This window comes from Cellulophaga sp. RHA_52, assembly GCF_007827205.1.
Classification (GTDB): domain Bacteria; phylum Bacteroidota; class Bacteroidia; order Flavobacteriales; family Flavobacteriaceae; genus Cellulophaga; species Cellulophaga lytica.
Window position 1 is genome coordinate 2032501 of sequence record NZ_VIRZ01000001.1, and the last position, 57671, is coordinate 2090171.

Genomic DNA, 57671 nt, shown 5'->3' on the forward strand with positions numbered 1-57671 from the left:
TTCTCCTTTTTTTAAGTATGGTATAGCTGCTCTAGAAGCAAAGAATACTGAATCTAAATTTAATGCCATAACAAACCTGTAAAATTCAGTTGTCATTTCCTCAAATCTGGATCTGCCACCTAAACCACCTGCATTGTTCACAAGCACGTCTATTCTTCCGTATTTTTCACCAATTTTCACAATATTTTCTGTTACTAGTTCTTCTTTTGTAACATCAAAACCTATATATTCTGCTGTTATACCTTCTTTAGAAAGTTCTGCAACCCTTTCAGCACCAGCGTTGTCATCAATTCCATTTAAAATAACTGTGTAGCCATCAGTTCCTAATCTTTTTGCTACTTCAAAACCTATACCACCTGTGGCACCTGTAACTATTGCTACTTTTCCTTTGTTTTTGCTCATTTTTATGTGTTTTATTTTTATTTATCCTGTTATGTTTAATTTTTAATTATTTTTTGGTTTTAGAGGTTCTATTTTTGGGCATAATATCCATACTGCTAAAAGAGCTATTATTGCTAATGCACCACCTATGATAAATGCTGGTATATAATTACCACCTGCAGTTATAAAAGTAACTAGTAACGTAAGTCCGGCTGCACAAAGTTTAGCAGCCATACCTGCAAATCCAGATAATGTACCTACTATTTTTCCACTAAAAAGGTCACTTGGTAATGTTTGTATGTTTCCAATTGCAATTTGAAATCCAAATAATAATATAGCCATAATTACAACTGCAATTAAAGCTGCAGTATTTCTGGCATTATTAATTTTTGATAGAGAGGCAAGAGCAGCAATTCCAGAATCTGACGGTGGTCCATATTTTGGTAATAAACGTTCTTCTTTTGTTGCTTCGGCTTTAGGTGTTTTCCAAACAGCAGATTGATATGCTTTCTTAAATCTAGGATTAGATTTAATTTCATCAGTACTATTTCCAGCAATTTCTTCAATAAAATGTTTATCTGCTTTTAAATCTTTGAATGCATCATTATCCATTATCTTTTTAACTTGTGGATCAGCCATTGTTAAAGCTGCAGATTCCTCAACTCCAAAAACTCCTAAAACTTGAGGCGCACCAGGGTATTTTAGTAGAATAAAACATGGAATCATTACTATACATCCCAGCGTAATAACATATTTACGAGTTTTGTCTACAGTCCATCCAAAATTAAGTTTCTTTTGGGCTAGTAAACCTCCATACCATGCACCAATCATTGCTCCTACATAAGGAACCCAAGCAGAGAAAGCTATTTCTTTTACATTCATTCCAAATACCTCAGATAGGTATATAGGAATCCAAACTATAAAAAGCCACCAAATAGGATCTAAAGCAGCAGAAGCAATTATTACGCCCCAGCTTTCTTTATGTTTAAGCAGTTTTCCTGTATCAGGTACATATCCATCATCATAATTTCCATCTTCATCAATATCTTGATTTTTTTGTCCAGAGAGTATATATTTTCTTTCATCTTCTGATAACCAAGGATGTGTTTTTGGAGCAGATTTTACAATATAAAGCCAAGGTAATAGCCATAATAAACCAAGAGCACCAACAACTATAAATATTAATTTCCAGTCTAAAAATGTTGATAATAATCCGATAACAGGATATGCTACTATACCACCAATTGCGGCTCCTGAATTAAAGACTCCTTGAGCAAGTGCTCTTTCTTTTGTAGGAAACCATTCAGCATTTGCCTTTGCTGCGCCAGGCCAATTACCAGCCTCTGCTACGCCTAAAATTGATCTAAAAATAGAAAAACTAAGCATTCCTTGGGCAAAAGCATGAAACATAGTTGCTATAGACCAAACTCCAATAGATATAGCAAACCCCATTCTTGTACCTATCCAATCAAAAATTTTACCAAATAGAGCTTGTCCACTGGCGTATGATATAATAAATACTGTTGATATGGTTCCGAATATAACTTTATGACCATCTTTATCCATTTCTGGAAATAAATCTTGGGCAATATCTGGCCATAGAGCTCCAAAAGCTTGTCTGTCTATGTAATTAACTACTGCTGCTAAAGCAACAAGTCCTACTACCCACCATCTTAATCCTTTTATCTTCATATTTTTATATATAAAAGGAGCGTATAGAGTATTTTAATTAGATTTTTAGGACTATTAATTACTAGTCATCTAATTATTTAACTTCCCTCCTTAATTTTATTTTTTAAAAAGATATTACGTGCAATATGTATCTTTTTAATAGTGTTATTTTATGTTATAGCAATATTGATATAATGCATTGAAGTGTTCCTTCATTTTTTGTTTACCTAATATTGGATCTTGTTTTTTTATAGCTTCATAAATTTCTGTATGCTCTTTAATTCCTTTAACTGTTTGATCTTTATCACAGACGTGATATTTTTCAAAATCTATAATTATTTGTGGTGTTATGGTTAACATAAAAGTGTTAATAGTACTATTACCACAAGCTTTTGCAATAGCTAAATGGAATAGTAAATCTTCTTGTACTGCATCTTCACCACTTAATGCTTTAGATTCGTAAGCAACTAAAGCTGCTTTTATATTTTTTAAATCTTCTTCAGTTCTTCTTAAAGAAGCCAAACGAACAGTTTTTAATTCTAGTAAAATTCTTGTTTCAACTAAAGATTTAAAGTCTTGACTTTCTAACCTTAGTATGTCATCTATCATTCCGTTTAAAGCAATAACACCAATATTAGCGACAAAAGTTCCGCTCTGCGGAATTGATTTTAGTAGACCATAGAATTCTAATTTTTGAATTGCGTCTCTTACATTACTTCTGCTAACTTCAAATTTCTCAGACAGCATACGCTCAGAAGGTAATTTGTCTCCTGGCTCCAAATTTTTTAAATTAATAAGATCTCTAATATTACTAATTATAGAGTTCTGTATTTGTTTGCTATCATTTGTTGGTTGTGCTTCTAACTTCATAATAAAAATTATTAACTTTTAAATGGTCTTAAACTAGCATTAAATATTAAATGTTTACTTAAGATCAAAAATAGTTAAGTTTTATTAGCTGCTATTGATTTTTAGTGTTTGTTAACACCAGAACTATAAAGCACTGGTGATAACAAAAACTAGAACTAACTCTACGTATTACACGTAACTTAACTAAAACTTATTCTGTAATATTTAATTCATAATATTTAACTTTTGCATAAGAGTTTTTGTCTCTTGACTGAAAATAATTACCAGCTTTAAAATAGTTTTCAAAAACACCCCATTTTTTCATATGTATGTTTTCATATACTTTAAATTCATTGTTATTTAAAGAAACAATCATTTTTCCTTCAGATACTTTAACTTCTAGTGTGAATTTTTTAAAACCAACTTCTTCATCAAACGTGTGTCCTTCATCGTCAGTCCAAGCAGTTTCGTGTAAAATTTCAGTATTGGTTAAACTTAAACTCTTTAATTTTTTTGTTTTTACTCTAATTTTTCCATTCTGCCAATAAATTTTTAGCATTGGAGGAGCATTATTATCTTTTTGACCAATTAATTCTTTTTGTTGGTTAGTAAGTCTGCCGTGTATTTGCATAATGATGGTTTTGTGATATTTACCATTACTATCTTTAGAAATATCTTCTACAGCAAGCTTACCTTTTAACTCTCTACCTTGTTTAAATGTCCAATTAACGTTATTACTACCTGGTTGCATTTGTTCTCTAAGTTCTGTTCTAGAGTATTTAGTATTTGCAGTAGTAGCGTTGCTAGGGTAGGCATAAAAAACAAGCGCACCAGAAACAGAGTCATTATACATAAATGGCATTAGTGTTTTGTTTGTGGCATAATTAATTATTTCTGGAGGCTCTATTTCTGTAGGCTTACCAATAGGTAAAGTAACTTTCCAGTGACTTAAATCTATTTCTGGCAACTTGTATTTTTTCTTTTTTCTTTTTTTCTTTTTAGTAATTTTAGTATCCGTTTCTACTACGCTGCTTTTTGCGGTTTGACAAGCAGCGGTAGTAGTAAGAAATACAATTGATAGTATAGTTATTATTTCTTTACGGAAATTCTTCATTTTTTTAATATTATGGAGCTGGTACAATACTAATATTATCTACGTAAGTATCACCTGTACTAACATTATCTATCCAAATAGCAATTTCACCAGTAGCGTTTGCTTCAAACTCAAAAGTTACTTCTGTAAAATTATTTTTTCCTAGAGCAACATCTCCATCAGCTTCAGCAATAAAACCAGTAGCTTCTAGTTCACTAGCATTATCCATCCATCCGTTAAGTATACCAACTCTTACTTTATCTCCATCGTTTTTAAGTGCGTAATGAAATGTTACAACATATTTTGCATTAGGCGTAACTGTTAAAGCTTGGTAAGACGCTCTATCATTACCTTCTCCTGTAGCAGGATATTTTGCTCCTTGAGTTTTTCCTGATGAGCTATCAAAAGGAACTGCATAAGCACCATCTGAACTTGTTTGGTGTACAGTTGCTCCTAAAATTCGCCAACAGTTAGTACCGTCGTTTTTTGGATCTTTAGGGGTTCCGTCTGCTTGTATAAATACACATCCAAGAGTATCACCGCCTTCTTCTGTACCATCTTCAAAAGCCCATTCTGAAATTACGGGTGTGATGACTGTTGGAACTTCTGGTTCTACAACTGTAATTGTTTCTGTATAAACACTTTCTACTCCTAGGTTGTCTGAGGCTGTTAATGTTACAACAAAATCGCCTTCTCCAGGAAAAGTGTGTTCTGGTTCTACTTCTGTAGACGTAACTACTTCTCCTGAATTATGTACAAACTCCCAGTTGTATTGTGTAGCACTGTTAGATTGATTACTAAATGTATATGTTTTCCAGGCATCATCTGAACCAGTGTTTTGACTTGCAGCAAAAAATGCTGTCGGAGGAGTTAAATCTTCAATTGAAGCTGTGTCTGCAATATCATACTCTAAATCACAAGAAGAAAAAGATATGATTAGTAAAAAGACTGCAGTTAATAGTCCTGCAGAGCTTTTTAATTTATTAGTATTTCTATTATTTTTCATAATTATATGTTTAAACTATAGTTTTTTAGTAACCAGGGTTTTGTGTTAATACACCTTTACTTAAGCCTATTTCTCTTTGTGGAATAGGTAATAACAAGTCTGTAGAAGAAAAACTATATCCATTTTCTGTAGCAAATTCTGATAAAACATTTACAGCTTCTCCCATTCTAATTAAATCAAACAAACGTTTGTTCTCAAAGGCAAGTTCTACACGTCTTTCATTTAGCAATTCTTCTTTTGTAATAACACCGTCTTCATCATCAGGTAAGCCAGCTCTATTTCTAATAGAGTTAAATGATGTAAGTGCATTTGAGTTAGAGGTAGATTCACCACCGCCTAAAATGGCTTCTACGTGAAGTAAAACAACATCTGCGTATCTTAAAACAATCCAATCATTACCAGCAGCTTGTGCATCAGAACTAAAAGTTCTTCCGTTGTCTCCACCGCTTTCTCCGTTTGGCAAATATTTAATTGCTTGGTTTTCTGTAGGCTGAAAAGGGTCTACTCTGTATGTATATTGAGTTCTGTCTCCACCCATTTCTTCTAACGCAGCAACAACATCTGTAGTAGCGTAGTTTACGCCACTAGTTCTGCCAACAGAGTTTAACCATTCTGCAGAAAAATTTTGACTGTTATTATTGTCTCCTTGTTCATAACCAATAGCAAAAATAACTTCGTTATTAAGTTCAGAGAAGAAGATATCACTGTAATTGGTTAATAAACTATAACCTCTTGCAGGGTTCATAACTTCCTCGCAAAGCAATTGCGCTTGTGCATAGTTAGGAGTTGGTAGAGATAAATATACTTTGGCTAGTAAGCCTTGTGCAGCAGCTTTAGAAGCTCTGTCTTTATAAGTATCATCTAAATTATCTACAGCAGTTTGTAAGTCTGCAACAATTACATTGTAAATTTCTGCAGAGTTAACTCTTGTAAAAGCTGTTTCTGTATCTAATGGTGCAATAACGTTAGTAACTAAAGGAACATCGCCATATAAACGAACCAAATTAAAGTATGCGTAAGCTCTTAAAAACTTAGCCTCACCTTCAATTTTACCAGCAGTAGCTTCTGATGCAGAACCAATGTTATCTAAAACAACATTTGCTCTAAAAATTACATCGTAAAAACTTCTGTAATAATCAGCTACAATACCGTTAGTAGCTTCTATAGCAAAACTTTCAAACTGTGCAGCTTCTCCTTCTTGACTTTTTGTTCTTGTATTATCACTACGCATTTCTGTAACGTAAAACTCTACTTGTGTTGCGTGGTTTAAGTTAGAGTTTGTAAGCTTAGATGCATTTACACCTTGCAAACCGTCGTAAATATTAATTATTGCAGCTTCTAATTCTTCATCGTTAGAATAAAAAGCATCTCCGCTTGTACCAGTTTTTAGTTCTGGTGATAAAAATGAATCTTCACAAGATACAGAGAAAATTGTAATGACTATTAATGTTAAAAATTTAAGTTTTTTCATGATTATATATTTTTAAATTAGTAGTTTAAAATTCTATGTTTAAACCTGCTGAGATTGTACTGAATACTGGAGAACCAGCTCTTTGGTAACCATAAGTGGTTGCAGATGTAGTATTAATAGACTCTGGGTTAAAACCAGTATAGTCATCTGCTGTTAGGTACATTATGTTTTGTGCAGATACATAAATTCTTGCGCTTCTAATTTTTAATTGAGATGCAACATCTTTACTAAAGTTATACCCAAGGTTAATATTACGTAATGCTATGTATGAAGCATCTTGAATAATGTCATTAGTAAATATTTTTTGTTTAATAAATTCTTGATTAGGAGTAGTTAATACATAATCTCCTGTAGGACCAGTTACAAAATCTTGAGAACTGTTAAAGTGGTTAAATATGTATTGGTCTCCCATATTTCTAATTTCTGCTCCGTGGCTACCTTGAAACATAAAACTAAAATCAAAATTGCCTATTTTAAAGTCGTTAGATACACTCCACACAAATTCTGGGTAAGGATTTCCTAATATAGTTTTATCATCATCATCAATAATGCCATCACCATTTAAATCTTTCACATAAACATCTTGTGCTTCACCGCCTACTGGGTGAAAAGGATTGTTTAAAAATTCTAAAGGAATGTCTCTTTCTACAACCCACCCGTAAAAAGATGAGATAGGGTTACCTTCTAAATTTATCCATTCTGAAGCTCTTTTAGAATCTACATTTTGTATTTGTCCGTTAGAGTCAGCAAAATCTGTTAATTCATTTTTATTGGTAGATGTAATAAAAGTTGTTGTCCATTTAAATTTAGGACCAGCAACGTTTCTAGTTCTTAGTTCAACTTCTACACCAGAGTTTTCTACCTCTCCAATATTTACAAGAGCATTAGTAAAACCAGTTGTAGAGGCAATTGGGTTATTTAGTAGTAGTTGGTCACTAGTTCTTTTATAGTAATCTACAGAACCAGATAAAATATTACCAAAGAAACCAAAGTCTACCCCAGGGTTAAACTCTACTTGTCTTTCCCATTTTAAATCTGGATTAGATATATTTAAAGGGTTAGCAGCATTTGTAACCACACCACCTGTAACACCAGAAGCAATAGAATTGTCTATTAAAGATAGGTAAGGGTAGTTGTTAATTAAGTTATTACCGGTTCTAAAAGAGTTGTTACCAGTTACACCATAACTAACTCTAAATTTAAGGTTATTAACTACATCACTATTTTTTAAGAAGTTTTCTCTAGAGATGTTCCAACCTAAAGAACCTGCAAAGAAGTTACCATATTTATTGTTTGGACCAAATACAGAAGCACCATCTCTTCTAAAACTAAAAGAAGCTAAGTATTTGTCTGAATACGCATAATTTACTCTTGTAAAGAATGATAGTAATGTACTTTCGTACTCTTCTTCATATTCATTAGTAATGTCATCTCTGTTAATGTAACGAGAACTATCATCTGTATAACCTTGTGAGCTAATAGTTTCAAATTCTGTTTTATATTGTTCACCAGATGCACCTAATACTATGCCAAGATCATGCTTATCAAAAGTTTTGTTGTATGATAATACATTATCTAAAGCTAAGTGTTGTGTTCTGGTATTTGTACTATCTAACTGAGCAGCACTTGCTCCGTTTCTGTTAGCCTCTACACCTTGCCATCTTTGTTGTCTGTATCTTTGGTAATCACCAGAAAGTGTAGTTTTAAAGCTTAAATCGTCATTAATTTTGTATTTAGCATAAAAGCTACCAAGAATTTTACTTCTAAAATCTCTACGGTCTCTTTCTAGTACTTTTGCAGCAGGGTTAGTGTTAGAAGTGTTACTAATACTTGTACCTCCACTGTCTGCAGGAGCACCAGCATCTAAATCATACCCATCAAAATGGTATTGTAAAGCATAATCGCCAACTTGTACGTCTGCCCATTTACCACCATCTTGCACTCTGTTTACAAATTGTATAGTGTTTTCATCATGGTAAACTGGTAGCCATGAAGGTTGTCTTAAAATATCATGTGTACTACCATCAAAACGTCTGCGTTCTGTGTAAGAAGGAGTAGCACTAAGACCAATTGTTAAGTTATCTGTAACATCATAATCTAATCTAACTTTTACACTGTATTTTTTAAAATCATCAGTAAGTAAAACCCCTTCATCATGGTTGAAGTTTAGGTTTGTACTAAATCTTAATTTATCATTACCACCTCTAATACCTAAAGAGTGGTTTGTAATAATACCACCATCAAAAATAATTTCTTGCCAGTTGGTATCTACGCCAATTAACTGTTTGTATCTTGTACGGTCTGAAAGTGTATGTGTAAACTGTAATTCTGCAGCGGCAGTTTCTGCTACTGTAGAGTAGTAAGCATCACTCTGTCTTGCTGTTTTAACACCAGTTAATGTAGAGTAGCTAAACCTAGTTTCACCCGATTTACCAGATTTTGTAGTAATTTGTATAATACCATTACCACCTCTAGAACCATAAATAGCACCAGAAGCTGCATCTTTTAAAATTTCAAAAGATTCAACGTCATTCATATCTAAAGAACCCAAATAGTCATTAGGAACCACAACACCATCTACAACAACTAGTGGTCCAGAGTTACCTGTAATAGAACCTGTTCCTCTAATTCTAATTGTAGGATCAGAACCAGCTTCACCTTCTGTAGCTTGTATGTTAACACCAGATACTTGACCTACTAAGGCATCATCTACCCTAGAAACAGCAATTTGTCCTAAATCTTCGTTTACTACTTTAGAAATAGAACCTGTTAGGTGAGATTTTTTTTGTGTACCATAACCAATAACCACAACTTCATCTAACTTACTAGCATCTTCATCTAAAGTAACATTAATGGTAGTTTGGTCTGCTACAGTAATACTTTTAGTAATAAATCCAATAAAAGAAAATTGAAGAACATCACCTTTTTTAGCTTTAATTTCATAGTTGCCATCAAAATCTGTAGTTGTGCCTGTAGCAGTATTTTTAATGATAATGTTTACTCCTAAAATAGGTAAGTTGTCTGCAGAAGAGACTACCGTACCTTTTATAGGAAAGCTTTCTTGAGCTATAGTTATAGCACTACAAAATAGTGTCATAACCAAAATTAGCTTTGTTTTTAAGTTCATAATTAATTGTTTAGTTTAATTGAGTTAATAGTGTTCTGTAGTAACTTAAAAACCATTTCTCTAGGCTAAAAGCAAATAATCATTACTTTTGTAAAGAATATGTTTTTATACTACATATTTATTACTTCCCTCCAAAGAAGTATTTGTAAAAGGATAGGCGTGCACCTATCCTTTTTTTGTGCTCTATTTAAATTTGGTTAACCAAACTGGTTAACCAGTTTATACTTTTCGAATATATGTAAAAATTTTGTTAAAAAAAAATTAAATACACATTAATAAGTTTTTTTGTAAAACTCTCTGTATTAGGATAAAAGACATTTCATTTTTTTCATATAGATAAAATTAAGTTAGTTATAAGTGTATGGACCTACCCAGTTAAATTCATTATCATTAATTGTAATTGAATGTGCTGTAGTTTTGTCTGGGTTTGTATTAGAAAAAATAAATAGTTTAGACTGTTTATTATTGTTTGTAATGCGTATAGCTGTATAGTCTTTAGTATTTAAAAGGGTTTCTATTTTAGCAATACTACTGTAAGCATTTACAGAGAACTCTGATACAGGACTGTAGCTACCATGTGCTTCTATGGCATTTACGTATAATGCGTTTTTAGTATTAGTTTTTCTAATGATTAAAGTAGGATCTCTTCTTAAATTATATTCTGGATCGTTAGCTCCAATTCTGGCAAAAATAATTTTGTCTGTTGCTTGTGTAGCAGAAGTTAATGTGTAAAATACATTATTGTGCATCCAATTAAATTTTAAGTTACTATTTGGTGCGTCTGCTAAAGCCTCTACAAATAAATGTTGATAGCCATTTTTGTCTCCTAATGTTTTTAATGTAGCTTGTTGTATATACTTAAAATTTGTTTGCATTATTTGCCCCTTGTAATAGAAAGGCAAATCGTATTTGTTTGTTGATGTACCAATAACATTAAAAATATCTAAAACAAATGGTTGTTTAATAAAAGAAGAGTCTGTCACTATTGCCATAGTCCTGTGTAACTCTGTGTCAGGGTATGCGTTATTTTCTTTAGCGCTAACCACTTTAATTTTTTCAGAAATATTAAATAAGTATTGGTTAGAGTGGTTTTTGCTACCTATACTATACTTACCATTAAAATGAGAAGTTTCATTTTGTATAACGGTATTATGCGCTATTGTTTGTTTTGCCCAAGTAGTATTTTCTTTTAAGTAATTACCGCCACCTTTTTGTTCTATATTAACAAACCTTGCCAAGCCATAATCTTGTATAACCTCTGTACCATTATTGTACATAAAAAAAGATAACTTGTCATAATGACCGTGACTAAGACCTTGTGCTGTATATTTAAAAATAACCTCTAAATTATTATTGCGTAATATACTTATGCCACCTTGGTTGCCATTTGGACCATCTGTTAAAGTAATAGATTTTTTTCTAAAAGGTTTATCTAAATTGTTTTTTAAACCCAATGCTACTGCTAAACCTGTATCGTCTAAATTTACTTTATTTTGTTTTTTTGCAATACTTAATAGTTCTGGGTTATTGCCTCCGTAATGGTAAGCAATATCTACAGCTGTTACTATTTCTCTAGAGTAGTAAGACATTCCTTTTTGTGCATCATTAATTGTGTAAAACTCTCCGTCTTTATCAGTTAGGTTAATTAATGCTTCTACAGCTTTTGTTAGTACTGCATTTTTATGCTCAAAAATTTTAAGTTCAGGTTTTTTATTTTCTAGTGCTTGGGCAAAAATTAAAAATGGGTACATGGCATACCTTTGGTAATAAGGACCTTCAGTATAATATCCGTCAGGAGAAAATGGTTCATCTAAGTTTGCTAAAAAACCAACTTTCTGATCTTTATTTTTTATAAATCCACCATCATCATCTTTTAAATTAGCCGCAATAGAATCTGTTTTTAGTCCGTATAGAGCTTTTTGTAATAGCTCATCATTATCCATTACAAGTGCAATCATTCCTACAGCAACATTACCCCAGGTACTATGGTTGTGTACTCTATTAAAAAACTGTGGATTTTTTTCTGATATAAAATTGGCAAACGGAATAAATAAATCATTTTCTAAATGTTCTCTTTCTTCTTTTGATAACCAATTATAGATACAATCATATGCTTGGCTAGCATATACCAACCAGTTAGAATCATTTAAACACTGCCAAAAAAGTTTTCCTCTTGCATAAGATCTTTCTTGTGGGTGTAAAGGAAGAGTAGGGTATAATTTTGCGTACTCTAAAAACATATCTCTTACATATACAGCATATTTTTCATCATCTAAAATTTGATAAAGCACACCAGCTTTTTGTAGTATTAGAAAGTTTTTTTTGTGCTGTTCATGCGTATAACCTCCAGAAAAATCTTTAGGAATAGGAACAGCAATACCTTTACTAATCTCTGCATCTACATCTTGTTTAACATCTTCTAAAGTTTTATCAAACAAAGGAATTGTTCCTAACTGTGCTTTAATATTTTTTACGCCTTTTTGGGTAAGTATTAAACTAGGGTGACTTGCAGTATTTTGTTCTACATTATTTTTAATGGCAGCTTTATTATCTTTTTTGCAAGCAAAAAGAAAACATATTAAAATAAAGCATATATATTTTTTTACAATCATTATCTAGTTATTACTAATTAATCCTAAATTTTTGCCATCTGTACCTTTATTTAAAAGGTCAGAATTTTTAGATAATGTATAAGTACCTTCTTTAAATTTAGGATCTAATGTCCATAGGTTTTTAACATTGTATTTTTGATCACCAGTAACTTCTAAACCATCAGATTTGTAAAAATTATTGTTTAAAATATCTACTATTGGCTCACCAACAACTAAATGCATTTTTAACGATTTTGTGTTGTTAAATATATTGTTGGTAATAGTATTTACTTGCACACCATATAAGTTAATTGCAGCATTGTATTTATTTCTTTTACCGTAACCAATAGCGTCAAAAGTGTTATGGTCTAATTCTAAAAACGGACCAAAAGTACTTTCATCCTTACCACCTCTGTGTAAACTTAAAACAGCACCATTTACATTGTTAAAACTATTATTTTTTAAGATTACATATTCTGCATTATAGATACCAATATCTTCAGTTTCTTTATCTAAAGCCAAAACGTTACCACTAATAGTATTAAATTTTGAATTTTTAATACTAATTGTGTCTGCAAATGTGTTTTTGTAAACCATTACAGCATCAAAAGAATGGTTAACATCTAAGTTTACAAAGTCACAATTATCTATAAACAATTTGTAATTTTTGTTCATTGAGTATTTACTAGTAGTAATTACAGAATTTCCTGTTCTGTCTGGGGCGCTTTCACCATCAAAATTAATTCCAGTTAATTTTAAGCTGCCTCCATTGTTAATTTCAAATAAGGTTTTCTTTTCAAATAAAATAGTAGGTTTTTTATCTGAATTAGAAAGGATAGTAATAGGATGATTTATAACTATAGTTTTTGATAAAGTATAAGTTTCGCCAGCAGTAAGCTCTACTACGTCTCCGGCTGAAGAATTATTTACAGCTTCAAACAAAGTATTTAAACCTGGTTCTACTGTAATTTTTTTACCAGTACCAAAGGCAACAGCAGTATTTTTTTTAGAGTACCAGTTAACACCTGTATCTTCTTTTTTAAGAATTTCACCTGGTAATTTAGCACCAGCTCTTAAGTTAGAGTTAGCAGGAACTAGCAATCCGTCTGTATTTTTTACCCACTCAATATCTTTACTTACAAATCCAGTATCAGTAATTGGTTTTATGTTTTTACTAATAATGTTATTTGTAAATGTAATACCATTAATATCATCATAAACCGTAAAAATTGAATCTTTACTCTCATTATAAAAAATATTATTTTCCATAACAGAGTTTACAGGAGGAGCACTACGTTCTTCATCACTACCTGCACATAACTGAATGTGGTTACTATTAACAAAAGTGTTATTTTTTACAACAGCATCTTTAACTTGGTCATACCTATTAATAGGAGAATTGTAAATTCCGTTCATAATAACAAAAGCACCTCTAAAACGGTAACCAGTTAATCCAATACCATAATTATTTATAACAGTTTGCTCACCATTAATAATCCTAATACCACCTGTGCTAGGTTTATTGTTGCCAATAAATATGTTGCCATCTACCATAGTTCTGTTACCGTGGCGCATAGTTAATGTACCTGTACACTCATAAAAAACATTGTTTTTGTATGTGTTTTGACATGATTTGTTAGAGATTATTTCATGTTCTCCGTTACATCTATCAAAAAAGTTATTTTCCACAATAGTATTAGAGTTTGTTCTAGAAAAATGGCTAGTTCCAATACGTAAAGTCTCACCACCGTTAGAGCCTAAGTTTTGTCTAGGTCCAAAATAGTTGTGATCTATTTTATGATTGTTGTTTTGACTTTCTTTAGAATTTAACCTAACCGTCATGGTAACACCTCTATTTTTTTTACCAGTTAAATGGTTGTGGTCAATTCGGTTATTTTTACCGTATATAGCAACCCAAGTATCTGGTTCGTGACGTTCTGGGTTACTAAAATTATCTATAACACATTCTGTTAGTCTAGTGTTATTTGCAAGAGTTTTAGCATTTTGTTTAAAAGAGATAACTTCATTAGTGGGAGTATAACCATTTTTAAATACCAAACCATTAATAATTAAGTGTTCACCTGCAATACGTAAGTTACTTTGCCCTTCTAAAGTTACCTTACCTTTTTCTTCTACAGTTAAAGTTATTGGCTTTTCTGCTGTGCCTTTTGCAGCAAAAAGTAATTCGGTATTGTTCCATACGCCATTAGCCAGTGTAATTACATCTCCAGGTTGTGCATTTTTTACTGCAGTGTTAAATTGTTGTAAAGTAGCTACGGTATTCTTTTTTTGTGTGCATGAAGTAATACTAAAAAGTAGTATAAAAGCTAAGTATAATGTATGTTTTTGCATAAAAATATAAAATTGGTTAACCAGATTGGTTTACCAAATATATATATTATAAATTAAAAATGTAATTTATTGGCTGTTAAATTACTAATAGTGTAAAAAAATAAATAAAAAAATACGTAGTTGGTAATGGGTTATTAAGGTGTTATTTTTTTATTATTGCATTGTTAATACTGGCGTGCTAGAGGATTGTACGCTAGTAATTTATAGAATACCTAAAAATGAAGAATTTTAACTCTATAACAGAATATCAGTTTTAAGTTATAAAATATTGTTTTATAACTTTTATAATTGACCTTATATAAATACAATGTTACAATTTAAGGTAGTGACTAAAATATAAATTTGCATTTATAAATATTTAATAAATTATGATAATTAATAACACTAAAAAACGCCTATAGAAATTTTTATTCTATAGGCGTTATATATACTTAATACCTTAAATTAAAAATCAATTTTAAGTCCAATAGGGCAGTGGTCAGATCCCATAATGTCAGAGAAAACAGTTACCTCTTTAACTTTGTCTTTTATAGATTGGCTTACTAAAAAATAATCTATACGCCAACCGGTATTGCGTTCTCTAGATTTAAAACGGTAGCTCCAAAACGTATAAACAACTTCATCTGGGTGTAGCATTCTAAAAGAATCTACAAAACCATCAGCTATAAAATTGTTCATACCATCAATTTCTGTTTGTGTATAACCAGCAGTTTTATTGTAGTTACTTTTATCATTTTTTAGGTCTATTGCTTTGTGTGCTACGTTAAAATCGCCACAAGCAATTACAGGCTTTTTCTTTTCTAAATTTTTTAAATAGTCTAAAAAGTCTTTATCCCACTGTTTTCTGTACTCTAACCTATCTAATTTTTGACCAGAATTAGGTACGTAAACATTTACCAAGTAAAAATTTTCATACTCAGTACAAAGTACTCTACCTTCAGTATCGTGTGCTTCTATACCAATATCTGCTTTAATAGTAAGGGGTTTTGTGCTACTTAATGTTGCAGTACCAGAATACCCTTTTTTATTGGCAGAGTTAGATGCTAAACTAAAGTTTTCTAATGGAGAAAGTGCCTTGGCAACCTCATTATCTTGTGCTTTAGTTTCTTGAATACAAAGTATATCTGGATTCATATATTTTACAGATTCAAAAAACTCTTTTTTTACTACAGCGCGTACACCATTTACATTCCAAGATACTATGTGCATTAGTCGTTACTTTATGGGTTAAAATAAAATATTGTATTTCTAGGATGAAATTAAAAAATTGAATTGGTTTAACCTCAAAAATAAAAGTATTTTAAGAGAGATTATTTTTAATGTGAAGTAACAAGTGCTTAATATTGTATTTTAGAAAAGTAGATTATGAAGATTGATAAGTTTGTACTGTTTATAATTGTAGCAATTGTTTTGGCCTATTTTTTTCCAGAACTGGGAGTAAAACAGGTTATAAATACAATTAGTAGTGTTGGTATATCTTTAATTTTCTTTTTTTACGGATTAAAATTAAGTCCGTCTAAGTTAAAAGCTGGTTTAAAGAATTGGAAACTGCATATTTTAGTGCAAGTAGCTACCTTTATATTGTTTCCTCTTTTGGTATTAATAGTTAAACCATTTTTACAAAACCAAGAGCAAGAAACTATTTGGCTTGCATTCTTTTTTTTAGCAGCATTACCATCTACAGTATCTTCATCTGTTGTAATGGTTTCTATAGCAAAAGGTAATATGCCTGCAGCTATTTTTAATGCAAGTATATCTGGCATTATAGGGATTTTAGTTACACCCTTATGGATGGGGTTATTTGTTACTAATGACCAAACAAGTTTTAATTTTATAGATATTTATACAAAGCTAATTGTACAAATAATATTGCCTGTAGTATTAGGTTTATTGTTGCAACGTTACCTTGGTACATTTGCACAAAAACACAGTAGTAAAATTACATTGTTTGACAAGTCTATTATATTATTAATAATTTACAAAAGTTTTGCGTCATCCTTTACAAATAATATTTTTAGTACAGTCTCTGCATTAGATTTGGTACTACTTTTAGCAGGTGTATTGGTTCTTTTTACCATTACTTACTTTAGTACAGGCTTTATAGCTACAAAGCTTAATTTTAATATAGAAGATAAAATTACGGCTCAGTTTTGCGGTACAAAAAAATCATTAGTACATGGTACTGTTTTTTCTAAAATAATATTTGGTAATATGGCAGCAATAGGCATTATATTACTGCCTATAATGCTTTTTCACGCAACACAAATTTTAATAATAAGTGTAATTGCAAGCAAACTAGCAAAAAGAAAAGTATAAAAAAACCTAGCGCATAATGGCTAGGTTATTTATTTACTCACTGTCTATAATTTCTTCAATTGTTTTGGCTAGTACAAAGTCTTTTTCTGTAACACCACCTGCATCATGAGTGTTTAAGCGTATAGTTAGCGTGTTGTATACATTGGTCCAGTCTGGGTGATGACCTTGCAATTCACATTCAAAAGCAATACGTGTCATTACACAAAAGGTTTCTTTAAAATTTTTAAACTCAAAAGTAGTTTCTAAAGCACCATCAGTATAATCCCAACCATCTAAATTGTTTAATTTACTTGTTATTTCTTCAGTTGTATATTTTTGCATCTGTATAAAATTTAGTGTATTACAAAGTTACAAGAAGTAGTCATGTAATAATCTATTTATTAGGAAAAAAGATGATGATCTATAGTATCTTGGTAAGTAATTTGTAAATGTTTAGGTAGTTTATTACTTTTTGGAAGCACAGCTAAATACCTATCATCATTAGAGGTAAAAACTCTTTTATATACAGGGTTATACAATCCTATTTTAGATACTATTTCTTTTATAAAATCTTCATGATGTACCAAATCTTCACTTCCTAAATGAAAAATACCAGTTTTTTTATGATTAATAATATAATGTAGTTGTTGCGTTAATTTATCTATATAAGTAACATTAAAAACCAAATTAGGGAAAACCTCTACAGGTTCTTTGTTTTGTAGTAGTGTTTTAATCTCTTTAATTCTGGGAGTGTTATTACCAAAAACCATTGGTAAGCGTATAATTATTGCTTTGTTTTTTGGTAATCTAAGCAGCATATTTTCAATCTTAATTTTTAAACGTCCGTAAATACTTAAAGACAGTGTTTTGTCTAACTCATAAGAGGGGTATTTGCTGTAAGCATCAAAAACATTTGCAGAAGATAAAAATAACAACTTGGCTTTATGGGTAGTTACGTATTCTATTATGTGTTGGTGTGCTAGTATTTGTGCTGCAAAATTACCACGTATAGCAGATATAATGTAATCTGGTTTTACAATTTCTAACAATTCATAAATATCTGTTTCTTCTACATTATAATAAAAAAACTGACCGTTGTCTTCAAAATCTTTTTGGTTAAAACAATAGGTTCCATAAGTATCATAATAGGCATACAATTCTTTATAAATGGCATTACCTATAAAGCCGCTGGCACCTAGAATTAAAATTCTATCTTTAGATTTCTTCTCTTTCATTACTCACTTTGGTTCTTAAAAAATAGAGATCTTAGTCTCAGTCGTAAATTGCTCCAATGCTTGCATTCCCAACAAGGAATTTCCTTTAGCATTAAGACCCGGAGCCCAAGTAGAGATAATAAAGTTATTAGGTAGTAAGGCCACAATTCCGCCGCCAACGCCACTTTTTCCAGGCAAACCTACTCTAAAAGCAAACTCACCTGCTTCATCATAAAAACCACAAGTAAGCATAATTGCGTTAATACGTTTTGCCTGACTAACAGGTATGTGCTGTACGTTATTTACACACTTTCCACCATTGGCAAACAAATAAAAAGCTTTTGCTAATTGTGCGCAGCTCATATCTATAGCGCACTGGTGAAAATAAAAATCTAAAACATCCTCTACATTATTATTTAGGTTGTTAAAAGACTTTAAAAGGTTGGCTGCAGCAAAGTTTCCGTAACCAGTTCTTTTTTCAGATGCAGCTACATCTGTATTGTAATTTATTGTCTGGTCATTAGCAATGGTTCTAACATAGTTTAAAAAATCTTGTTTAGGGTTTTTTAAATGTGTTACAAGCATATCTGCAATTACAAGAGCACCAGAATTAATTAACGGATTTCTTGGTATTCCATTTTCTAACTCCAATAAAGACAAATGGTTAAATGGGTTGCCAGATGGTTCTACATCTACACGTTCCCAAATACGGTTATCTTCAAAAGCTATAGCTTTAGATAGTGCTAAAACTTTAGAAATACTTTGTATAGAAAAAGGAGTGTATGCGTCACCAGCAGCATAAGTTTCTCCGTTAATACACTGTAAATAAATGCCAAAACTATTAGTACTCTGTTTGTACAGTTCTGGAATGTAAGATGCAACAACACCCTTAACCTCTTCCTTAATTAAGTTGTTATGAATGTTGTTGATAATACCTTGAAAATCTATCATATAAAAATTATGCCTTATAAAAAGGTAATTTTACAACAGTTGCAGCAACTGCTTTTTTTCTAATCTGAATAAAAATTTCTGTACCAGCACTAGATAATGCCGTTGGCACATAACCTAACCCAATACCTTTGTTTAAAGATGGAGACATAGTACCAGAGGTAACTACACCAATTTTAGCACCATCTGCATCTACTATATCATAATCGTGTCTAGGAATTCCTCTTTCAGTAAGTTCAAAAGCAATTAATTTACGCTCAGTACCATTTGCTTTTTGCTCAGCTAAAGCTTCACTATTTACAAAGTCTTTTGTAAACTTGGTAATCCAACCTAACCCAGCTTCAAAAGGAGAAGTGTTGTCATTAATGTCATTACCATATAAGCAATAACCCATTTCTAAACGTAAAGTATCTCTGGCAGCTAAACCAATTGGAGCAATACCAAAATCTAAACCTGCTTTAAAAACATTATCCCAAATTTGTTTTACGTCTTCGTTTTTGCAATAAATTTCAAATCCGCCAGAACCAGTGTAACCAGTAGCAGAAATAATTACATTATCAATACCTGCAAAATCTGCAACCTCAAATGTGTAAAATTTAATTGCTGCTAAATCTACAGATGTAACAGACTGCATAGCTTCAATAGCCTTAGGACCTTGTATAGCTAATAAAGAGTATCCTTCAGATATGTTACGCATTTCTGCATTTATAGTTTCATTGTATTTAGATATGTGGTTCCAATCCTTATCAATATTAGAAGCATTAACAACTAGTAAATATTGTTCATCTTTAAGTTTGTAAACAATAAGGTCATCTACAATACCACCAGTTTCATTAGGTAAACAGCTGTACTGAGCTTTACCAACTACTAGTTTAGATGCATCGTTAGATGTTACTTTTTGTATTAAATCTAATGCATTAGGACCTTCAATTAAAAATTCTCCCATATGCGATACATCAAAAACTCCAACACCGTTACGTACAGTTTCGTGTTCTATATTTACACCAGCATAAGAAACAGGCATATTGTAACCAGCAAAAGGAACCATTTTAGCGCCAAGTGCCTCGTGAGTAGATGTTAATGCAGTATTTTTCATTAAAACAATTTATATAATTAGACTATTGTTAGTTTTTTGTCAAAGGTATCGAAAATTGTTTGTTTTATAAATTAGCTCAGGTATTAAAATAAGTTGTTTTTTTAGTTGTACCTGCTAGGAAGTATGGCTGTGTAAAATACGCTAAAAACAAAGTACAAAGGCTTTGTTAATTTGTATTAAACTAACGTTAAACCAGTTAAGATTTTAGGAATTGCCTTAAAGGAATGTTATACTTAGGTATGGAAAACATATTAGTAGCCGGTGCCAATGGTACCACAGGAAAACAAATAGTGAACCTTTTAAAAGAATCTCAGTATTTTAACCCTATTGCAATGGTTAGAAAAGAAGAGCAAAAAGAATATTTTAAAGCAAAACAAATAGATACTGTTCTTGGAGACTTAGAGGGCGATGTAGATAAAGTATTTAATAAAACAGAAAATGTAGATAAGGTGCTTTTTGCTGCCGGATCTGGAGGAAAAAAAGTAGTAGAAGTAGACCAAGAAGGAGCAAAGAGGTTAATTGATGCATCTAAAGAAAATAACATTAAAAAGTTTGTTATGTTAAGCTCTATGGGAGCAGACAAGCCTGAAGAGGCAGAACAACTGCAAGAGTATTTAAAAGCAAAGCATAACGCAGATGAATACTTAAAAGAAAGTGGATTAAATTACAGTATTGTACGCCCTGGTTCTTTAACCAATAATGAGCCCCATAACCAAATAGAGCTCCAAGAAAAGTTAAATAAAAGAGGTGAAATTAGTAGAAATGATGTTGCACAAACATTAGTGAGAACACTAAATGATGACGTAGCAAACAAGGCCACTTTTGAAATTATTAAGGGTGATACCTTAATAGGTGAGACCTTAGATAAATTTTCTACTGTAAATGCTTAGTTAGTTATTTAATAAGTAAGATTTTAAGTCATTGTAGCTGCCAATTTTGGTGGCTACTTTTGTTTTGTGCATTACTTCTTGTATTTGCTCTGGCAATGGTTGTTTTTCTTTAATTACGTCTTCAACTACATCTAAAAATTTTGTTGGGTGAGCAGTTTCTAAAAATACACAATGTACATCATTATTATTTTTTAAATATGCTTTGCAACCTAAATAACCAACAGCTCCGTGTGGGTCAGTTACATAGTTATAAGTTTTGTAAATATGCGCTAAAGCTTCTTTTGTTTCTTCATCAGAAAAACTATAAGAAGATAAATTTTCAGTTAAAGCGCCAAAGTCATTTTTGTGTATTTCTTGTATACGAATAAAGTTACTAGGGTTACCAACATCCATAGCATTGCTTATAGTTTGTACAGATGGTTTTGGATTATATTCTTGTGTTTTTAAATATGTAGTAACAACATTATTTTTATTGTTAGATGCTATAAAATGATGAATAGGTAAACCCAATTGCTGCGCCATCATACCAGCACATATGTTACCAAAATTACCACTAGGAACAGAAAAAACTATTTTTTTGTGCGTGTTATGTAACTGCTTATAGGCAAAAATAAAGTAAAATAATTGTGGTAGCCAACGCGCTACGTTAATTGAGTTTGCAGATGTTAATTGCATTTTGCTAGTTAATTCTTCGTCTAAAAATGCGCGTTTAACCATATCTTGGCAATCATCAAAAACACCGTCTACTTCTAAAGCAGTTATATTTTGCCCTAAAGTTGTTAATTGTTTTTCTTGTATATCACTTACTTTTCCGCTAGGATATAAAATAACCACGTTTACACCTTTTACACCTAAAAATCCATTGGCAACAGCGCCACCTGTATCTCCAGATGTAGCTACCAATACAGTAACCTCATTAGTGTTATTTTTATTAAAATAGCCAAGACAACGAGCCATAAAACGTGCCCCAACATCTTTAAATGCCATTGTTGGTCCGTGAAAAAGCTCTAATGTAGACACATTCTCATCTAACTTAACCACAGGAAAATTAAAGGATAATGTTTCCTCTACAATGGTTTTTAGAACATCCTCTGGAATTTCAGGAGAAACAAATTGTTTAATGGCTGTAAAAGCAATTTCTGAATTAGATAAATTGTCTAAATTTTTAAAGAAATCTGCAGGTAAAGGTGTTATACTTTCAGGAAAATACAATCCTTTATCTGGTGCCAAGCCTTTTATAACTGCATTTTTAAATGTAGTATTAGGCGCTTTTTTGTTTAACGAGTAGTAATTCATTTTTTAAGGTATTCTAAATTTATTATGTGCTAGCTATTCCAAATTCTCCATGATTCTTCTGCTTGGTGCTCTAGCATATGTTGTCCGTTACTAATAGTAGCTCCTTGGGCTTCTCCTGCACTTAAAAATGCTGTTTTGTCTGGGTTGTATATAAGATCAAAAAGCAAATGTTTTTCTGTTAAATGCAAATAAGGGATAGTGGGCTTATCTGTAATGTTTGGGTGTGTTCCTAAAGGAGTACAGTTTATAATAACGGTATTTGTTTTAATTATATTTTTATCTAAATCTGTATATGTAAATTGATTTTTTTTAGGTTTTCTGGATACATATGTACATACAATGCCCAAATCTTCTAAAACATATTTTACTGCCTTAGATGCACCACCAGTACCTAAAATTAATGCTTTTGTATGGTGTTTTTTTAGATGAGGTTCTATGGATTTTTTAAATCCATAGGCATCAGTATTGTAACCAATTAATCCGTTTTCTGTAAATTTTATAGTATTTACAGCTCCAATAGCTTTGGCTTTTGCATCTAAACTAGTTAAAAACGGAATTACACTTTCTTTATAAGGAATGGTAACATTACAGCCTTTAATATTAGAGTTATTTTCTAATGTAGTTTTAAACTCTTCAATTTTTTGATAGTCAAAATTTACATAGACATAGTTTGTTAACCCAAGTTTTTTAAACTTGTGTGTAAAGTAATTTCTAGAAAAAGAATATTCAATATCTTTTCCTATTAACCCAAACTTATACTGTTTTTTTTCTGTTTTTTCCATACCAATCTAGGACCAATAAAATACTTATTCCTATAACTACAAAAAAAACTGCCCACCAAGTTTCAGAAATCACAAAATCGGGAAAATAGCGAGAATAATTCTTGATAATTTCGTTTCCGTTAGAGTCTATTAAAATATTCCCAACAGCATCTACTTTATATACAGTTTTTTTCCAAGGCCAAACAACTCCCAAAGACCCCGTTATAAAGCCCAAAATAACAGCTGTTGTTATGTGTTTAAAGTGTTTTAAAACGTAACTTATAATGTGAGACAATGTTACCAAACCAATGGCAGAACCTGCTGTAAAAACACCAAGTACGGTTAAGGTATTTAAGCGTTCTGTGTTTTTGGTAAAACTAAAGTCGCCTTTAATTATTTCTGTAAATGTGTCATACAAGGCATTAACGGAGTCTACCAAAAGTAGTACATAATTGCCTAAAAGAATTAATATAAAAGATCCAGATAATCCTGGGAGCGTCATACCAGATACACTAATAATTCCACAAAAGAAAATAAAAAAAAGATTGTCATTTTCTTTAGCCGGATTTAAGAAACTTATAGAAATCCCTATTGCTAAACCAACTAGGGCAGCAAAAAAGGTTTTTTTGTTCCAATGATCAAACCCCTTGGCAATGTAATAAATAGAACCTACAATCATTCCAAAAAAACAAGACCACACATATAACTCATTATGCTCTAAAAAGTAGTCTAAAATTTTTGAAACGCTAAAATAGCTTACTAGCATACCAAAAATTAGTAACGTAATAAATGTGCCGTTAATGTAATTATAAAAACTCTTGAGTCTGCCATTTAAAAGCAGTTTTAGAGCTTTAAAGTTAAATTTTTGTAGTGAGTATATAAACTCTTCATAAAAGCCTCCCACAAATGCAACAATACCGCCAGAAACACCAGGGACTTTATTTGCAGCACCCATACATAGTCCTTTAACAACAAGGAGAAACTTGTCTAAAACTGTTCTAGTATGTGCCATTGTGTTTATTTGTTTTTTGTAGCTATTTTTTCTAGTATAAAAATAGTTAAAAAACCTGTCACCATTAGTGCAATTGCAATCATAGTTTGCGGATCTATATAATGGTTTAACTCTGAGTATTTTATTGGCAGAATACTTTCTTCTGTAACCGTTTTAAACGATTCAAAATTATGTATGTTTTTTTGATAAACAGCTAATGTTCCAAGATCAGATATGGTATTAAAAGGTACAATTTCTCCTGTTTCATCTACCATTACAGTTACTGTTTTTTTCCAAGGCCAAACTTTGTTTAAAGAACCTAAAATAAAACCAGTTAAAAGTGCTAGTGTAGTATTGTGATAATTTTTAAATAGCCATTTTAAAACTCTACTAAAACTTAATAACCCAATTAAAGCACCAGTAGCAAACAAGGCTATTTTTTTTAAATCAAAATCATGAAAAGCGTCACTTAATGTTTTGTAAGCTCCCATAATTACTAAAATAAAAGAACCAGATATACCAGGCAAAATCATTGCGCAAATGGCAACAGCTCCAGCAAAAAGTAAATAATATGGGTTAGTATTGGCTGCTAAAGCTGGTAAACTTGTAATATAATATGCTAACCCAGCACCAATAATTAAAGCTATTACTGTTAGTGCATTCCACTTTGTAATTTGTTTGCCTACAAAGTAAATACTCACTACAATTAAACCAAAAAAGAACGACCAAATTAAAATTGGGTGGTATTCTATTAAATATTTAGCCAAACGCATAAAGGAAATAAAACTTATTATTATCCCTGTTAGTAAGGCTAATACAAAATTGCCATTTGCTTGCTTCCAAAATGCTTTAATACTATCATTTTTTAACGTTTTAAATAGAGATAAGTTTATGTTGCTTATACTATTTATTAGTTCTTCATAAATACCAGAAATAAATGCAATTGTACCTCCAGAAACACCTGGTACAGCATCTGCGGCACCCATAGCTAAACCTTTTAGCGTAATAATTAAATACTGTAGTAAGTTACGTTCTTTCATAATTGTAATAAAAAACGTAAAAATATAGATTTATTTGGAAGAGTTACTATATTCTATAATAATGTTGTTAATCCACGTGTTATTTTTAAACTGAGGAAAATCTAACTTAAATGTAGCTACCTTTTTTGTGTTAACACTTAGTGCTTTAACCAAATATTCTTTTGTTTTTATAGTCTGATTTAGGGCCATATGTGAACCCGCAATTTTGTATAAAATATCTGCATTGTTTGGGTAAAACTCTAAGGCTTGTTGTAGTATTTGAATAGCAGAATGTAAGTCTCCTTTTTTTATTACTAAGGTGCTCCAATTTAGCCATGTTTTTAACTCGCAATCTCCTAAATCTACCATTTTTTGATATGCAACCTCTGCATCTTCAGCCAAACCTAAGGCTTCATATATTAGTGCGCTTTTCTCCCAATAGAATAAATTTTCTTCCTCTATATTAATTGCTTTAGTTATGTATTCTTTTGCTTTAACATAATCTTCTTGCTTAATATAAAAGCTGGTAATTGCTAACCATCCTTTATCTAACAAAGGATCTTCATGAACGGTTTTATAATAGAATAGCCTAGCTAGCTCTGTATTGCCTATTTTTTCATGACATTTGCCAATACGTAAATATGCAAAAGCAGACGGATCTTCAATTTCTATAGTAATTTCATAATTTTCTATAGCTTCATTGTAGCGTTTTAATTTTTCAAGAATTTTTCCTTTCTCAAAATAAGCGCCAACAAAACTATCATCAGAAATAATAGCAAAATCAAAAGCAGCAATAGCTTCTTTGTACATTCCTTTTTCTATGTACTGCTTACCTAGTTGATGCCAAGCTACCTCACAGTATGGGTTTTTTTCTAGGTAATCATTTAAAAATACAATGGCACCATCAAAATCTTCTAAAAAGTCAAAACAATAAATAATGTTGTAAAGAGATGCGTAATCGTGTTCATCAAACAAAACACATTGTATAAAATGTTTTTTTGCTTCTTCAAAATTGTCCATAAAAAGGTGTTCCATACCTAATAGAGAGTGTATGTCTATAGAATCATCAGATAAGGTTAAGGCCTTTTCTAATAACTGTATTGCTTTATTATGGTCGTCTTTTTTAGAAAATATATTTGCTCTTTGTATGTATATTTCTTCATTATTGCTATCAATAGTTTGTAAACTATCTAGCATACTTTCTGCAAGTTCAAGGTTATTTTCAAAAACGTGAACCTCTACTTCTAAAAGTTTTAACTCTATGGTACTTGGGTGTTGGGTTAAGCCAATTTTAATGGCTTTTTTTGCCAATGACATTTTTCCATTGTTTAAATAATGGTGAATAATGTCTTCAAAATCTTCCGCGTCAAAGAAGTAGACGTCATCTGTCTTTAGCATTGACTCAAATTTTGCTATTGGTCTGTCAGGTCTTTCTTCAGCTTCAAATGCCATATAAATTCTTTCTTGCTTGATAAGATTAAAATAAAAGTAAGGTTTTAGGTTACTTTTTTTTGATTGCTACCGTGTATATTATTAACAAAATAGTTAACAAATTACTTTTTGTAGGAGTCTAAAGCTTCTAAAATAAGTGCACATCCTTGTCTAATTTCTTCATTAGAAATGGTTAAAGGAGGAGAAATACGCAGTGCTTTAGGCTCAAACAATAGCCAGAATAATATTAGTCTGTTTTTAGCGCAATGCATTACAACATGGTTTGTAATATCTGCATTTACTAGCATAACAGCTAGCATTAAACCTTTGCCCCGTATTTCTGTAATGTACTTGTGTTTTAGTAGTTTTTTAAATAGTTTTTCTTTTTCTAGAGTTTCTATTATTAAGTTACCACTAGTTAGTTCTTGTAATGTAGCTAAACTTGCAGCAGCAATTACAGGGTTGCCGCCAAAAGTGGTAATATGTCCTAGTTTAGGATTAGATTGTAAATTTTTCATTATTTGGTTTGATGCCACAAATGCGCCAACTGGCATACCAGATGCCATTCCTTTACCTATAACTAAAATGTCTGGTACACAGTTGTAGTGTTCAAAAGCAAATAGCTTACCTGTTCTACCAAACCCTGGTTGTATTTCGTCTAAAATTAATAAGGCGCCTACAGCTGTACAGCGTGCTCTTACCTTTTGTAAAAAATTATTTTTAGGCACTATAAAACCTGCACCACCTTGTATGGTTTCTAAAATTACAGCAGCAGTATCTGTTGTAATTTTCTCTAAATCTTTATCAGAATTAAAATTAATAAATGTTGTGCCAGGCACAAGTGGCCTATATGCACTTTTTTGAGATTCTGCTCCAGAAACACTCATACTACCCATAGTATTACCGTGGTAAGAGTTGTGTGCAGCTACAATTTTATGTCTTTTTGTAGTTCTTTTAGCTAATTTTAAGGCTCCTTCAATAGCTTCTGTTCCAGAGTTAACCAAATAGGTGGTTTCTAAATTAGAGGGTAGTAGAGAAGCTAAAAACTTTGTATAGGTTACAGCTGGTTCTTGTACATATTCTCCATAAACCATGACATGCATATATTCTGATGCTTGCTTGGTTATTGCATCTACTACTTTTGGGTGGCAATGGCCAAGTGTACAAGCAGATACACCTGATACAAAATCTAAATGTGCATTGTTGTCTTGATCGTAAATATAACTGCCGCTAGCTCTAGAAACTTGTAAAGTTAAAGGATGCGGACTAGTTTGTGCTTGGTAGTGTAAAAAGTCCTTTTTCACCTGTAATTTATTTTTGTTGCTTTAGTTTTGTACTTGGTACTGGCTTAGATAATGTAGGTTTAGGTACCCCTTTTTTTCTTGTAGCCTTGGTATTGGGCGGGTTATTTATGGGATCTCCTTGGTTTTTATGTCGCTCTTGCTCTTCTGCATCAATATCTATAGGGTTACTAATGCCTCTAATTATAGGTAAAACAAGATTGTTGTCATCCTCACCAAAAATATCGTCTTTGGTATAAATACGCTGGTCTCCGTACCACACAAAACCTTTTAATTTAACACCTGTTTCTGGTTCTTGGCCTTCAGGAAAAGTTTGTCCGCTAGGGTTAATGTAATACGTTATAACATCTATAGTGTTTTCTTTCATCTCCATAGTAACTTTACCACAAAGTGATTTATCTATCCCAACAAACTCATTTTGGTCGTTATATGAATAATAAATAACCTCTACATTTTGTACAAGATCTATAAAGTTTAGCTCATTGTTTACAAATTTGCCAAATAGGTTTTTACCTTTTGCTTGGTTGTAGCCGGTTTTACTAATTGTATCTAAAGATATTATAAAAGCATTATTAATTACCTTTAAAGAGTCTAATTTATCCGTCTCTAAATCGCTTATTAAATGTATGCTATCTCCTGTCATTTGGTTGTCAATATTCCAAATAATAGGGTTTGTAATAAGTTGTGTTATTCCAGTTTTTTGATCAAAGTGAATAGAATCACACTTACCACTTATATCTGTTTTAAAAAACTTTGCATCCCTAAACGCACGTATAATTCTATTGTCTGGTTTTCCTGTAACCATTAAGGTATCTCCGTGCATGTATAATGAGTCTTTCTCCATTACATTAATAGCAACAGCTCTTTTGGTAGCAAAAACAGAGTCCTTTTCTTTGTATACTTCTGCATAATGTGCTCTAATAACACCATCGTTTACGGTATCTGTAACTACTATATTATTTGTTGCAGATGCAAATTGTTTTCTTTTATTAAAATAAACACTGTCTCCCTCAATAATTTTATTGCTATAATCTATACGTGTGTTTTTTATACCGTAGCCGGTTTCTACTTTAGAGTCATAATAACCACGTTCACAATACATAACATAGTCTTTACCTGTAATTGTAGACGGACCATACATATACACGTGTTCAGAGTCTGTGTAATAATCCATTTGTTCAGATAATACGTGGTATTTAGGATTTTCTACAGTAACACTATCTAACAACTGGTATTTGTTGGTTTCCATAAAAAACCTACCAATTCTACTTTTTATAGTATTTGCAGTATCTACTATAGTTCCAAAATGTCTGTAGTACGACTCCTGTTTTTCTCTATCAAAATACAAAGTATCTGTAGTAAGTGTAGCATCTGGACTTTGTAAAACTACATTTTTAGATGCCTTTGCAAGTTTAATATCTCCAAAATATTCTAATTTGCCACTGTCCATTTGTATAGAGTCTCCTTGCTGCATACGTACATTGTCTATAGCAAGAAGTCTGTTTTCTTTTGGATAAAACACAGCAACATCACACCAAAGGGTTGCTCCTTGGTGTTCAAACTCTACTTGTCTTTCACTATCTCTACTAAATATAGATGCGCCAGGTAGCTTAACTTCATCTTTAGTGAAGTTAGCACCGTGTACTATTTTTATTTGTTTTTTTTCTGTTGATTTATCTTGTGCGTTAACACTAAAAACAAATAAGATTAAGCCAATAACTAATTTGTATTTAAACAAGTCTTAAAATTTTGGTCAAAAATAGGTTTTTTTTGATTGTTCTGATAACAGATTGGCATAGATTTAAGATTATGCTCTTTTTAGTCTATTGTAGCGTAAAAAAAAAGCCACATTTTTAAAATGTGGCTTTTTATGTTTATCTATTAATTGTCTGTTTTCTATCTGGACCAACAGAAATAATTTTAATAGGAATTTCTAATTCTTTTTCTAGAAAATCTATATACTCATTTAATTCTTTTGGAAACTGAGATGGATCTGTCATTTTGGTTAAATCTTCTTTCCAACAAGGGAACTCTGTGTAAATAGGTTTTACATTTTCAGGTTCTATATTATAAGGTAAATGAGAAATTGTTTCTCCTTTATACTCATAAGCAGTACATACTTGTAGGCTGTCAAAACCAGAAAGTACATCGCCCTTCATCATATTTAATTGTGTAACACCGTTAACTTGGCAGGCATATTTTAGAGCAACAAGGTCTAACCAACCACAACGGCGAGGTCTACCAGTTACTGCGCCAAACTCATGACCTACTTTGGCCATATTAGCTCCAACTTCATCAAACAATTCTGTAGGGAATGGGCCAGAACCAACACGTGTAGTGTAAGCTTTAAAAATACCGTATACTTCTTTTACTTTGTTAGGAGCAATGCCCAAACCAGTGCAAGCACCAGCTGCTGTTGTGTTAGAAGAAGTTACAAATGGGTACGTACCAAAATCAATATCTAATAAAGACCCTTGTGCACCTTCTGCTAAAATAGTTTTACCTTCTTTAATAGCTTGGTTTAAATACTCTTCACTATCTATAAAAGTTAATTCTTTTAAACGCTCTACAGCATCAAAAAACTCAACTTCCATTTCTTCTAAATCATACTGTACATCTACATTGTAGAAACTAATCATAGTTTCATGCTTATCTGCTAAATGACGGTACTTTTCTTTCCAAGAATCCAATTCTAAATCGCCAACACGCATACCGTTTCTACCAGTTTTGTCCATATAAGTTGGACCAATACCTTTTAATGTAGAACCAATTTTAGCTTTTCCTTTAGATGCTTCAGATGCAGCATCTAACAAACGGTGTGTTGGTAAAATTAAATGTGCTTTTCTAGATATAATTAGTTTAGCCTTATAGTCTATATTAAATTGATCTAAACCTTCTAGTTCTTTAACAAAAACAACTGGATCTATTACAACACCGTTACCAATAACGTTCATTGCTTTTTTGTGGAAAATTCCAGATGGAATTGTTCTAAGCACGTGTTTAATGCCGTCAAATTCTAAGGTGTGACCAGCATTTGGTCCACCCTGAAAACGCGCAATAATATCGTAATCTTTAGTTAGTACATCAACAATTTTTCCTTTTCCTTCGTCTCCCCATTGGAGTCCTAGTAGTAAATCTACTGCCATTACTTGTAATTGGTTAGTTGTTTTCTTTTTTATTTTTTGTTCCGTAAAAGTATAGCGAGTGGTTTGTTATTTTAATATCAAACACATCCTCTATTGTTTTTTTAATTGACTGTATTCTAGGGTCACAAAACTCCATTACCTCACCCGTATCTGTTAGTATAACATGATCATGTTGCCTATCAAAATAAGATTTTTCATATTGAGCCTGATTTTTGCCAAACTGGTGCTTACGTACCAATTTACAATCTAATAAAAGTTCAATAGTGTTGTATAAGGTTGCTCTACTTACTCTATAGTTTTTGTTTTTCATTTTAATATAAAGAGATTCTATATCAAAATGATCTTCACTTTCGTAAATTTCTTGGAGTATAGCGTAGCGTTCGGGTGTTTTTCTGTGTCCGTTTTCCTCTAAAAAAGTCGTGAAGACATTCTTTACAATGTCTTGATTTTTGTTACTACCCATAGTATTTCTACAGCTTTTCGGTTTGCAAATGTAGTGTAAATTTTAAAGTCTAACTACTTTATCTATACCGTTAATTTTCTTTAAATTGTTAATAAGCTTAATTAAGATAGAATTATTTTTAACTACAACCGTGATTTTTCCTGAGAAAGTGCCGCCATCTGTACTAAAGTTAACGCTTCTCATGTTCACGTGCATTTGTTGAGAAATAATTGAAGTTAAGTCGCTAATTAAACCAATATTGTCTATTCCTGTTAGTTTTATGTTTGCTGTAAATTCTTGTTGTGAAGAATCTATCCACTTAGCCTGTATAATTCTATATGCATAATTAGATTGTAAAGATATGGCATTTGGGCAATTTTTTGTGTGCACTTTAATACCTTCATTTACACTAATAAAACCAAATACATCATCACCAGGTATAGGGTTACAACATTGTGATAGCTTATACTTTAGTTTTTCTTCTTCTTTACCAAACACTAACTGGTCATACTTTGCAGTAATCTCTTCTTTATCTATATTGTCTGGAGCCGTATTTCTTCTAATTCTATTTTTAAAGAAACTAATAAAGGCGTTGCTATAAGATGATGCAAATTCTTTTATTTGGTTATTATCTATAGATCCAGTGGCAATTCTGTAAAATAAATCTAAGCTGGTTCTTAGTTTAAAATGATACACCATTTTGTTAATGGTATCTTCATTAAAACTAATTTTTTGCGATTTTAATTTACGACGTAAAATTTCTTTGCCTTCTTCTGCAATTTCTTTTTTCTCTTCTCTTAAAGAAGATTTAATTTTAGATCTTGCACGTGCCGTTGTCGCATAGTCTAACCAACTTTGGTTGGGTTTACTTTTTTCTGATGTAATAACCTCTACTTGGTCTCCACTATGCAAAATAGTATTTAAAGGTACAAGCTTACCATTTACTTTTGTTCCTCTGGTTTTTAATCCAATTTCTGAGTGTATATGAAAAGCAAAATCTAAAGATGTAGCACCTTTTGGTAAGGATTTTAAATCTCCTTGAGGTGTAAAAACAAATATTTCTTTAGAGTAGAGGTTTAGTTTAAACTCTTCAACAAAATCTACTGCATTTGTATTTGCATTTTCTAATGCTTCTTGTAGTCTGTTTAACCAAACTTCTATACCTTGTTCCTTTTGGTCTCCGTGTTTGTATTTAAAGTGTGCAGCATAACCTTTTTCTGCAATTTCATGCATACGCTCACTACGTATTTGCACCTCTACCCATTTGGCATCTGGTCCCATAACGGTAATGTGCAAGGCTTCATAACCTGTAGATTTAGGAGAAGATATCCAATCTCGTAAACGTACGGGGTTAGGAGTAAAATTGTCTGTTACTACAGAGTAAATTTTCCACGCTAAAAACTTTTCATTTGCTTTATCTGATTTGTAAATAATACGAATAGCAAACTTGTCATAAATTTCATCAAAAGGCACATTTTGTACTTTCATTTTTCTACGAATAGAAAAAATAGACTTCATACGGCCTTTAATGGTGTAATTTAACCCTTCTTTATCTAAAGAGTCTTGTATGGTATGTGAGAAAGAGTCAATGTACTCTTGTTGCTCTTCTTTAGTTTCTTCAATTTTATCCTGAATGTCATTGTAGACTTCGGGCTCAGTATACTTTAAACTTAAATCTTCAAGTTCTGTTTTTATGTTGTAAAGCCCAATTCTGTGTGCAAGAGGCGCATAAATATAAAGTGTTTCAGAAGCTATTTTTAACTGTTTATGCTCTGGCATAGAATCCATAGTGAGCATATTGTGGTAACGGTCTGCTATTTTAATAATAATAACCCTAACATCATCATTTAAGGTTAAAAGCATTTTTCTAAAATTTTCTGCCTGTTGGGATACATTCATATCCTTTTTTAGGTGAGCAATTTTGGTTAAGCCATCTACAATTTTAGCTACAGTTTCACCAAACAAACGCTCTATATCTGCCAGAGTATATTCTGTGTCTTCTACAACATCATGTAGTAGGGCAGAGGCAATAGATACAGCATCTAACCCTATTTCTGAAGCTACAATTCTTGCAACAGCTATTGGATGAAAAATATAGGCTTCACCAGATTTTCTGCGCTGATCTTTATGTGCATCTACAGCAATTTCAAAAGCAGATCTAATGAGTTTTTTATCTTCATCAGAAAGTGTTAAGTAACTAACGCGCAGTAATTCTTTATACTGGCGTGTAATTTCTTTGTTTTCTTTTTCTATTTCAGCTTCTGTCATATAAACTAAAATTACATTAAACTTTGGTAATAATCAACAAAAATTATTTTTTTAAATTGTTAATTCTGTCAATTAGAGTAGGGTGAGAATAGTTCATAAAAACATATGCTGGGTGGGGCGTAAGGTTGCTTAAGCTTGTTTTTGACAACTTTTTTAATGATGTAATTAATGGCATTGAAGCGTATGTTTTTTTAGCATAATCATCTGCTTGGTATTCAAACTTTCTAGATAAGTAGTTCATTATTAAGCTTGTAGTTTCTGATATAGGACTGTACAATATGCCAAAACCTATTAAAGCAGCATGAAAACTAGGTACGGTTACACCAATTGCTAAAGAAATACTAGGTGTATTTATAAAAATTGATAAAATGTACAATGTTAAACCAGTAAGTAAAATTGAAGCAGTTAAATTAAATAAAATATGCTTGCGTTTGTAATGTCCAACCTCATGCGCTAAAACGGCAATTATCTCCTCTTCGTCTAAATCTTTAACAAGCGTGTCATACAACGTAACTCTTTTTTGTTTTCCAAAACCAGAGAAATATGCGTTAGCTTTGGTAGATCTTTTAGAACCATCTATTATAAAAATATTTTGGAGTTCAAAACCAACTTTTTGAGCGTATTCTTCAATTTTAGTTTTAAGACTACCATTTTCTAAAGGCGTTTGTTTGTTAAAAAGGGGTACAATTAACTTGCTGTAAAACATATTCATGAAAATTGAAATAATAGAAATTGCCACCCAAGCATATATCCAAAAATTTGTGCCAGCCCAGTTGTAAAACCAAATAACTAATCCTAAAAGAGCACCGCCAATAATGGCAGTTAAAAACCAACTCTTAATTAGGTCTAAAAAAAATAACTTTTTAGTAGTTTTATTAAACCCAAATTTTTCTTCTATTACAAAGGTGCTGTAGTAAGATAAGGGTACATTTAAAATACTGTTGCCTATCATTATAATACCAAAAAAAATAATAGCAACTAAAATAGGGTTGTCTGTTATGCTACGCGCAAAATTATCTACCCAAGCAAACCCTCCAAAAATTAAAAACGACAGTGTTAGTAGTACAGAAAAACTACCAGAAAATACACCAAATCTATAGTTTGCAGTTTTGTAACGCTGAGATTTAATGTACTCTTCTTCATTAAAAATGCCGTTTAGCTCCTGTGGTATAGCTTCTTTAAATTTTTTAGCGTTTAAATAATCTACAGCAGCATCTATTACAAATTGCAGTATAATAATGCTTAGTATTACATAAAAAAGAATACTCATAAATATAGTTATTGGTGGTGGTTTGGTTTTGTAAAAATAGTAAATACTAACTTCTTTGTCGTTTTGCTTCAAAAATAACTACAGCAGCAGCTACAGAAACGTTCATAGAGTCTATTTGGCCTTCCATAGGAATTATAATATTTTGGTTAGAGTTGCTTAACCACTCTTTAGATAAACCTGTTGCCTCTGTACCCACTACAATGGCAGATCCGCTGGTATAATCTACAGTTGTATATATTTTTGAAGCGGTTAGCGCAGCACAATACGTAGCAATATTATGTTCTTTTAAGTACGCTATAATTTCAGACGTTGTACCCGTTGCAATTTTAGTAGTAAAAACGCAACCTACGCTAGAACGTATAATATTAGGATTATAAAGGTCTGTTTTAGGATTGGCAATAATAACAGCATCTAAATTTGCAGCATCTGCTGTACGCAATAACGCACCAATATTACCTGGTTTTTCTGGAGCTTCTGCTATTAAAATTAGAGGTTTTTTTGAGCTTAGTTGTAAGTTGTTTATAGTATGATTTTTACTTTTTACAAGTGCTACTACACCTTCTGTAGTAGCTCTGTATGCTATTTTTTGGTACACATCTAAGTTAACCTCTATAACATTTGTAGTGCTATTATTTTTAATTAAGTCTGTAATAGCCTGCTCAGAAATTAAATCTTTACAAAAAAACAAGGTTTCAATACTATAGTTTCCTTTTAAAGCAAGTTGTAACTCTCTGGCACCTTCTAGCACAAAAAGATTACTTTTTTTACGCTCTCTAGACTTGTCCTTTAGTACTAAAGTTTTTTTAATTAGCGGATTTTGTAAGCTTGTTATTTGTTTAAATGTATTCATTACAACAAAAGTAATGTAATATTGTAAATTATAGATTAGCATTACGACGAATTGTAAATTATAACTAATAAATTAAATTTTTTAAAAAATGAAGTATTTAGCATTGGCCTTATTTTCTGTTTTAATTGTTTCTTGCAAACAAGAAAAAAAACAAACTACAACAGAAAAAGCTGAGACAAAGGAAATATTAGAAGTAAAAATTAACGCTTACCCTAATGAGTTGCAACAAGTTTTTGATGCTCACGGAGGTATAAGTGCTTGGAAAAATATGAAAAGTTTGTTTTTTGACATTCCTAAACCAGATGCTAGAGAAACACATACTATAAACTTACACACAAGAGAAGATAAAATAGTTACCCCAAAACATACTATTGGGCATAACGGCTCTAAAACTTGGTTGTTAGATACTGAAGGAGAATTTAAAGGCGATGCTGTTTTTTACCATAACCTTATGTTTTACTTTTATGCAATGCCTTTTGTTTTAGGTGATGATGGTATTGTTTACGGTGAAACAGAACCTGTAGTTTATGAGGGGAAAAGTTATCCTGGAGTAAAAATTAGTTACAACCCTGGCGTAGGAGCATCTTATAAAGATTTATACTTTATACATTTTGATCCGGATACAAAGCAAATGGCTTGGTTAGGTTATAGCGTTAGTTACAGAAGCGGAGAAGTTAGTAATAAGTACAGTTGGATACATTATAATGATTGGGCTACTGTAAATGGTTTATTGTTACCAAAGTCTATTACGTGGCACAATGTAAAAGAAGGTGTTATTAAAGATGCAAGAAATACAGTTACATTTGAAAATATAGAGGTTAGTAAAGAGGCAAAGCCATCATCATTTTTTGCTAAGCCAGAAGCTGCAGTTTTTGTAGAGGGTAAAATACAGGAATAAGTTACTGTAACGCACAAAATAAAAAAGCCTCCAAAACATATGTTTTGGAGGCTTTTATTTCTAAGTAGACAAAAGTATTACTCTCCTCTATTATATTTACCCATATATCTTTTATACAATTCTGTTTGGTGTGTTTCTAAAGACACATCTCTACCGTCTATAAAAGCTTTTTGTAGTTTATTAGTACGCATTTCTAAAGCATCTCCTTCAGAAATAAATAAAGTAGCACTTTTGCCAACAGCCAACGTACCGTGTGTATCATCAATTCCTAAAATTTTAGCTGTATTACTAGTAATTAATTGCAAAGCAGCTTCTTTTTCCATACCGTAAGCTACAGCTTGACCAGCGTAAAAAGGTAAGTTTCTGTTCTGGAAATTTGCTTCACCATTATTTTGTATACCAACTAGCAATCCGCCTTCTGTTAATAGCTTAGCCATTTTATATGGTAAGTCATAATCATCATCATTATTACTTGGTAAATTATGCATTGCTCTTACTAAAACAGGAATATTGTGTTTTTTTAGAAAGTCTGTAATTTTATAGGCATTATATCCGCCAACTAAAACAACATTTTTAATGTCATTTTCTTTTAAAGTTGTTACAGCGTCTATAATTTCTTTTTCACCATCTGCATACACATATAATTTTTGTTCTCCAGAGAAAAGTCCTTCCATAGCAGCAAACTCTTGATGAAAAGGTTTGGCTGTGGTTTCATTATAAGCTTTAGCGTTTACAATAAAATCTACCACATTAGAAATGTCTTTTTTGTAATTTTTATTTGGTTGTAAACCTCTTGGTTCACCTAGCCACCAACGGCCTCTTCTGTATGAGTTTGGCCAGTGTAAATGTATACCGTCATCGGTTTTTACAGCAGCATCTTCCCAGTTCCAAGCATCTAATTGTACTACAGAAGATGTACCAGGTATAACACCACCTCTTGGAGCTATTTGTGCCATAAGTACACCATTAGGGCGCATACTCTCTATTACTTTAGATTCTGAGTTATAAGCAATTAAACTTCTTACGTGTGGTATCATTCCACCAATTTCTGCTTGGTCATCACTAGCTCTTACAGCATCTACTTCTACCAGACCTAAAACCGTACATGCGGCAATAAAACCAGGGTATACATGTTTTCCTTTAGCATTAATAACCTTTCCTTTACGAGCAATTCTCATTTTAGCATCTCCTACAAAGGTAATTTTACCACCTTCAAACATAATAAGAGAGTTTTCTATAACTGTACCGTCACCTAAGTGGGCAACTGCACCCTCTATGGTAATGGCTTCTTTTTGTGGGCTAGCTGGTGTTTGTTGTGCAAACCCATTTGCGGAAAAGCAAAATACTAGCAGTATGTATATAATTTTTTTCATTTCTGTTATTTTATATGTTGTCTATTAGGTTTACCACTCAGCATCCATAGTATCACAATGGAACTTAGGTTTTTGTTTCTTAATAGGCTTTTGTGTTGGTTTGCCACCTTCTTTTTCTTCAAGCATCATTGTAATAAGCTTGTTTCTTTCGTTTTTAATAGCAGTTCTTTGTTGTTTGTCTTTTTCTAAATCAAAATATACAACACCTTCTATTAATGTTTTTTCTGCTTTTGCATAAACAGATAGTGGATGGTTGTTCCAAAGCACTAAATCTGCATCTTTACCTTCTTTAATACTACCTACACGATTGTCTAGGTGTAATAATTTAGCAGGATTAATAGTTACCATTTTCCAAGCCTCAAGCTCTGTCATATCTCCGTATTTAACAGTTTTGGCAGCTTCTTGGTTTAACCTTCTAGACATTTCTGCATCATCACTGTTAATAGCAACAGTAACACCTTGACTTTGCATTATAGCTGCATTGTACGGTATAGCATCATTAACCTCATACTTGTAAGCCCACCAATCACTAAATGTAGATGCACCAACCCCGTGTTCTTTCATTTTATCTGCAACCTTGTAACCTTCTAAAATATGTGTAAAAGTGTTTACTTTAAAGTTGAACTTTTCTGCAACTTTCATTAACATATTAATTTCTGACTGTACGTAAGAGTGGCAACTAATAAAACGTTCTCCGTTAATTATTTCTGCAATTACTTCCATTTCTTCATCATAACGGTATGGTTCACCACTTTTTTTCTTTTCGTCATATTCCTTACCACGTTGAAAGTAATCTATAAACATTTGTTCTACACCCATTCTTGTTTGAGGAAAACGAGAACGACTGCCCCAGTTGCTTTGTTTTACATTTTCACCTAAAGCAAATTTTATAAATTTAGGAGAATTATCGTAAATCATTTCATCTGCACTTTCTCCCCACTTTAACTTTAATAAAGCAGAACGCCCTCCAATAGGGTTAGCAGAACCGTGTAATAATTGTATAGTTGTTACACCACCAGCAAGATTGCGGTAAATGTCTACATCTTCGTTATCTACTACATCTTCCATTTTTACTTCTGCAGAAGAATTTTGCCCGCCTTCATTAATACTTAAGCCTGCAATATGTGAGTGCTCATCTATAATACCAGCTGTTAAATGCTTACCAGTTGCATCTATAACTGTTGCTCCACCTGCACTTAAGTTGGCACCTATTTTTACAATTTTACCCTTTTTTACAAGTACATCTGTATTTTTTAAAATACCAGCATCTTCACTTGTCCAAACTGTAGCATTTTTAAACAATATGTTTTCTTGTTTTGGTTTGTTTGCGTAACCATAACCAACGTTAGGGTAGGTAACCGGCATTAAATCTGGTGTAGTAGTTTCTTTTTTCTTTTTCTCTTTCTCTTTTTTATCTACATCTCCTGTTTTTGTAGCAACAAAAGTAGATTCAGTTCCGTTTGGTAATACTAATTTACCGCTAATATTGTTAGAGTTAGGGGTAACAATACCCGTCATTCTATATCTTTTTTCTCCTTCATTAGTGGCAAAGGCAAGATCTATCCAATTCTCTTTATATGAGAATTTAGACTTAATAGTGGTAGAGTCTTGTTTTAAAGTAGCAGAAGGTTTATCTGTAGCCCCTTTAATTTCTAACTTATAAGTTGTGCCATCTACAGCTAAATTATAGGTTCCATTTATGTCTTTAACATCTTTATCTGTTATTACATTTTTTTGTCCTTGAACCCAGTTTTCGTAAAGTGTAGTGTTTTTGTCAAAAACATCACCAGAAGTAATTAAAAAGTTTGCGTAGCTGCCACTTTTAAGAGAACCTATTTGGTTAGATTTACCAAGTATTTGCGCAGGTACAGTTGTTAAAGCCTCTAGAGCTTTTGTTTTTGGTAAACCGTATGCAATAGCTTTTAATAATTTACTTTTAAAAGCAGCAGGAGATTTAAGGTCATACGTAGTAAACGTAAAAGGAACACTGTTATCTGCCAGTACTTTTGGGTTAGAAGGTGCTTGGTTCCAACGTCTCATATCTGCTAAAGAAACATTATCTGCTTGGTATGGGTTAGATACATCATAAGCATCTGGAAAGTTAATAGGTACAATGTAGGTAGCATTTGTAGCTTTAATATCTGCAATGCTCTCATACTCATTACCACCAGCTAAAATTACATATTGTATATTGTTTGCGTCTCCTATTTTATCTGCTCTTAAAGCGTGACCCTTATCACCAGCTTCAAAAATTTGAACCAAACCTTTATTTTTATTTAAAGCTTCTAAAGACAAATCTTTTGTGTCACTATTGCCATTTGCATACCAAGCAGCATCAGAATACATTTGCCTTAGTAAAGCCAAAGAACCCATTAATGAAGAAGGGTAAGATTGTTTTTTTATGGCGCTCCTAGTTAAAGAAAAATATTGTGCAGATTTGTCATCTAAAATACGGTCGCTATTTGTACCATCATCATTTAAAGTAACAAGTATACCTGTACCACGAGCAATACCATCTTGTATATGAGAGTTTACAACACCAAAACCTGCTTTTTGGTATTCAGCAGCTTTTTTAGCATCAAACTTAAAAACAGATATAGCATTATTTTCTGGCATTATATGGTCATTCCAATAATAACCGTGTCTTGTAGCTTCATACTGTGTAGATCTACCGCCAGATGCTTTAGGCTTTTTTACACCAAAGTCCGAGTAAATATCTATAAACGAAGGGTAAATAGATTTTCCTTTTAGGTTTACAGTTACTGTATTTTTAGGTACAGTAACACTTTTACCTACTTGTACTACTTTTCCGTTTTTAATAAGTAGAGTTCCGTTTTCTACAACTTGTGTAGGAGTAACAAATATTTTAGCATTTGTAAAGGCGGTGTAATTATTGTTTTTAGATTTTACACCAGTGTTTGTAGGGAAATAATCCTGTGCAAACACGGTAGCACTTGCCAAAAATAGGGCAAGCGATAGGAGTCGTATTCTCATATCGGTTTCTTTTTGAGTTGATTAGTAAATTAGTCTGTCTAAAGATATGTAAACAGGCATTTGAAAATCGTAATAAAATGTTAAAATTACTGTGCGTACGTATGTAAATGTACCGCTATACTATAGATCTTAATATTTTATAATGGGTGTTTTTGATGGTAGGCAACCAATAATGTTACAATTCTGCTGTAGCTTTTCATACCATCTGTTTGGTTGTTTGCTTTTAAAAAAGTGCTGTAAACAGATTTTAGAACAGGCTCCATAGGGTTTTCATAATTACCCCAAAAAGTACTTAATTCTTGGTAGTTTTTTTTAACTCCAACATTTAAATTACTATAAAGTTGATTAAATAATTCTGGATTATTGTATCTAATATCACTTAAACAATAGCTTAATGCGTATGAGTAGGCAGCATATTTAAAGTAAATATCTGTATTGTTAGCAGTTATCAAATACCCAATAAAATTGGTTTCATTTTCTGCAGAATATCCAATTTGGTGTCCGGCTTCATGACCTGCAATTACAGGATACCTGTACAGTGGAATTTTACCATTTACCTGAGCTTCATTAGTAAAAGGGTTAAGGTAGCCACCGTAACCTGCATAGCTTAAACCTGTACTATATAAAGAGGTTTTTAAGCTAGGTGTTTGATAATTTAAAAATGGGTATTTTTTTTGTAATTCCGTGTACCCTACGGTTGTTAAATCATAAATCTCTGCTTTGTTATAGGGCATAACAACAGCTTTAGTACTGTCTTCTGTAATAGTTTTATGTATGGTATTTGTTTTTTCTATTAACCTAGAAACAAAAGATTCTAATTCTGCTAAAGAATGATTCTCTTTAATTTGTAATGTTTTGTATAGTGGTTCTCTGTAGTAATTTAACCCCCAACAAAAATGAAAAGTAAAATAAGCAATAGATAAAACTACCAGAATATTTCTTAAAAAAATGAGAGGTTTTTGCTTTATATATTTTCTTTTTTTAATAACGTATTTAAGAGCAAATATAATTAATGCAGCATATAAAATATCGCCAACAGAAAATGGTATCCAACCTAATAAATACCTAAAAAACTTAGAAGTGTATTGGTACAAACCATTACTGTAATATTTTTCAATAAATGCAGGATAGTTGGCCAACCATTTTACCAATACTATTTGTATAGGCAACAAAAGAGCAATACCATTTTTTAATTTTGACTTCATTACATCAAAAATAAACAATACAAGACATAAAATCGTTTTCTATTATGTAATTTTGAGGCCTAGAAAATAAAAAGAAATGAGTAAAGATATAAGAGAGTTAGAACCCAAAGCAGTTTGGAACAAATTTGCAGACTTAAATGCAGTGCCAAGACCTTCTAAAAAAGAAGAACGTGTTATACAGTTTATGTTAGATTTTGGCGCTTCTTTACAATTAGAAACTTTAAAAGATGAGGTTGGTAATGTTATTATTAGAAAGCCAGCAACACCAGGTTTAGAAAATAAAAAAATGGTTACGTTGCAGTCTCATTTAGATATGGTACACCAAAAAAATAACGATACTGTTTTTGATTTTGATACTCAAGGCATACAAATGTACATAGATGGTGACTGGGTTAGAGCTCAAGGAACTACGTTAGGAGCAGATAACGGTATGGGTGTTGCTACAATAATGGCTTTGTTAGAAAGCACAGATATACCACACCCTGCTTTAGAAGCTTTATTTACTATTGATGAAGAAACAGGAATGACTGGTGCTATGGGGTTAAAAGGTGGCGTTTTGCAAGGCGATATTCTTTTAAATTTAGACACAGAAGAAGATGATGAGATTGATATAGGTTGTGCAGGAGGTATAGATATTACTGCAAGAAGAATTTATGAATTAGAGCCTGTGCAGGCAAACTTTACAGGATATAAAGTAACAGTTAAAGGATTAAATGGTGGCCATAGTGGTATGGATATACACCGTGGTTTGGGCAATGCTAATAAAATAATGAATAGGCTGCTTTATAACATAAGCTTACATACTGATTTGGCCATTTCTGAGATTGATGGTGGTAGTTTGCGTAATGCAATACCAAGAGAAAGTAATGCTATTGTTGCTGTAAAAGTTACAGATGAGTTTTTGGCTAATTTTGAAAAGTTGGTAAATACTATTAAATCTGAATTGAAAGTTACGGAGCCAAATTTAATTATCTCTTTAACAGAGGTTGCCTTGCCAGAAAATGTTATGGAAAAAGAGGCTCAACAAAAAATGTTACGTGGTATTTACACAGCACATAACGGTGTGTATGCAATGAGTGCTAGTATGGCAGATTTGGTAGAGACATCTAACAACATAGCAAGAGTTATAGTTAAAGACGGAGCAATAAAAATAGGATGCCTAACTAGGTCTTCTGTAAACTCTGGAAAAATGGATTTAGCTAACGCATTAAAGTCTGCTTTTGAATTAGCAGATTTTAAGGTAGACTTTAGTGGTGAATATCCAGGATGGAATCCTAATCCAGATTCGGCTATTTTAAAAGTGTTAAGTGCACAGTATAAAACCGTTTTTGGTACAGATGCAAAGGTGGTGGCTTGCCATGCTGGTTTAGAGTGTGGTATTTTAGGTCAGAATTACCCAGATATGGATATGATTAGTTTTGGGCCAACTATAAAAGGAGCTCACTCACCAGATGAACGTGTTAGTATTTCTTCTGTACAAAAGTTTTGGAAATTTACTTTAGAAGTGCTAAAAAATAGTCCGGCTTAAAGCATTATATAACTTTATAAAAAAATCCCCATTTGAAAACATCAAATGGGGATTTTTAGTATTAAGGTTTTATTTAAAAAGTAGGATTCTTTTCTATTAATTCTGTTCGTACTAATTTTCCAGATTCCGTTACTTGATCTAAGCTCCAATTACCATTGCCACTAGCTCCAGGAGTTAATGCCGCAGATTTTTCGTTTTTATCTGCTATAGACCAATTACACCATGATATTTTGTTATCGTCTAAAAATTTCCACCAAGCTTTACTCTCTGCAGTGTCTACATACCCATCACCAGTATATTCTGTTGTGCCATATTCTGTAACAAAAATAGCCAAGTTGTTGTCTATGGCTTGTTTGGCAATATCTCTTAAATATTGCTTGTGACTAGCTGCATAGTAATGAAGAGTATACGCTACGTTGGCATCATTAATTTCATTGCCAATTACTTCATCAACACGTTGAGACCATACTCTAGTACCACAAACTACAATATTGTCTGGGTCATACTTTCTAATTTCTTTAATAACAGCTTCATGGTATGGCTTAAGTGTGTTGTTCCATGAAACACCATCTAAAGGTTCGTTGTAAATTTCGTAGATTATGTTAGGCTTGTCTCCGTATTTTTGGGCAACTTCTGCAAAAAAACTTTTAGCTTCACTTAGGTGATTTTCTGCGTGGTGACTGTGCCAATCTACAATAACATAAATACCTTGTTCTATAGCGGCATCTATAACTGTAAATATTTTAGCTTTTTCTCTTTCTGGGTTGCTTAGGTAACCATCATTATCTTCTACAGCCATAGCTGCTCTTACAATGGTAACGTTCCAATCCTCTTTTAGCCATGATACGGTGCCTGTTGTGTAGTATTGTGGCATCCATTGGCTCCAAAATAAAGACATACCACGTAATTGTATTGCGTTGTCATTTTTGTCTACAATTTTACTTCCTTTAATGCGTAGTTGTCCGTACGCATCTACAACAGTTTTTGCAGTGTTGTTACTGTTGTTTTCATCTTCATTGGTGTTTTCTTCTTCTTTAGTTTCTTCGTTATTATTATTAATTGCATCTATTAGGTCGTTAGATGAATTGTCACAAGATAAAAAAGATAAAAAAAATACGAGTAATACTGTTTTTAATGCAAATGTTTTCATAGCGTTTTTTATTATTAAAGGTTTACTTGGGGAGAATTATTTGTAGTAAATGTATTACAAATAAAAAAGACTGCCAAAAGCAGTCTTTTAATTTATTGAAACTTTTTTGTTAAGAAACGTGTAGTTTATTGAATACCAGTGATTTCTACATCAAAAATTAAATCGGCGTTTGGAGGTATTGGTCCGCCTCCTTGTTCTCCGTAACCTAAGTGAGGTGGAATAAACAAACGAACTTTATCGCCAACTTTCATACGTAATAGCCCTTCTTTAAAACCAGCAGTTAATCTAGACTCTGGACTGTATTCCATTGGGTATGGGCTTAAATCGTTACCGTGCATTTTGTAAATAATATCATATTTTCCAAACTCTTTAGCAACGTCTTCCATTGTGGTATCAAACAAAGTGCCATTGCTTAACCAACCAGCATAGTTTACCAAAGCTTTTTGTCCAATTTTTGGTTTTTTACCAGTACCTTCTTTTAAAACAAGCACTTTTAAGCCAGAAGGTAAAGTTTCTGCTTTTTTAATTTGCTCGGCAGTTTCTGCAGCAAAAGCAGCTTCTGTTTTTTTAGCTTCTTCAGCTAAAGCAAGTTGTCTTTTTTCTTCTTCTTTTTCTTCTTCAAAGTAAGCTGTCATTACTTTAATTGCATCAAACTTTTTAGCCTCTTTACCTTTTTTTACTATTTCTATGGTAGAGATAACAACATCTTCTAAAGGTCTGTTTTTTGCAGCTACTTTTACATTTGCAATAGAGTCTACAACTTCTAAACCTTTAACAACTTCACCAAAAACAGAATGACATCCAACTCTAGGATTATCACAATTTTTTAAATTACCAAACTCATCTAAACCATCTAAGAAAGGAGTAGGAGCGTGAGTAATAAAAAACTGGCTGCCATTAGTTTTGGGTCCAGAGTTAGCCATAGATATAATACCTTTTTTTGTGTGACGAAGAGAATCGTTAAACTCGTCTTTAAATTTATAACCAGGGTTACCCATACCTGTTCCTGTTGGGTCTCCACCCTGAATCATAAAATCTTTCATTACTCTATGAAAAATAATACCATCGTAGTATTTTTTACCTTTGTATTCTTCACTAACAAACGGACTTTTACCTTCTGCTAAAGAAACAAAATTAGCAACAGTAACTGGTGCTAAATTGTACTCTAACTTTACTAGCATATCTCCTTTATTGGTTTTTATATCTGCATACAACCCATCTTCTAAGTCTGCATATTGTCCAGATTTACAGCCTACCATTGCAGATACAGCTATTAATAAGATTAAAAAACTTTTTTTCATTTTTACTTTTTTAGTTGATTTTTAATTTAGAATACTATCTTTTTCTACTTTTAATATAGATACTACTGCTTTTAAAGGTATGTTGGTTCCTATTTTATTATCGTCTCCGTGGTAGCCGTAGCCTAAAGAAGAAGGAAATAAAAAGGTAGCAGTCTCATTTTTTTTTAAGAGTTTTACACTTGTACGTAGGCCTAAAAATAGTTCTTGCTTGTCTACTTTATATTGTATAGTCCCAATTTCATTAAAACCATAAATAGTATCATTATTAAGGTCTAATAAACTATAACGCATAGTAACCAAATCATCTGGTTTTATGGTTTGTGTTTGCTCTTGGTTTTTTTTATTGTAAAAATACCAAGCTCCATTTGTACCACTTATGTAGTTGTGGGCAGTATCTTTTTTTATTATTCGTTGTATAATTGCTTCTTCTTCTGCAAGTAGTAATTTATTTCGTTTTATAGATTGTTTTATGTAACTACCTGTTTTTACTTCTATAGGTCTTCTTGGTTCTGGACCATCACAACTTATAAAGCAAAGTATTAGTGCTAAGTATATAACTTTTTTCATCCTTTTAATTGATCTTTATAACTGTCTAACAAAGCAACAAATTTTGCTGTGGTTTCTTCTAAAGAAACATTGCTTTTACCACCAGCAGCATTGTCGTGCCCGCCACCTTCAAAATGCGCTCTTGCAAATTCGTTTACAGAAAAATTGCCTTGAGATCTAAATGATATTTTTATAATTCCTTCATCTTTATTTTCAATAAAAATAACAGCAAAAATAATATTGTCTAAAGTAAGTCCGTAATTAACTATACCCTCTGTATCTCCTTTTTTAAATTCATTTTCATCTAACTCTTCTTGGCTAAGTGTAATGTATGCAGTATGGTAATCTTCTAGTATAACCATATTTTTTAGGGCACAACCTAAAATATGTAATCTACTAGGAGAATTGGTGTCAAACACCTTATTGTGTATAGCCATATTTTCTGCTCCTTTATCAATTAAATCTGCAACTACGCGGTGTGTTCTGCTTGTTGTAGATGAGTATTTAAAAGATCCAGTATCTGTCATTATACCAGTATACAAGCAGTTTGCTATTTTGCTTGTAATTTTGCTAGTGTCTTGTTCAATGGCTTCAATAAAATTATATACCATTTCACAAGTAGAACTCATATGCACATCAGAATATGTAACTTTTGCGTAGTCTGATGGTGCTTGGTGATGATCTATCATAATAAAGGTACCTTCTGCAGCTTCTAAGGTTTCTTGCATAAAACCAACCCTAGATAAATGATTAAAATCTAGTGTAAAAATTATACTAGCTTCTGTAATATATTTTTCAGCTACTTCTTTGTCATTTTCAAAAATGATAATTTCTTCTTGTCCTGGCATCCATTTTAAAAACTTAGGAAAGTCATTAGGAGCTATTACAACTGCTTGTTGTCCTTTGTTTTTAAGGTAATGCATTAGTCCTAAGGTAGAACCTATGGCGTCACCATCTGGATTTTTGTGTGGTATTATAACTATTTTATGTGGTGAGCTAAGTAAGGACTTCACCGTTTTACTATCTTCTTTATTCATATGCACCAAAGATAGTGTTTTTAGTAAATGCTCAAAATACCGGTAGCTTTTTATAACTGCCAATCTTATGTTTTGGTTAATACCTTATGTAATGCTTTAGTATGTGAAAAAATAGTCTTAAAATTGTTACTTAAACTATAATTTTAATATTTTGAAGAAAACTATTTTTGTGCTTGGTTTATTGGTTGCTTTTAGCGCATGTAAAACAGTAAAACCTGTAGAAACTACTGTAACTACAGAAACTAAGCCAGATTTTACCATTGCTTTTGGATCTTGTAACAAACATGATGAGGTAAACCCTTTGTGGGATGATGTTTTAGCAGCCAATCCTAATTTGTGGATTTGGGGAGGAGATAATATTTATGCAGATACAGATAATATGCAGCAGTTAAGAGCTATATATGCAGCTCAAGACAATGTGCCTGGTTACAAAAAGTTAAAAGAAACTGTACCAGTAATTGGTACTTGGGATGATCATGATTATGGTTTAAATGACGGTGGAGTAGAGTTTAAGGCTAAAAAAGAAAGTGAACAAGAGTTTTTAGACTTTATGGATGTTGCTAAAGATAGTCCGCGTAGACAAAGAGAAGGTGTTTATGCAGTACATAATTACAACTTGCCAAAAGCAAAAGTAAAGGTATTAGTTTTAGATACGCGCTATTTTAGAACAGCACTAACGCCAGCTACAGACAACAAAAGGCGTGTGCAACCAAATGTTTACGGAGAAGGAACTATTTTAGGAGAAGAGCAATGGAAATGGTTAACAGAAGAGCTAAATAATTCTGAAGCAGATTTTAATATTTTAATTAGTAGTGTACAATATTTATCTAACAAGCACGGTTTTGAAGGATGGGGAAATTTTCCGCATGAGGTAGACAAGCTTAAAAAACTTTTAGTAAAAACTAAGGCTAAAGGAGCAATGATATTATCTGGAGACCGACATATATCTGAGTTTTCTGTAGACACAGTAAAAGATTTAAACTATCCGCTGGTAGATTTTACAAGTAGTGGGTTAACACATACTTACACTGGTTTTTCTGGAGAAGAAAATCCATACAGGGTAGGAGAAGTTGTTTTTGTTAAGAGTTTTGGTTTGTTAAATTTTGATTTTGACACTAAAACAGTAATCTTTAAAATGATAGGTGATAATGGTAAGGTGTTAGGAGAATTAAAACAAACCTACTAAGCAGCTTAATATCATTAACCTAACAATCTAGTAACAGTTGCTTTACAAGCTTTTAAACTAATTTGTTGCGTGTTATATTAAAAGCATTATTTTTGCAAAAAATTTAAAAGACGATGATTACAAACAGAACTTTTACAATGATTAAGCCAGACGGTGTAGAAAATGGTCACATTGGTGGTATTTTAGAAAAAATTACATCTGCAGGTTTTAAAATTGTAGCTATGAAATATACGCAGTTAAGCAAAAGAGATGCAGAAGCATTTTATGCTGTACATAGCGAGCGTCCGTTTTTTGGAGAGTTAGTAGAATTTATGACAAGAGGTCCTATTGTTGCTGCTATCTTAGAAAAAGATAACGCTGTTGAAGATTTTAGAGCTCTTATTGGTGCAACTAACCCAGCAGAAGCTGCAGAAGGTACTATTCGTAAATTATATGCAACTTCTATAGGAGAAAATGCAGTTCACGGATCTGATAGTGATGAGAATGCTGCTATTGAAGGAGCTTTCCATTTTTCTGGAAGAGAAATTTTCTAGATATATACCAAAACATAAAAAAAAACCATCAAGTTTTTGCTTGATGGTTTTTTTATGTTTTAAAATGAAAAGTATTTAACGTAGTACTAATTTTTTTACCACTTCTTTTCCTAAATCTTCATTTATCATTTTAATAATTTTTGAATTGCCGTGACTTAATTCTTCTCTTAATACAGAAGAACTTAGAGATACGTACAAAGTGCCATTACGTAATTCTACAGTAGTAGTATAATTATTTACACCAGGTCCCATAAGGTTTTTCCAAGCAGCACGTGTATCTACACCGTCTATACCACGGTCTAATCTATTTTCTTTTATAAAATCTTGTAAAAGATCTCCTAATTGCAGATTTTCTTTTTTGCGTTTTGCCATTATTGCTCTATTTGTATAGGTTGGTAGCGTTTGTAAACGTATGTAATTTGCTCTGTATCCTTAACTGTAAAAGAGTTTTTGCTAAGGCTTAATAACTCTTCTTCTCTTTCTGTAAGGTTATTGCTGTATGTTATGGTAAAGGTACTTTGTTTTTGTGTAATAGTAACTTTATCTACATCTTTATTTGTGGTAAAAGTGCCTCCAATTTTTGGCTGTACTTTTGTTCTAAATCCTTTTTGGTTATTAATTTCAAAAAAATCTATAATAGGGCTTGCTTTATACTCTTTGCTGCTGCCATCAGCAAAAAAAACTTGAGTAATTTCCCAATAGCCATTAAGCAAGTGTATATCTTCTTTTTTTACAGTAGATGAGTTGCTACAGGCTATAAATAGTATTGTTAAACATATAATTGCTAGCTTTTTCATTGTTAAAATTTCTTGTTTAAAGGATGTACAGTGACTTGAAAAATACAAATTTAAGTATAAAATAACGGCAACTTTTAATGTTATTTTGTTTTATGAATATAAAATATAAACTGTAAGTATAACTAGTTATATTTTAAATATTTTGTAACTCTGGTGTATATTTTTTACCACATTTTCAGTTCGGTCTGCGTGCGTATCACTAATAAAAATTTGTCCAAAATTATCGTCATCTACTAAAGATACAATTTGTGCTACGCGGTTTTCATCTAACTTGTCAAAAATATCGTCTAACAATAGAATAGGAGTTGTTTTTGCTTGCGCTTTAATAAAGTTAAACTGAGCCAGTTTTAAGGCTATTAAAAATGATTTTTGCTGCCCTTGGCTACCAAATTTCTTTACAGGGTAATTGTTAATTTCAAAAGACAAATCATCTTTATGAGTACCAACTGTAGTGTATTGCACAGCCCTATCTTTTTCTAAACTTTCATTAAATAATTGCAGTAAATCTTTGTCTAGTAGCTTGCTATTGTATGTAATTGTTACATCTTCTTTTCCGCCAGATATTGCAGCATATTGTTCTTTAAAAATAGGAATAAATTCATTTAAAAATGCAACACGTTCTTTGTGTATAATTGTACCATATTCTTGTAATTGCTCATTATAAACACTTAGTGTAGTTTTGTCAAAAGTATGGTTTACAGCAAAGTATTTTAAAAGAGAATTACGTTGTAAAAGTATTTTATTATATTTTAAAAGAGCAGTTAAATATTCTTTATTAGATTGAGATACTACACCGTCTATAAACTTACGTCTTGTGTCACTACCTTCTAAAATAAGGTCGCGGTCTGCCGGAGAAATAATTACCAACGGCAAAAAACCAATATGGTCAGAAAACTTATCATATGCCTTACCATTTTTTTTAATAACCTTTTTAGCACCTTTTTTTAAACTGCAAATAATTTTTTCTTCCCTATCGTTTTTAAAAAACAATCCATCAACAACAAAAAAATCTTCACCGTGTTTTATATTTTGTGACGCAATAGGATTAAAGTAACTTTTGCCAAAAGATAAATGGTAAATAGCATCTAAAATATTTGTCTTTCCTACGCCATTACTGCCAACAAAGCAGTTTATTTTAGCGTCAAAATCAAATTCTTTAGAGTCAAAATTTTTATAATTTACAAGCGATAATTTCTTTAAAAGCATTCTGTTTTTGGCAAGTTTTATTTTAAAAATATAAGAGAAGTCGCAAATTATTGAAAAATAACGAATAAATAAGGTTTTAGATTTCAATAAAAACTTTATTTTTGCGCGATTAATAAAATTAACTATGGCTACATATAAAAAGCGAGGATACAAACCAAAGACTAAAGAAGAAGAAGTAGAAATACAAGAACAAGATAGTACAACTGCAGAGGTTTTTAATACTTTAGATGAAAGTGCGTCCAAATCTGAGGAGTGGGTTGCAAAAAATCAAAAAGCAATTTTAGGCGTTATAGGTGTTATTGCTGTTGGAGTTTTAGCTTATTTAGCTTATGTTAATTTTGTTCAAAATCCTAAAATTAACGATGCTAATAACGAAATGTACTACCCACAACAGTATTTAGACCAAGCGTTAAATGATGCATCTGCGAATAAAGATTCTTTATTAACTTTAGCCTTAAACGGGTCTGAAGGTAAATACGGATTTTTAGATATTATAAAAAATTATGGTGGTACACCAACTGCTAACCTAGCAAATTACTCTGCTGGTATGGCTTACTTAAATTTAAAAAACTACCAAGAGGCTATTAATCATTTAGAAGATTTTAGTACTAGTAATGTTACTTTAGGAGCTTTAGCTAAAGGTGGTATAGGTGATGCTTTTATGCAGTTAAACCAAACTGAAGATGCTTTAGAGTATTATGAAAAAGCAGTTGCTCAGGGAGATAACGATTTTACAACTCCAAGATATTTATACAAAGCTGGTGTTGCAGCATTAGAGTTAGGTGAAAAAGATAAGGCGTTAAAGTACTTTGAGAGAGTGAAAAATGAATTTTCTACTTCTTTAGAGGCTTCAACAATTGATGCATTTATAGGAAAAGCTAAATAATATAGATATGGCTACGGCTAATAAAAATTTATCAGTATACGATAAAACTTCAATCCCAAACGCGAAAGATTTTCGGTTTGGGATTGTTGTTTCAGAATGGAACACAGAAGTTACAGAAGGGCTATATAATGGAGCTATAGAAGCTCTTTTAGATTGCGGAGCTGTAAAAGAAAACATTGTAAGATGGGATGTTCCCGGGAGTTTTGAACTTACTTACGGTAGTAAAAAAATGATTGCAACAAAAAAAGTAGATGCAGTTATAGCTATTGGTAGTGTTATACAAGGAGAAACTAAACATTTTGATTTTGTATGTAGTGCAACAGCGCAGGGTATAAAAGACCTAAATGTTTTAACTGATACACCTGTTATTTTTTGTGTACTTACAGACAATAACTTGCAACAAGCAATAGACCGTAGTGGAGGTAAACACGGTAATAAAGGAACAGAAGCTGCAATAGCAGCAATAAAAATGGCTGCTTTAGGAAACTAATACTGCCAAATACACTTATTAAATACTCTTAAAAAGTCTTTTAAATAAGATTTTTTAAGAGTATTTTTTTTATACATTTTTTTTGTTTTTATGTTAATTTGACTTGTTAACAAGTTTTGGCATAGTATCTGTGCTATTTTTTGTGTTTTTAAGTACCTTTGAAAATCTAGTTATTATGGGAAAATTTACAAGATTACGGAAAAATAAGTCGTACGACTATAAGCCTCGTTACTATGATGATAAAGGTGAGGGTAACCCGTATAAAATTCAGCACAAACTAGATAAATACCGTACAACTGTTGGCCCAAAACAAGGATTAAAAAGTAAGTTTGGAAACGCTTTTTCTGATCTGCGTAAAGAGGGAGACAGAAATATGAAAATACGAATGGCAATTATAATAGCTGTTTTGGTTTTCGCTTTTTTATACATTATAGACTTTGATCTTTCAATATTCTCCATAAAATAATGGCAGATATCATAAAACTTTTACCGGACCACGTTGCAAACCAAATTGCAGCGGGTGAAGTTGTTCAGCGACCAGCTTCTGTAGTTAAAGAACTACTAGAAAATGCAATTGATGCAGGAGCAACTAGCATAAAATTAATAATTAAAGATGGTGGTAAATCTCTAATACAAGTTGTAGATAACGGTATTGGTATGAGTGCTACAGATGCAAGACTTAGTTTTGAGCGCCACGCAACATCTAAAATACAAAGCGCAGAAGATTTGTTTAATCTAAACACAAAAGGGTTTAGAGGAGAAGCTTTAGCTTCTATTGCAGCAATAGCACGTGTAGATTTGCAAACAAAAACTGCCAACGAAGAAATTGGAACTGCTATAGAAATTGAGGGTAGTGAAATTAAATCTCAAGAGGTAGTAGCTACGCCACAAGGAACTTCTTTGGCTGTTAAGCACTTATTTTTTAATATTCCTGCACGTAGAAATTTTTTAAAGTCAGACGCCGTAGAATTACGCCATATTACAGATGAGTTTCATAGAGTAGCTTTAGCTCACCCATCTATAGCATTTAATTACTACAATAACGGCAGTGAACTTTTTAACTTGCCAGAATCTAATTTTAGACAAAGAATAGTAAATATTTTTGGAAAAAAGTCTAATGAGAAATTGGTTCCTGTTAATGAGGATACACAAGTTGTAAAAGTTTCTGGTTTTATATGTAAGTCTGAGTTTGCTAAAAAGAGTAGAGGTGAACAATACTTTTTTGTAAATAACAGGTTTATAAAAAGTCATTATCTTCATTATGCAGTACTTGCTGCTTTTGAAGGCTTAATTAAACCTGGGACTCATCCTGGTTATTTTTTAAATTTAGAGGTAGATCCTTCATCAATAGATATAAATATACACCCAACTAAAACAGAGGTGAAGTTTGATGATGAACAAACGTTGTATGCTATTTTAAGGTCTACTATAAAACATAGTTTGGGGCAATTTAATGTTGCGCCTACTTTAGATTTTGATCATAATAGTAATTTGCAAACACCATACGAGTATAAAAATAAAAATGCTGTTTTACCAAAGGTAACCGTAGATTCAACTTTTAATCCGTTTGCAGAAGAAACCAAGCCAACAACCGCTAGCAATAGCCCTTCGGCGTCTTCAAGTTCTTTTTCATCTTACAAAAAGCCTAGTCCGCAAAGTTGGGAGAGTCTTTATGTAGAAACGCCCAATACAGAGGTAAAATCTACTGGTTTTGAAGGAGTAAGTTTTGAGTCTGAAGTAAGTGCAAAGTCTATTTTTGATGATACAGAAGATGATTTAGATACTTCTGCAATTACTTTTCAGTTAAAAAGAAAGTATATTGTAACTACCATAAAATCTGGTATGGTTGTTATAGACCAAGGAAGAGCCCACCAACGTGTGCTGTACGAGAAGTTTTTAAGAACAGTTACTTTAAATGAAGGTTTAAGTCAGCAGCTACTTTTTCCTATACAATTGTCATTTTCTTTAGCAGAAATTGATATTTTAAAAGATATAAAAGACAATTTAACTACTATGGGTTTTGTTTTTGGACAAATAAATGAAAATATAGTAGAAATAAATGGTATTCCGCCAATGGTTGCAGAAGCAGAGGTAGATACTATTTTTGATGAATTAATGGCAGATTGCCAACAAAATGTTGGTGCAGATGGTTTTTCACAAGCAGATATTTTAAGTAAAGCTTTGTGTAAATCTTTGGCTGTTAAAACAGGAGACGTTCTAGATAAATTATCTCAGGCTGCGTTGGTAAACGATTTGTTTGCTTGTACAGAGTCTATGGTTAGCCCGTTTAACAAACCAATTTATGTTACCATCACAGAAAACGATATTGATAAAAAATTTATGTAATGGGTAGACTTACAGATGTTATAAAACATTTAATAATAATAAATGTTATTTTCTTTTTAGCAACACAAACATTAGGAGACCAAATGTACCAATGGTTTTCTTTGTGGTTTCCAGAAAATGAAAATTTTCAGCTATGGCAGTTAGTATCACATATGTTTATGCACGGTGGTTTTATGCATATAGCATTTAATATGTATGCTTTATATGCTTTTGGTACACCTTTAGAACAAATGTGGGGTAAAAACAAGTTCTTATTCTTTTACTTTTCTGCAGGTATTGGTGCGGCGTTAATACATACAGGTGTTAACTATTTTTACTTTAACCAAGGTTTAGATGCCATTGTAAACTCTGGTGTTTCTAAAGAGCAAGTAATGGGTATTGTTGCTGAAGGAAAATATATGCCAGATTGGTATAACGTAGCATCTAAAAGTACAATAGATAATTTTTTAAGCGCATATAACACGCCTGCTGTAGGTGCTTCTGGTGCTATTTATGGTATTTTAGTTGCTTTTGGTATGATGTTCCCTAATGCAGAATTAATGATGATATTTTTACCTATACCTATAAAAGCTAAGTACTTTATTCCTGTTTTAATTGGTATAGATTTGTTTTCAGGCTTAACAGGCTATTCTTTATTTGGTGGAGGTATTGCACATTTTGCACATATAGGTGGTGCTATATTTGGTTTTATAATGATGTGGTACTGGAAAAAAAATCAGTTTAATAACAATCGCTGGAATTAAAAATGAACGGAGATTTAAAATATCAATACGCAAGATTAAATATTGCTGAAAAATTAATAGCTATTAATGTTGTTATTTTTCTACTTAATTTAATATTGGTTAATCTTTTTAGATTGCCCAACATTGTAAACTGGTTTAATTTACCAGAAAATATGGGTGATTTTATTCTGCAACCTTGGTCTATAGTAACTTATTCATTTTTTCATAGTGGTTTTGGTCATATTTTTTGGAATATGCTAATGCTATACTTTTTTGGAAGAACATTTTTAAATTTATTTGATGCTAAAAAGTTTTTAAATGTATACTTTTTAGGCGTAATAGTAGGCGGGTTTCTGTTTATGATAGGCTATAATACAATACCTGCTTTGCTAAATCAGAATGGAGTATTAATAGGTGCTTCTGCAGGCGTAACTGCAATTTTAATTTATGTATGTACTTATTTGCCAAACCAAACTGTACGTTTACTAATTATAGATTTAAAATTATGGCATTTAGGTGTTATTATTGTTGTTTTAGATTTGTTAAGGTTGTCTAATGGGCAAAATGTAGGAGGTATGCTGAGTCACTTAGGTGGTGCAGCATTAGGTTATTTTTACGCCAAGCAACTTATGAATGGCAAAGATATAGGAGCTGGTTTTGGTAGGTTTATGGATAGCATAGCAAATTTATTTAGGAAAGATAAAAAAGCGCCTATGAAAACGGTTTATAAAAGCGCAAAACCTAAGTCTACAACTACTGGCTCTACCACAGCTAATGTTGACCGTAAAAAAGCAGATAAACAGCGTAAAATTGATGCTATTTTAGATAAAATTAGCAAATCTGGATACGAGAGTTTATCTAAAGAAGAAAAAGATTTTTTATTTATAGCAGGTAAAGAGGACTAGTGAAAAAGCAATCTTTTTTTAACAGATTTGTGTTTGTTCTCAATTATTTGTTTGCATTACTGCTTTGTATCTCTTATTTAGCACCATATGTTTCGGTCAAAATTCTTCCATTTTTATCAGTTTTTAGTTTGTCATTGCCTTTGTTGGTCTTGGTAAATATTCTTTTTTGCTTGTATTGGCTATTGGCTAAAAATAAAAGAATTTTACTTTCTGCACTTGTACTTTTTTTAGGCTATTTTTTAGTAGATTCATTTATAAAATTTAATTTTTCTACAGAAAAGAATAATGAAACTAGTTTAACTGTAATGACTTACAATACTAGAGGATTTAATAAATATGAATGGTCTAGTGATAAGGCTTTGGGAGATAAAATTATTGACTTTGTACTGAAAGAAGACCCAGACATTATTTGTATACAAGAGTTTAGTAGGGTTCGCTACCACCAATTGAAGCACAGGTATAAATACAATTATGTTGCACCCGGATTTTATGTAAATAAAGTAAACCAAGCTATATATTCTAAATACCCAATACTAAACACAGGTGAGTTGCCATTTAAGCTTACAAACAACATTGCTAGTTTTGCAGATATAGCTTATAAGAACGATACAATAAGGGTTTATAATTTGCACTTAGAGTCTTTAAAGGTTGTGCCAGATATGGAGACAATTTCTAATGAAGAGTCTTCTAAATTATACGGTAGAATTACAAAGTCTTTTAAAAAGCAGCAAGACCAAGCCAAAATTGTACAAGAGCATATAAAGGGAAACCCATATAAAACTATTGTTTGCGGGGATTTTAATAACAAT

General features: G+C 31.9%; 49 protein-coding genes (2 of these 49 only partly in view). 13 read left to right on the forward strand and 36 right to left on the reverse strand.

Annotated features, from left to right (window positions below):
- The 10 genes from JM80_RS08980 to JM80_RS09025 form a co-directional block, all read right to left on the reverse strand.
- Positions 1-402, reverse strand: partial view of an SDR family NAD(P)-dependent oxidoreductase gene (locus tag JM80_RS08980; protein ID WP_034646921.1) — the 5' portion only. 363 nt of this gene lie to the left of the window's left edge; 402 of the gene's 765 nt are visible here — the first part of the coding sequence; the start codon lies at positions 400-402; its stop codon lies off the left edge, out of view.
- Between the two features lie 42 nt (positions 403-444).
- Positions 445-2073: an MFS transporter gene (locus tag JM80_RS08985; RefSeq protein WP_144709790.1), complete on the reverse strand. Its 1629-nt coding sequence runs from the start codon at positions 2071-2073 to the stop codon at positions 445-447.
- 144 nt (positions 2074-2217) lie between these two features.
- A complete protein-coding gene (locus JM80_RS08990) occupies positions 2218-2922 on the reverse strand; it encodes a FadR/GntR family transcriptional regulator (protein ID WP_013619883.1) in 705 nt (234 codons plus the stop codon).
- A gap of 190 nt (positions 2923-3112) precedes the next feature.
- On the reverse strand, positions 3113-4015 hold the full coding sequence (locus JM80_RS08995) for a polysaccharide lyase family 7 protein (protein ID WP_034646926.1): 903 nt from the start codon (positions 4013-4015) through the stop codon (positions 3113-3115).
- 10 nt (positions 4016-4025) lie between these two features.
- Positions 4026-5000, reverse strand: coding sequence for a PKD domain-containing protein (locus JM80_RS09000; RefSeq protein WP_013619881.1), 975 nt, complete (start codon positions 4998-5000; stop codon positions 4026-4028).
- A 25-nt stretch (positions 5001-5025) separates the two neighbouring features.
- On the reverse strand, positions 5026-6471 hold the full coding sequence (locus JM80_RS09005) for a RagB/SusD family nutrient uptake outer membrane protein (RefSeq protein ID WP_013619880.1): 1446 nt from the start codon (positions 6469-6471) through the stop codon (positions 5026-5028).
- A 25-nt stretch (positions 6472-6496) separates the two neighbouring features.
- Complete coding sequence (locus tag JM80_RS09010; RefSeq protein WP_144709792.1) at positions 6497-9598, reverse strand: SusC/RagA family TonB-linked outer membrane protein; 3102 nt, start codon at positions 9596-9598, stop codon at positions 6497-6499.
- A 347-nt stretch (positions 9599-9945) separates the two neighbouring features.
- Entirely contained in the window at positions 9946-12210 is a 2265-nt protein-coding gene (locus JM80_RS09015; RefSeq protein WP_144709794.1) for an alginate lyase family protein, read from the reverse strand.
- A gap of 3 nt (positions 12211-12213) precedes the next feature.
- Positions 12214-14541, reverse strand: coding sequence for a chondroitinase-B domain-containing protein (locus JM80_RS09020; RefSeq protein WP_144709796.1), 2328 nt, complete (start codon positions 14539-14541; stop codon positions 12214-12216).
- 444 nt (positions 14542-14985) lie between these two features.
- Positions 14986-15750, reverse strand: a complete 765-nt coding sequence (locus JM80_RS09025; RefSeq protein ID WP_013619876.1) for an exodeoxyribonuclease III — start codon at positions 15748-15750, stop codon at positions 14986-14988.
- 156 nt (positions 15751-15906) lie between these two features.
- Here JM80_RS09025 and JM80_RS09030 point away from each other — a divergent pair, with 156 nt between their 5' ends.
- Positions 15907-16857 carry a bile acid:sodium symporter family protein gene (locus tag JM80_RS09030; protein ID WP_013619875.1) on the forward strand — a complete coding sequence of 317 codons (951 nt, stop codon included), beginning with the start codon at positions 15907-15909 and terminating at the stop codon, positions 16855-16857.
- A 33-nt stretch (positions 16858-16890) separates the two neighbouring features.
- Here the strand turns inward: JM80_RS09030 and JM80_RS09035 are convergent, their stop codons facing one another.
- From JM80_RS09035 to gcvT, 4 genes are read right to left on the reverse strand one after another with little or no spacing between them, the layout of a single operon-like run.
- Entirely contained in the window at positions 16891-17178 is a 288-nt protein-coding gene (locus JM80_RS09035) for a 4a-hydroxytetrahydrobiopterin dehydratase (protein ID WP_013619874.1), read from the reverse strand.
- 59 nt (positions 17179-17237) lie between these two features.
- Positions 17238-18071, reverse strand: a complete 834-nt coding sequence (locus JM80_RS09040; RefSeq protein ID WP_013619873.1) for a sugar nucleotide-binding protein — start codon at positions 18069-18071, stop codon at positions 17238-17240.
- Positions 18072-18086: 15 nt separating this feature from the next.
- Positions 18087-19001, reverse strand: a complete 915-nt coding sequence (locus JM80_RS09045) for a glutaminase (RefSeq protein ID WP_013619872.1) — start codon at positions 18999-19001, stop codon at positions 18087-18089.
- Positions 19002-19008: 7 nt separating this feature from the next.
- Positions 19009-20094, reverse strand: coding sequence for a glycine cleavage system aminomethyltransferase GcvT (gcvT, locus tag JM80_RS09050; protein ID WP_013619871.1), 1086 nt, complete (start codon positions 20092-20094; stop codon positions 19009-19011).
- Positions 20095-20333: 239 nt separating this feature from the next.
- On the opposite strand from gcvT, the gene JM80_RS09055 reads away from it, so the two are divergent.
- Positions 20334-20984, forward strand: a complete 651-nt coding sequence (locus JM80_RS09055) for an SDR family oxidoreductase (protein ID WP_144709798.1) — start codon at positions 20334-20336, stop codon at positions 20982-20984.
- On the opposite strand, the gene thrC is transcribed toward JM80_RS09055, so the two are convergent.
- From thrC to JM80_RS09115, 12 genes are all read right to left on the reverse strand, one after another.
- Positions 20985-22280: a threonine synthase gene (gene thrC, locus JM80_RS09060; protein WP_144709800.1), complete on the reverse strand. Its 1296-nt coding sequence runs from the start codon at positions 22278-22280 to the stop codon at positions 20985-20987.
- A 29-nt stretch (positions 22281-22309) separates the two neighbouring features.
- On the reverse strand, positions 22310-23062 hold the full coding sequence (locus JM80_RS09065) for a shikimate dehydrogenase (RefSeq protein ID WP_144709802.1): 753 nt from the start codon (positions 23060-23062) through the stop codon (positions 22310-22312).
- The gene (locus tag JM80_RS09070) at positions 23034-24053 is read right to left on the reverse strand and encodes a DUF368 domain-containing protein (protein WP_038504520.1); all 1020 of its coding nucleotides are present in this window, start codon (positions 24051-24053) and stop codon (positions 23034-23036) included. The genes JM80_RS09065 and JM80_RS09070 overlap by 29 nt, the downstream gene beginning before the upstream one ends.
- Positions 24054-24058: 5 nt before the next feature.
- Entirely contained in the window at positions 24059-25072 is a 1014-nt protein-coding gene (locus tag JM80_RS09075) for a DUF368 domain-containing protein (RefSeq protein WP_144709804.1), read from the reverse strand.
- A 30-nt stretch (positions 25073-25102) separates the two neighbouring features.
- Positions 25103-26503, reverse strand: coding sequence for a tetratricopeptide repeat protein (locus tag JM80_RS09080; protein WP_144709806.1), 1401 nt, complete (start codon positions 26501-26503; stop codon positions 25103-25105).
- Positions 26504-26604: 101 nt separating this feature from the next.
- Positions 26605-27786: an aspartate aminotransferase family protein gene (locus tag JM80_RS09085; protein WP_144709807.1), complete on the reverse strand. Its 1182-nt coding sequence runs from the start codon at positions 27784-27786 to the stop codon at positions 26605-26607.
- 7 nt (positions 27787-27793) lie between these two features.
- Entirely contained in the window at positions 27794-29521 is a 1728-nt protein-coding gene (locus JM80_RS09090) for an OstA-like protein (protein WP_144709809.1), read from the reverse strand.
- Between the two features lie 136 nt (positions 29522-29657).
- Positions 29658-30929, reverse strand: a complete 1272-nt coding sequence (locus JM80_RS09095; RefSeq protein ID WP_013619862.1) for an adenylosuccinate synthase — start codon at positions 30927-30929, stop codon at positions 29658-29660.
- Between the two features lie 13 nt (positions 30930-30942).
- Positions 30943-31392 carry a Fur family transcriptional regulator gene (locus JM80_RS09100; protein ID WP_013619861.1) on the reverse strand — a complete coding sequence of 150 codons (450 nt, stop codon included), beginning with the start codon at positions 31390-31392 and terminating at the stop codon, positions 30943-30945.
- Between the two features lie 42 nt (positions 31393-31434).
- On the reverse strand, positions 31435-33639 hold the full coding sequence (locus JM80_RS09105; RefSeq protein ID WP_013619860.1) for a bifunctional (p)ppGpp synthetase/guanosine-3',5'-bis(diphosphate) 3'-pyrophosphohydrolase: 2205 nt from the start codon (positions 33637-33639) through the stop codon (positions 31435-31437).
- 43 nt (positions 33640-33682) lie between these two features.
- The gene (locus JM80_RS09110) at positions 33683-34909 is read right to left on the reverse strand and encodes a M48 family metallopeptidase (protein WP_144709811.1); all 1227 of its coding nucleotides are present in this window, start codon (positions 34907-34909) and stop codon (positions 33683-33685) included.
- Between the two features lie 46 nt (positions 34910-34955).
- The gene (locus JM80_RS09115) at positions 34956-35759 is read right to left on the reverse strand and encodes an RNA methyltransferase (RefSeq protein ID WP_038504509.1); all 804 of its coding nucleotides are present in this window, start codon (positions 35757-35759) and stop codon (positions 34956-34958) included.
- Positions 35760-35847: 88 nt separating this feature from the next.
- Here JM80_RS09115 and JM80_RS09120 point away from each other — a divergent pair, with 88 nt between their 5' ends.
- Positions 35848-36657, forward strand: coding sequence for a DUF6503 family protein (locus tag JM80_RS09120; protein WP_144709814.1), 810 nt, complete (start codon positions 35848-35850; stop codon positions 36655-36657).
- Between the two features lie 77 nt (positions 36658-36734).
- Here the strand turns inward: JM80_RS09120 and JM80_RS09125 are convergent, their stop codons facing one another.
- From JM80_RS09125 to JM80_RS09135, 3 genes are all read right to left on the reverse strand, one after another.
- Positions 36735-38030 carry an amidohydrolase family protein gene (locus JM80_RS09125; protein WP_144709816.1) on the reverse strand — a complete coding sequence of 432 codons (1296 nt, stop codon included), beginning with the start codon at positions 38028-38030 and terminating at the stop codon, positions 36735-36737.
- A gap of 30 nt (positions 38031-38060) precedes the next feature.
- On the reverse strand, positions 38061-41024 hold the full coding sequence (locus JM80_RS09130) for an amidohydrolase family protein (protein ID WP_144709818.1): 2964 nt from the start codon (positions 41022-41024) through the stop codon (positions 38061-38063).
- 137 nt (positions 41025-41161) lie between these two features.
- A complete protein-coding gene (locus tag JM80_RS09135; protein WP_144709820.1) occupies positions 41162-42229 on the reverse strand; it encodes a DUF3810 domain-containing protein in 1068 nt (355 codons plus the stop codon).
- Between the two features lie 76 nt (positions 42230-42305).
- Between JM80_RS09135 and JM80_RS09140 the strand changes: the two genes are divergently transcribed.
- Complete coding sequence (locus tag JM80_RS09140; RefSeq protein WP_089118056.1) at positions 42306-43757, forward strand: aminoacyl-histidine dipeptidase; 1452 nt, start codon at positions 42306-42308, stop codon at positions 43755-43757.
- A 73-nt stretch (positions 43758-43830) separates the two neighbouring features.
- On the opposite strand, the gene JM80_RS09145 is transcribed toward JM80_RS09140, so the two are convergent.
- The 4 genes from JM80_RS09145 to JM80_RS09160 form a co-directional block, all read right to left on the reverse strand.
- A complete protein-coding gene (locus JM80_RS09145) occupies positions 43831-44907 on the reverse strand; it encodes a glycoside hydrolase family 5 protein (protein WP_144709822.1) in 1077 nt (358 codons plus the stop codon).
- 125 nt (positions 44908-45032) lie between these two features.
- The gene (locus JM80_RS09150; RefSeq protein WP_144709824.1) at positions 45033-46208 is read right to left on the reverse strand and encodes a peptidylprolyl isomerase; all 1176 of its coding nucleotides are present in this window, start codon (positions 46206-46208) and stop codon (positions 45033-45035) included.
- Positions 46209-46229: 21 nt separating this feature from the next.
- Entirely contained in the window at positions 46230-46775 is a 546-nt protein-coding gene (gene gldI, locus JM80_RS09155; protein ID WP_144709826.1) for a gliding motility-associated peptidyl-prolyl isomerase GldI, read from the reverse strand.
- Complete coding sequence (locus tag JM80_RS09160; protein WP_013619849.1) at positions 46772-47791, reverse strand: bifunctional oligoribonuclease/PAP phosphatase NrnA; 1020 nt, start codon at positions 47789-47791, stop codon at positions 46772-46774. Before JM80_RS09160 ends, gldI begins: the two co-directional genes overlap by 4 nt.
- Positions 47792-47942: 151 nt before the next feature.
- Between JM80_RS09160 and JM80_RS09165 the strand changes: the two genes are divergently transcribed.
- Both JM80_RS09165 and JM80_RS09170 read left to right on the forward strand, forming a co-directional pair.
- Positions 47943-48977 (forward strand): alkaline phosphatase D family protein, encoded by a 1035-nt coding sequence (locus JM80_RS09165; RefSeq protein ID WP_144709828.1) that lies wholly within the window; start codon positions 47943-47945, stop codon positions 48975-48977.
- A gap of 113 nt (positions 48978-49090) precedes the next feature.
- Entirely contained in the window at positions 49091-49510 is a 420-nt protein-coding gene (locus JM80_RS09170) for a nucleoside-diphosphate kinase (RefSeq protein ID WP_013619847.1), read from the forward strand.
- A 75-nt stretch (positions 49511-49585) separates the two neighbouring features.
- Here JM80_RS09170 and JM80_RS09175 read toward each other — a convergent pair whose 3' ends face one another.
- The 3 genes from JM80_RS09175 to JM80_RS09185 form a co-directional block, all read right to left on the reverse strand.
- Positions 49586-49882, reverse strand: coding sequence for a DUF721 domain-containing protein (locus JM80_RS09175; protein WP_144709830.1), 297 nt, complete (start codon positions 49880-49882; stop codon positions 49586-49588).
- The gene (locus JM80_RS09180; protein WP_089118058.1) at positions 49882-50307 is read right to left on the reverse strand and encodes a hypothetical protein; all 426 of its coding nucleotides are present in this window, start codon (positions 50305-50307) and stop codon (positions 49882-49884) included. Before JM80_RS09180 ends, JM80_RS09175 begins: the two co-directional genes overlap by 1 nt.
- 126 nt (positions 50308-50433) lie before the next feature.
- Complete coding sequence (locus JM80_RS09185; RefSeq protein WP_144709832.1) at positions 50434-51513, reverse strand: DNA replication/repair protein RecF; 1080 nt, start codon at positions 51511-51513, stop codon at positions 50434-50436.
- Between the two features lie 124 nt (positions 51514-51637).
- Between JM80_RS09185 and JM80_RS09190 the strand changes: the two genes are divergently transcribed.
- From JM80_RS09190 to JM80_RS09220, 7 genes are all read left to right on the forward strand, one after another.
- Positions 51638-52399, forward strand: a complete 762-nt coding sequence (locus JM80_RS09190) for a tol-pal system YbgF family protein (protein WP_013619843.1) — start codon at positions 51638-51640, stop codon at positions 52397-52399.
- 7 nt (positions 52400-52406) lie between these two features.
- A complete protein-coding gene (ribH, locus tag JM80_RS09195) occupies positions 52407-52889 on the forward strand; it encodes a 6,7-dimethyl-8-ribityllumazine synthase (RefSeq protein ID WP_034644587.1) in 483 nt (160 codons plus the stop codon).
- A 175-nt stretch (positions 52890-53064) separates the two neighbouring features.
- Complete coding sequence (locus JM80_RS09200; protein ID WP_013619841.1) at positions 53065-53355, forward strand: hypothetical protein; 291 nt, start codon at positions 53065-53067, stop codon at positions 53353-53355.
- Complete coding sequence (mutL, locus tag JM80_RS09205) at positions 53355-55235, forward strand: DNA mismatch repair endonuclease MutL (RefSeq protein WP_144709834.1); 1881 nt, start codon at positions 53355-53357, stop codon at positions 55233-55235. Before JM80_RS09200 ends, mutL begins: the two co-directional genes overlap by 1 nt.
- Entirely contained in the window at positions 55235-55978 is a 744-nt protein-coding gene (locus tag JM80_RS09210; protein ID WP_013619839.1) for a rhomboid family intramembrane serine protease, read from the forward strand. The genes mutL and JM80_RS09210 overlap by 1 nt, the downstream gene beginning before the upstream one ends.
- A gap of 2 nt (positions 55979-55980) precedes the next feature.
- On the forward strand, positions 55981-56862 hold the full coding sequence (locus JM80_RS09215) for a rhomboid family intramembrane serine protease (RefSeq protein ID WP_144709837.1): 882 nt from the start codon (positions 55981-55983) through the stop codon (positions 56860-56862).
- Positions 56863-57044: 182 nt separating this feature from the next.
- Positions 57045-57671, forward strand: partial view of an endonuclease/exonuclease/phosphatase family protein gene (locus JM80_RS09220; protein WP_235183523.1) — the 5' portion only. 225 nt of this gene lie beyond the right edge of the window; only the first 627 of its 852 coding nucleotides appear in the window; the start codon lies at positions 57045-57047; its stop codon lies off the right edge, out of view.

Coding starts and splice junctions, on each gene's coding strand:
- JM80_RS08985 (WP_144709790.1), bottom strand. CDS start 2,073: ATGAAGATAAAAGGATTAAGATGGTGGGTAGTAGGACTTGTTGCTTTA.
- JM80_RS08990 (WP_013619883.1), bottom strand. CDS start 2,922: ATGAAGTTAGAAGCACAACCAACAAATGATAGCAAACAAATACAGAAC.
- JM80_RS08995 (WP_034646926.1), bottom strand. CDS start 4,015: ATGAAGAATTTCCGTAAAGAAATAATAACTATACTATCAATTGTATTT.
- JM80_RS09000 (WP_013619881.1), bottom strand. CDS start 5,000: ATGAAAAATAATAGAAATACTAATAAATTAAAAAGCTCTGCAGGACTA.
- JM80_RS09005 (WP_013619880.1), bottom strand. CDS start 6,471: ATGAAAAAACTTAAATTTTTAACATTAATAGTCATTACAATTTTCTCT.
- JM80_RS09010 (WP_144709792.1), bottom strand. CDS start 9,598: ATGAACTTAAAAACAAAGCTAATTTTGGTTATGACACTATTTTGTAGT.
- JM80_RS09015 (WP_144709794.1), bottom strand. CDS start 12,210: ATGATTGTAAAAAAATATATATGCTTTATTTTAATATGTTTTCTTTTT.
- JM80_RS09020 (WP_144709796.1), bottom strand. CDS start 14,541: ATGCAAAAACATACATTATACTTAGCTTTTATACTACTTTTTAGTATT.
- JM80_RS09025 (WP_013619876.1), bottom strand. CDS start 15,750: ATGCACATAGTATCTTGGAATGTAAATGGTGTACGCGCTGTAGTAAAA.
- JM80_RS09030 (WP_013619875.1), top strand. CDS start 15,907: ATGAAGATTGATAAGTTTGTACTGTTTATAATTGTAGCAATTGTTTTG.
- JM80_RS09035 (WP_013619874.1), bottom strand. CDS start 17,178: ATGCAAAAATATACAACTGAAGAAATAACAAGTAAATTAAACAATTTA.
- JM80_RS09040 (WP_013619873.1), bottom strand. CDS start 18,071: ATGAAAGAGAAGAAATCTAAAGATAGAATTTTAATTCTAGGTGCCAGC.
- JM80_RS09045 (WP_013619872.1), bottom strand. CDS start 19,001: ATGATAGATTTTCAAGGTATTATCAACAACATTCATAACAACTTAATT.
- gcvT (WP_013619871.1), bottom strand. CDS start 20,094: ATGAAAAATACTGCATTAACATCTACTCACGAGGCACTTGGCGCTAAA.
- JM80_RS09055 (WP_144709798.1), top strand. CDS start 20,334: ATGGAAAACATATTAGTAGCCGGTGCCAATGGTACCACAGGAAAACAA.
- thrC (WP_144709800.1), bottom strand. CDS start 22,280: ATGAATTACTACTCGTTAAACAAAAAAGCGCCTAATACTACATTTAAA.
- JM80_RS09065 (WP_144709802.1), bottom strand. CDS start 23,062: ATGGAAAAAACAGAAAAAAAACAGTATAAGTTTGGGTTAATAGGAAAA.
- JM80_RS09070 (WP_038504520.1), bottom strand. CDS start 24,053: ATGGCACATACTAGAACAGTTTTAGACAAGTTTCTCCTTGTTGTTAAA.
- JM80_RS09075 (WP_144709804.1), bottom strand. CDS start 25,072: ATGAAAGAACGTAACTTACTACAGTATTTAATTATTACGCTAAAAGGT.
- JM80_RS09080 (WP_144709806.1), bottom strand. CDS start 26,503: ATGGCATTTGAAGCTGAAGAAAGACCTGACAGACCAATAGCAAAATTT.
- JM80_RS09095 (WP_013619862.1), bottom strand. CDS start 30,929: ATGGCAGTAGATTTACTACTAGGACTCCAATGGGGAGACGAAGGAAAA.
- JM80_RS09100 (WP_013619861.1), bottom strand. CDS start 31,392: ATGGGTAGTAACAAAAATCAAGACATTGTAAAGAATGTCTTCACGACT.
- JM80_RS09105 (WP_013619860.1), bottom strand. CDS start 33,639: ATGACAGAAGCTGAAATAGAAAAAGAAAACAAAGAAATTACACGCCAG.
- JM80_RS09110 (WP_144709811.1), bottom strand. CDS start 34,909: ATGAGTATTCTTTTTTATGTAATACTAAGCATTATTATACTGCAATTT.
- JM80_RS09115 (WP_038504509.1), bottom strand. CDS start 35,759: ATGAATACATTTAAACAAATAACAAGCTTACAAAATCCGCTAATTAAA.
- JM80_RS09120 (WP_144709814.1), top strand. CDS start 35,848: ATGAAGTATTTAGCATTGGCCTTATTTTCTGTTTTAATTGTTTCTTGC.
- JM80_RS09125 (WP_144709816.1), bottom strand. CDS start 38,030: ATGAAAAAAATTATATACATACTGCTAGTATTTTGCTTTTCCGCAAAT.
- JM80_RS09130 (WP_144709818.1), bottom strand. CDS start 41,024: ATGAGAATACGACTCCTATCGCTTGCCCTATTTTTGGCAAGTGCTACC.
- JM80_RS09135 (WP_144709820.1), bottom strand. CDS start 42,229: ATGAAGTCAAAATTAAAAAATGGTATTGCTCTTTTGTTGCCTATACAA.
- JM80_RS09140 (WP_089118056.1), top strand. CDS start 42,306: ATGAGTAAAGATATAAGAGAGTTAGAACCCAAAGCAGTTTGGAACAAA.
- JM80_RS09145 (WP_144709822.1), bottom strand. CDS start 44,907: ATGAAAACATTTGCATTAAAAACAGTATTACTCGTATTTTTTTTATCT.
- JM80_RS09150 (WP_144709824.1), bottom strand. CDS start 46,208: ATGAAAAAAAGTTTTTTAATCTTATTAATAGCTGTATCTGCAATGGTA.
- gldI (WP_144709826.1), bottom strand. CDS start 46,775: ATGAAAAAAGTTATATACTTAGCACTAATACTTTGCTTTATAAGTTGT.
- JM80_RS09160 (WP_013619849.1), bottom strand. CDS start 47,791: ATGAATAAAGAAGATAGTAAAACGGTGAAGTCCTTACTTAGCTCACCA.
- JM80_RS09170 (WP_013619847.1), top strand. CDS start 49,091: ATGATTACAAACAGAACTTTTACAATGATTAAGCCAGACGGTGTAGAA.
- JM80_RS09175 (WP_144709830.1), bottom strand. CDS start 49,882: ATGGCAAAACGCAAAAAAGAAAATCTGCAATTAGGAGATCTTTTACAA.
- JM80_RS09180 (WP_089118058.1), bottom strand. CDS start 50,307: ATGAAAAAGCTAGCAATTATATGTTTAACAATACTATTTATAGCCTGT.
- JM80_RS09185 (WP_144709832.1), bottom strand. CDS start 51,513: ATGCTTTTAAAGAAATTATCGCTTGTAAATTATAAAAATTTTGACTCT.
- JM80_RS09190 (WP_013619843.1), top strand. CDS start 51,638: ATGGCTACATATAAAAAGCGAGGATACAAACCAAAGACTAAAGAAGAA.
- ribH (WP_034644587.1), top strand. CDS start 52,407: ATGGCTACGGCTAATAAAAATTTATCAGTATACGATAAAACTTCAATC.
- JM80_RS09200 (WP_013619841.1), top strand. CDS start 53,065: ATGGGAAAATTTACAAGATTACGGAAAAATAAGTCGTACGACTATAAG.
- mutL (WP_144709834.1), top strand. CDS start 53,355: ATGGCAGATATCATAAAACTTTTACCGGACCACGTTGCAAACCAAATT.
- JM80_RS09210 (WP_013619839.1), top strand. CDS start 55,235: ATGGGTAGACTTACAGATGTTATAAAACATTTAATAATAATAAATGTT.
- JM80_RS09215 (WP_144709837.1), top strand. CDS start 55,981: ATGAACGGAGATTTAAAATATCAATACGCAAGATTAAATATTGCTGAA.